52 protein-coding genes and 1 tRNA gene (2 of these 53 cut by a window edge) are annotated in these 56,595 nt (G+C 49.5%); 21 read left to right on the forward strand and 32 right to left on the reverse strand.

Annotated elements, in window-relative coordinates:
* Positions 1 to 1,354 carry the 3' portion of a BamA/TamA family outer membrane protein gene (locus BGX16_RS13350; RefSeq protein WP_100426493.1) on the forward strand. Its footprint begins 401 nt before the window's first position, so only the last 1,354 of its 1,755 coding nucleotides appear in the window; its start codon lies beyond the left edge, outside the window; it ends in the stop codon at positions 1,352 to 1,354.
* A gap of 9 nt (positions 1,355 to 1,363) precedes the next feature.
* Complete coding sequence (locus BGX16_RS13355) at positions 1,364 to 1,645, forward strand: hypothetical protein (protein ID WP_100426494.1); 282 nt, start codon at positions 1,364 to 1,366, stop codon at positions 1,643 to 1,645.
* Here the strand turns inward: BGX16_RS13355 and BGX16_RS13360 are convergent.
* Entirely contained in the window at positions 1,642 to 2,007 is a 366-nt protein-coding gene (locus BGX16_RS13360; RefSeq protein ID WP_100426495.1) for a hypothetical protein, read from the reverse strand. The genes BGX16_RS13355 and BGX16_RS13360 overlap by 4 nt on opposite strands.
* Before the next feature lie 65 nt (positions 2,008 to 2,072).
* Between BGX16_RS13360 and BGX16_RS13365 the strand changes: the two genes are divergently transcribed.
* On the forward strand, positions 2,073 to 2,495 hold the full coding sequence (locus BGX16_RS13365) for a hypothetical protein (protein WP_100426496.1): 423 nt from the start codon (positions 2,073 to 2,075) through the stop codon (positions 2,493 to 2,495).
* Here the strand turns inward: BGX16_RS13365 and BGX16_RS13370 are convergent, their stop codons facing one another.
* From BGX16_RS13370 to BGX16_RS13400, 7 genes are read right to left on the reverse strand one after another with little or no spacing between them, the layout of a single operon-like run.
* Entirely contained in the window at positions 2,496 to 3,725 is a 1,230-nt protein-coding gene (locus tag BGX16_RS13370; protein WP_100426497.1) for a formylglycine-generating enzyme family protein, read from the reverse strand.
* 10 nt (positions 3,726 to 3,735) lie between these two features.
* Complete coding sequence (gene cdaA, locus BGX16_RS13375; protein WP_100426498.1) at positions 3,736 to 4,545, reverse strand: diadenylate cyclase CdaA; 810 nt, start codon at positions 4,543 to 4,545, stop codon at positions 3,736 to 3,738.
* Positions 4,542 to 5,417 (reverse strand): dihydropteroate synthase, encoded by an 876-nt coding sequence (gene folP, locus BGX16_RS13380; protein ID WP_100426499.1) that lies wholly within the window; start codon positions 5,415 to 5,417, stop codon positions 4,542 to 4,544. Before folP ends, cdaA begins: the two co-directional genes overlap by 4 nt.
* Before the next feature lie 3 nt (positions 5,418 to 5,420).
* Positions 5,421 to 7,520: an ATP-dependent zinc metalloprotease FtsH gene (gene ftsH, locus BGX16_RS13385; protein WP_277352374.1), complete on the reverse strand. Its 2,100-nt coding sequence runs from the start codon at positions 7,518 to 7,520 to the stop codon at positions 5,421 to 5,423.
* Positions 7,513 to 8,736 carry a tRNA lysidine(34) synthetase TilS gene (gene tilS / locus BGX16_RS13390; protein ID WP_198514932.1) on the reverse strand — a complete coding sequence of 408 codons (1,224 nt, stop codon included), beginning with the start codon at positions 8,734 to 8,736 and terminating at the stop codon, positions 7,513 to 7,515. Before tilS ends, ftsH begins: the two co-directional genes overlap by 8 nt.
* Positions 8,724 to 9,074 carry a phosphoribosyl-AMP cyclohydrolase gene (gene hisI / locus BGX16_RS13395; protein WP_100426501.1) on the reverse strand — a complete coding sequence of 117 codons (351 nt, stop codon included), beginning with the start codon at positions 9,072 to 9,074 and terminating at the stop codon, positions 8,724 to 8,726. The genes tilS and hisI overlap by 13 nt, the downstream gene beginning before the upstream one ends.
* A gap of 9 nt (positions 9,075 to 9,083) precedes the next feature.
* Positions 9,084 to 10,349, reverse strand: a complete 1,266-nt coding sequence (locus BGX16_RS13400; protein WP_100426502.1) for a glutamate-5-semialdehyde dehydrogenase — start codon at positions 10,347 to 10,349, stop codon at positions 9,084 to 9,086.
* Between the two features lie 141 nt (positions 10,350 to 10,490).
* Here BGX16_RS13400 and BGX16_RS13405 point away from each other — a divergent pair, with 141 nt between their 5' ends.
* Positions 10,491 to 10,904 carry a hypothetical protein gene (locus BGX16_RS13405; RefSeq protein WP_100426503.1) on the forward strand — a complete coding sequence of 138 codons (414 nt, stop codon included), beginning with the start codon at positions 10,491 to 10,493 and terminating at the stop codon, positions 10,902 to 10,904.
* Here BGX16_RS13405 and BGX16_RS13410 read toward each other — a convergent pair.
* The 4 genes from BGX16_RS13410 to BGX16_RS13425 are packed head-to-tail and all read right to left on the reverse strand — an operon-like array spanning position 10,894 to position 15,285.
* Positions 10,894 to 12,315: a hypothetical protein gene (locus tag BGX16_RS13410; RefSeq protein WP_100426504.1), complete on the reverse strand. Its 1,422-nt coding sequence runs from the start codon at positions 12,313 to 12,315 to the stop codon at positions 10,894 to 10,896. The two genes, BGX16_RS13405 and BGX16_RS13410, sit on opposite strands and share 11 nt — an antisense overlap.
* On the reverse strand, positions 12,312 to 13,238 hold the full coding sequence (locus tag BGX16_RS13415) for a glycosyltransferase family 2 protein (RefSeq protein ID WP_100426505.1): 927 nt from the start codon (positions 13,236 to 13,238) through the stop codon (positions 12,312 to 12,314). The genes BGX16_RS13410 and BGX16_RS13415 overlap by 4 nt, the downstream gene beginning before the upstream one ends.
* Positions 13,235 to 14,335, reverse strand: a complete 1,101-nt coding sequence (locus BGX16_RS13420) for a glycosyltransferase family 4 protein (RefSeq protein WP_100426506.1) — start codon at positions 14,333 to 14,335, stop codon at positions 13,235 to 13,237. The genes BGX16_RS13415 and BGX16_RS13420 overlap by 4 nt, the downstream gene beginning before the upstream one ends.
* Positions 14,335 to 15,285 carry a glycosyltransferase gene (locus BGX16_RS13425; protein ID WP_100426507.1) on the reverse strand — a complete coding sequence of 317 codons (951 nt, stop codon included), beginning with the start codon at positions 15,283 to 15,285 and terminating at the stop codon, positions 14,335 to 14,337. Before BGX16_RS13425 ends, BGX16_RS13420 begins: the two co-directional genes overlap by 1 nt.
* 33 nt (positions 15,286 to 15,318) lie before the next feature.
* On the opposite strand from BGX16_RS13425, the gene BGX16_RS13430 reads away from it, so the two are divergent.
* Positions 15,319 to 16,464, forward strand: a complete 1,146-nt coding sequence (locus BGX16_RS13430; protein ID WP_100426508.1) for a glycosyltransferase — start codon at positions 15,319 to 15,321, stop codon at positions 16,462 to 16,464.
* A gap of 3 nt (positions 16,465 to 16,467) precedes the next feature.
* On the opposite strand, the gene BGX16_RS13435 is transcribed toward BGX16_RS13430, so the two are convergent.
* Positions 16,468 to 17,196, reverse strand: a complete 729-nt coding sequence (locus tag BGX16_RS13435; RefSeq protein ID WP_100426509.1) for a hypothetical protein — start codon at positions 17,194 to 17,196, stop codon at positions 16,468 to 16,470.
* Positions 17,196 to 18,197: a PorV/PorQ family protein gene (locus BGX16_RS13440; RefSeq protein WP_146139454.1), complete on the reverse strand. Its 1,002-nt coding sequence runs from the start codon at positions 18,195 to 18,197 to the stop codon at positions 17,196 to 17,198. The genes BGX16_RS13435 and BGX16_RS13440 overlap by 1 nt, the downstream gene beginning before the upstream one ends.
* Before the next feature lie 55 nt (positions 18,198 to 18,252).
* Between BGX16_RS13440 and BGX16_RS13445 the strand changes: the two genes are divergently transcribed.
* Positions 18,253 to 18,325: transfer RNA gene (locus BGX16_RS13445), tRNA-Lys, on the forward strand.
* A 108-nt stretch (positions 18,326 to 18,433) separates the two neighbouring features.
* Here BGX16_RS13445 and mqnE read toward each other — a convergent pair.
* Positions 18,434 to 19,480 (reverse strand): aminofutalosine synthase MqnE, encoded by a 1,047-nt coding sequence (gene mqnE, locus BGX16_RS13450; RefSeq protein WP_100426511.1) that lies wholly within the window; start codon positions 19,478 to 19,480, stop codon positions 18,434 to 18,436.
* Between the two features lie 219 nt (positions 19,481 to 19,699).
* Here mqnE and BGX16_RS13455 point away from each other — a divergent pair, with 219 nt between their 5' ends.
* Positions 19,700 to 21,601 (forward strand): EAL domain-containing protein, encoded by a 1,902-nt coding sequence (locus BGX16_RS13455; protein WP_157798061.1) that lies wholly within the window; start codon positions 19,700 to 19,702, stop codon positions 21,599 to 21,601.
* 69 nt (positions 21,602 to 21,670) lie between these two features.
* Here BGX16_RS13455 and metK read toward each other — a convergent pair whose 3' ends face one another.
* Positions 21,671 to 22,861 (reverse strand): methionine adenosyltransferase, encoded by a 1,191-nt coding sequence (gene metK / locus BGX16_RS13460; protein WP_100426513.1) that lies wholly within the window; start codon positions 22,859 to 22,861, stop codon positions 21,671 to 21,673.
* A gap of 135 nt (positions 22,862 to 22,996) precedes the next feature.
* Here metK and BGX16_RS13465 point away from each other — a divergent pair, with 135 nt between their 5' ends.
* Complete coding sequence (locus tag BGX16_RS13465) at positions 22,997 to 23,758, forward strand: Nif3-like dinuclear metal center hexameric protein (protein ID WP_100426514.1); 762 nt, start codon at positions 22,997 to 22,999, stop codon at positions 23,756 to 23,758.
* A 7-nt stretch (positions 23,759 to 23,765) separates the two neighbouring features.
* Here the strand turns inward: BGX16_RS13465 and BGX16_RS13470 are convergent, their stop codons facing one another.
* Both BGX16_RS13470 and BGX16_RS13475 read right to left on the reverse strand, forming a co-directional pair.
* Entirely contained in the window at positions 23,766 to 24,341 is a 576-nt protein-coding gene (locus BGX16_RS13470; protein WP_100426515.1) for a hypothetical protein, read from the reverse strand.
* Between the two features lie 59 nt (positions 24,342 to 24,400).
* Positions 24,401 to 27,094, reverse strand: coding sequence for a TIGR02171 family lipoprotein (locus tag BGX16_RS13475; RefSeq protein ID WP_100426516.1), 2,694 nt, complete (start codon positions 27,092 to 27,094; stop codon positions 24,401 to 24,403).
* A gap of 134 nt (positions 27,095 to 27,228) precedes the next feature.
* Between BGX16_RS13475 and BGX16_RS13480 the strand changes: the two genes are divergently transcribed.
* Complete coding sequence (locus BGX16_RS13480; RefSeq protein WP_100426517.1) at positions 27,229 to 28,038, forward strand: exodeoxyribonuclease III; 810 nt, start codon at positions 27,229 to 27,231, stop codon at positions 28,036 to 28,038.
* A 94-nt stretch (positions 28,039 to 28,132) separates the two neighbouring features.
* Here BGX16_RS13480 and BGX16_RS13485 read toward each other — a convergent pair whose 3' ends face one another.
* Together BGX16_RS13485 and BGX16_RS13490 are read right to left on the reverse strand one after the other, a co-directional pair.
* Positions 28,133 to 28,717, reverse strand: coding sequence for a hypothetical protein (locus tag BGX16_RS13485; protein WP_100426518.1), 585 nt, complete (start codon positions 28,715 to 28,717; stop codon positions 28,133 to 28,135).
* A complete protein-coding gene (locus BGX16_RS13490; protein ID WP_100426519.1) occupies positions 28,714 to 30,861 on the reverse strand; it encodes a RelA/SpoT family protein in 2,148 nt (715 codons plus the stop codon). Before BGX16_RS13490 ends, BGX16_RS13485 begins: the two co-directional genes overlap by 4 nt.
* A 119-nt stretch (positions 30,862 to 30,980) precedes the next feature.
* On the opposite strand from BGX16_RS13490, the gene BGX16_RS13495 reads away from it, so the two are divergent.
* Complete coding sequence (locus BGX16_RS13495) at positions 30,981 to 31,622, forward strand: fibrobacter succinogenes major paralogous domain-containing protein (RefSeq protein ID WP_100426520.1); 642 nt, start codon at positions 30,981 to 30,983, stop codon at positions 31,620 to 31,622.
* A gap of 53 nt (positions 31,623 to 31,675) precedes the next feature.
* On the opposite strand, the gene BGX16_RS13500 is transcribed toward BGX16_RS13495, so the two are convergent.
* From BGX16_RS13500 to BGX16_RS13510, 3 genes are read right to left on the reverse strand one after another with little or no spacing between them, the layout of a single operon-like run.
* Positions 31,676 to 32,686 carry an aspartate-semialdehyde dehydrogenase gene (locus BGX16_RS13500; protein WP_100426521.1) on the reverse strand — a complete coding sequence of 337 codons (1,011 nt, stop codon included), beginning with the start codon at positions 32,684 to 32,686 and terminating at the stop codon, positions 31,676 to 31,678.
* Positions 32,687 to 32,728: 42 nt separating this feature from the next.
* Entirely contained in the window at positions 32,729 to 33,466 is a 738-nt protein-coding gene (locus BGX16_RS13505) for a hypothetical protein (protein ID WP_100426522.1), read from the reverse strand.
* A gap of 17 nt (positions 33,467 to 33,483) precedes the next feature.
* A complete protein-coding gene (locus tag BGX16_RS13510; protein WP_100426523.1) occupies positions 33,484 to 33,972 on the reverse strand; it encodes a single-stranded DNA-binding protein in 489 nt (162 codons plus the stop codon).
* A 77-nt stretch (positions 33,973 to 34,049) separates the two neighbouring features.
* Between BGX16_RS13510 and BGX16_RS13515 the strand changes: the two genes are divergently transcribed.
* Genes BGX16_RS13515 through BGX16_RS13525 form a run of 3 tightly spaced genes read left to right on the forward strand, consistent with a single transcriptional unit; the run spans position 34,050 to position 36,840 of the window.
* Positions 34,050 to 35,150 carry an exo-beta-N-acetylmuramidase NamZ family protein gene (locus BGX16_RS13515; protein WP_100426524.1) on the forward strand — a complete coding sequence of 367 codons (1,101 nt, stop codon included), beginning with the start codon at positions 34,050 to 34,052 and terminating at the stop codon, positions 35,148 to 35,150.
* Positions 35,150 to 36,028 carry a sugar phosphate nucleotidyltransferase gene (locus BGX16_RS13520; RefSeq protein WP_100426525.1) on the forward strand — a complete coding sequence of 293 codons (879 nt, stop codon included), beginning with the start codon at positions 35,150 to 35,152 and terminating at the stop codon, positions 36,026 to 36,028. Before BGX16_RS13515 ends, BGX16_RS13520 begins: the two co-directional genes overlap by 1 nt.
* Positions 36,029 to 36,066: 38 nt before the next feature.
* Positions 36,067 to 36,840: an RNA methyltransferase gene (locus BGX16_RS13525; protein WP_100426526.1), complete on the forward strand. Its 774-nt coding sequence runs from the start codon at positions 36,067 to 36,069 to the stop codon at positions 36,838 to 36,840.
* On the opposite strand, the gene BGX16_RS13530 is transcribed toward BGX16_RS13525, so the two are convergent.
* Positions 36,824 to 37,480 carry an alpha/beta hydrolase-fold protein gene (locus BGX16_RS13530; protein WP_100426527.1) on the reverse strand — a complete coding sequence of 219 codons (657 nt, stop codon included), beginning with the start codon at positions 37,478 to 37,480 and terminating at the stop codon, positions 36,824 to 36,826. The genes BGX16_RS13525 and BGX16_RS13530 overlap by 17 nt on opposite strands.
* Positions 37,481 to 37,486: 6 nt before the next feature.
* On the reverse strand, positions 37,487 to 38,650 hold the full coding sequence (locus BGX16_RS13535) for a THUMP domain-containing class I SAM-dependent RNA methyltransferase (RefSeq protein WP_100426528.1): 1,164 nt from the start codon (positions 38,648 to 38,650) through the stop codon (positions 37,487 to 37,489).
* Between the two features lie 30 nt (positions 38,651 to 38,680).
* Between BGX16_RS13535 and BGX16_RS13540 the strand changes: the two genes are divergently transcribed.
* Complete coding sequence (locus BGX16_RS13540) at positions 38,681 to 39,940, forward strand: MgtC/SapB family protein (RefSeq protein WP_198514933.1); 1,260 nt, start codon at positions 38,681 to 38,683, stop codon at positions 39,938 to 39,940.
* 261 nt (positions 39,941 to 40,201) lie between these two features.
* Here BGX16_RS13540 and aspS read toward each other — a convergent pair whose 3' ends face one another.
* Positions 40,202 to 41,995 carry an aspartate--tRNA ligase gene (aspS, locus tag BGX16_RS13545; protein ID WP_100426530.1) on the reverse strand — a complete coding sequence of 598 codons (1,794 nt, stop codon included), beginning with the start codon at positions 41,993 to 41,995 and terminating at the stop codon, positions 40,202 to 40,204.
* Between the two features lie 105 nt (positions 41,996 to 42,100).
* On the opposite strand from aspS, the gene BGX16_RS13550 reads away from it, so the two are divergent.
* The 4 genes from BGX16_RS13550 to BGX16_RS13565 are packed head-to-tail and all read left to right on the forward strand — an operon-like array spanning position 42,101 to position 45,613.
* A complete protein-coding gene (locus BGX16_RS13550) occupies positions 42,101 to 42,628 on the forward strand; it encodes a cytochrome c3 family protein (RefSeq protein WP_157798064.1) in 528 nt (175 codons plus the stop codon).
* On the forward strand, positions 42,625 to 43,506 hold the full coding sequence (locus BGX16_RS13555; protein ID WP_100426532.1) for a 4Fe-4S dicluster domain-containing protein: 882 nt from the start codon (positions 42,625 to 42,627) through the stop codon (positions 43,504 to 43,506). Before BGX16_RS13550 ends, BGX16_RS13555 begins: the two co-directional genes overlap by 4 nt.
* The gene (locus BGX16_RS13560) at positions 43,503 to 45,155 is read left to right on the forward strand and encodes a c-type cytochrome (RefSeq protein ID WP_100426533.1); all 1,653 of its coding nucleotides are present in this window, start codon (positions 43,503 to 43,505) and stop codon (positions 45,153 to 45,155) included. Before BGX16_RS13555 ends, BGX16_RS13560 begins: the two co-directional genes overlap by 4 nt.
* Positions 45,152 to 45,613, forward strand: coding sequence for a hypothetical protein (locus tag BGX16_RS13565; protein WP_100426534.1), 462 nt, complete (start codon positions 45,152 to 45,154; stop codon positions 45,611 to 45,613). Before BGX16_RS13560 ends, BGX16_RS13565 begins: the two co-directional genes overlap by 4 nt.
* 14 nt (positions 45,614 to 45,627) lie before the next feature.
* Here BGX16_RS13565 and BGX16_RS13570 read toward each other — a convergent pair whose 3' ends face one another.
* Genes BGX16_RS13570 through BGX16_RS13595 form a run of 6 tightly spaced genes read right to left on the reverse strand, consistent with a single transcriptional unit; the run spans position 45,628 to position 53,818 of the window.
* A complete protein-coding gene (locus BGX16_RS13570; protein ID WP_241899563.1) occupies positions 45,628 to 46,206 on the reverse strand; it encodes an L-threonylcarbamoyladenylate synthase in 579 nt (192 codons plus the stop codon).
* A 39-nt stretch (positions 46,207 to 46,245) separates the two neighbouring features.
* Positions 46,246 to 46,650, reverse strand: a complete 405-nt coding sequence (locus BGX16_RS13575) for a YraN family protein (protein ID WP_100426536.1) — start codon at positions 46,648 to 46,650, stop codon at positions 46,246 to 46,248.
* Positions 46,647 to 48,131 carry a serine/threonine-protein kinase gene (locus BGX16_RS13580; protein ID WP_100426537.1) on the reverse strand — a complete coding sequence of 495 codons (1,485 nt, stop codon included), beginning with the start codon at positions 48,129 to 48,131 and terminating at the stop codon, positions 46,647 to 46,649. The genes BGX16_RS13575 and BGX16_RS13580 overlap by 4 nt, the downstream gene beginning before the upstream one ends.
* Complete coding sequence (locus tag BGX16_RS13585) at positions 48,128 to 50,209, reverse strand: ATP-binding cassette domain-containing protein (protein WP_100426538.1); 2,082 nt, start codon at positions 50,207 to 50,209, stop codon at positions 48,128 to 48,130. The genes BGX16_RS13580 and BGX16_RS13585 overlap by 4 nt, the downstream gene beginning before the upstream one ends.
* A gap of 10 nt (positions 50,210 to 50,219) precedes the next feature.
* Positions 50,220 to 51,419: a pyridoxal phosphate-dependent aminotransferase gene (locus BGX16_RS13590; protein ID WP_100426539.1), complete on the reverse strand. Its 1,200-nt coding sequence runs from the start codon at positions 51,417 to 51,419 to the stop codon at positions 50,220 to 50,222.
* Complete coding sequence (locus tag BGX16_RS13595; protein ID WP_100426540.1) at positions 51,416 to 53,818, reverse strand: MMPL family transporter; 2,403 nt, start codon at positions 53,816 to 53,818, stop codon at positions 51,416 to 51,418. The genes BGX16_RS13590 and BGX16_RS13595 overlap by 4 nt, the downstream gene beginning before the upstream one ends.
* A 51-nt stretch (positions 53,819 to 53,869) precedes the next feature.
* On the opposite strand from BGX16_RS13595, the gene BGX16_RS13600 reads away from it, so the two are divergent.
* The 3 genes from BGX16_RS13600 to BGX16_RS13610 form a co-directional block, all read left to right on the forward strand.
* Positions 53,870 to 55,396 (forward strand): BamA/TamA family outer membrane protein, encoded by a 1,527-nt coding sequence (locus tag BGX16_RS13600; RefSeq protein ID WP_157798065.1) that lies wholly within the window; start codon positions 53,870 to 53,872, stop codon positions 55,394 to 55,396.
* Positions 55,397 to 55,518: 122 nt separating this feature from the next.
* Complete coding sequence (mdh, locus tag BGX16_RS13605) at positions 55,519 to 56,460, forward strand: malate dehydrogenase (protein WP_100426542.1); 942 nt, start codon at positions 55,519 to 55,521, stop codon at positions 56,458 to 56,460.
* Positions 56,461 to 56,554: 94 nt separating this feature from the next.
* On the forward strand, positions 56,555 to 56,595 hold the 5' portion of the coding sequence (locus tag BGX16_RS13610; protein WP_100426543.1) for a hypothetical protein. The gene runs 442 nt beyond the window's last position; 41 of the gene's 483 nt are visible here — the first part of the coding sequence; its start codon is at positions 56,555 to 56,557; the stop codon falls past the right edge of the window.

The raw sequence follows: 56,595 nt of genomic DNA on the forward strand, positions 1-56,595 counted from the left end.
TCCTGCCGCCTCTTTAGACCGTCCTGATGATGGCGGTTTTAGTTACGGCATCGGCATCTGGGAAAACAACTTCCTTGGATTCGGTCAAACGATCGGTGTTTATTATTCGCACGACCCGTTCCGTGACAAGTTCATGGGCCTGTATAACAACAGCAACTTCCTCTTCCGCAACAACCGTTTTGAATTTTCCATTTCGGAAAATACGGATGGCTACACCCACTACGCGACGATGTACCTCCCGTATCTTTCCCGCAAAAAGAATGAATGGGCTTATACCATTGCGGGCTTTGTAGATAAGCAGGATACGAAGTACTATTGGACAGGGGAGCTTCCGTCGAAAAGAGTTTCTCTGTCTGTTGCGGACTCGGTCAAGGATCAGCTTCCGATTTATAACCGCGAGCACGGCAATGCGGTCTTGCGTGTGAACGAAATGGAAGAGGATTCTGCTTCGTTTCGACTCGGACATTCTTTTGGCGGAGAAGAATTTAAAATTTACCTCGGCGCAAGCTATGACTACCATCGCCTGGGACGCTCTTACAAGTCTGTGTCGCGATACCGCTTTATCGATGAAGACGACGATCGGGTTTACGCCTTGAATTCCGCGGCTGTAGAAGATTGGGTTCCGGAACAGCTCGATTCCCGCTTGGGATTGAACATCACCCTTTCGCGCATTCGCTACGACCGTTTAACGAACTTTAAGCATGCGAAGTGGACAGAAGACATAGAAAAGGGTTATAGCCTTAAAGTGGGCATTTCCAAGAACTGGAAAGCGCTCGGAGCGATGGACAACGATGCTCGTTTAGATTATAAGATTTATCTCGCTTTGGGATCGCGTATGCATCATTTGATGCTGAACGCCAAGTCGTATTTTTACTTTAACTCGGACACACGCAGGGACATTTACGAATTCGCTTCGCTCGAATACATCTGGCGTTCGAATGAATGGTTTTCGACGCAGCTCGCCGGGTACATGGATACTTACAAGCGTGCCGCTTACGGTCGACAGCTTTCGCTCGGCGGTTTAGCGGGGCAGGAATTCTACGGTTTTCCGACTTACCTCTACACGGGCCAGGCCCGTTTCTACGGTCAGCTGGAAGAGCGCTTCTTTCCGCACTTTGAACTCGGTACGGTTGCGCCTGTCTTTGCCGTATTCTTTAAAGCGGGGGAAACTTCCGCTAGCATACACGAATTTGAACCGAGAGACTTGACTTATATCGCAGGCTTTGGCGTCAGATTCGTCATGACGAAATCCGTTTCGGGTCTCGTGAATCATATCAATCTCAGCTGGCCTTTGAATGGACCGTTGGTCAGTAAAACTCCTAGGTTCAGCCTTGTCGCACTACTTTCCCTTTAGAGAGGATCTATGCATCAGAAACGTTACCTTGTGGAAATTGCAATCGGCTTCATTGCCATGATTCTCGGGACGTGGATCAGCATTCTCGTGTGGCTGGAAGGCTATTATCTCGGAGCGTTGATGCTCGTGGTGACGGGGATGATTACAGTTGTGCTCGGCATCAAGGAGTATACAGGAAAAAAAGGACCCCTGCTTCAGGAATCCTTTTTAAAGATCTTGCGTCGAACGATGCTGTTTCTGAACTTGATGCTTTCGGTCGTCGTTGCAGGAACTTTGGTTTCGATGCTTTAATTATTGGGTACAGCCGGCTGAAGCTTCTTGTAAATGCTTTCGTAAGTGCTCGCGTTGATTCTCTTGTACTTAGAAATAATTGTACCGAACTGGTAGAAGGCGGAGTCGCCTTTGACGCGCATATAGAAAGGCATGTCGAGGGAATTCTTGCCCGTGAGAACGGAATCGCCTTCGATGCTTGCAAAGAGATCGCCGTTGATGTTGCGGATCGTATAATTGTTTTCGCCAGCCTTCGTTTGGAAAACTTCAAAAATCATATCGTCTTCGCCCTGCCAATGTCCGGTAAAAACCGGCTTTTCTTTGGAGCAGGAAGAGAGAGTTGCAAGAGCCGCAAGGGCGCCAATCCAAAAAAGTTTTTTCATAAGGTTCTCCATGACTTTCTTTAAAATAATAAAAAGTCGTGCAAAAAAAATTATCTTTTGCGTGTATGCGAAAGACTCTTCTCTTTCTGCTCTCTCTTTGCACTTTTGCTTGTGCGGAATGGGGGCCGAAAGATGTTCACCGTCTGCTCATCCAACGGACGAATCAGAAACCTGGGGTTTATACTGGAAAACTCGAATCGGTGATGGACACCGCTGGATTAATTGTCGTGGCGGAATTTCATAAGGTGATGGGAGATCATTACCGACCGACGATCACCAGTGCGAACGATTTCAGCTGGCACGCCCGATTTTCCAAGCATTATCTGAATCTCGCTCTGGATTTTCGCATTTCCGATGTTCCCAAGCACAAACGTTCGGGATTGGTTTCCGCTATCAAAAAAGCGCTGGAGAAGCGCTTTTTCGTCTTGTGGGAAGATGTGGGTCGTTCAAATGAACACTTGCATGTCGAGTTTCTCGGTGAACCCTAATTACGGCTTTGCGTCGGCGCAGCAACGGAATCCGACGAAGTTGTACTGGTTCTGCGGATAGAAGCTGTACTTGGTATCTGTGCACTTACTCTGATTCTGCGTATCCCAAGCGCCACCGGCGACGATGTAACGGTTTGCTGCCCCTTCGGCCGGAGAATCTGTCCATTCCCAGAGGTTTCCGTTCATGTCGTACATGCCGTACCAGCTGCGGCATTGTTCCTTGCGACCGGCTCGGCGAGCCTTGGAAGAATTCGTATTGCACTTGGCAGGCTTGTAAGAAGATCCGTAAGAGTAGCGTAAATTGTCCTTGCCCTTGCAGGCGGCAGACCATTCGTCGAATTGACAAAGGCGCTTTCCGGCATTTGCGCAAAGGGTCTTTGCCTGTTCATGGGAAACCATATCTTTAACAACAGCGTCAGGCTGGTTCGGATATTCATAAGCGTCCACGCAAACGGTCTTGCCGTTGACGGGAACTGGATAGGCGTTCTTGCCACAGACGTTATCGCTTGCCATATCGTAATGGACTTTTTGCCATGCGGTTCTGTTGCCTGCAGAGTCTTCTGCAAGATAATAGACGTCACCCGTTTTGTTGTATTCCACAGCTTTCGTGAGTTCCTGGATGTGGTTTGTGTCGCCGATCGAGTAATAGGTTTTGCACTTGTATTCGTCGCACTTGACTTTCAGCTGAATCGGGTCGTAGTAACGGCCTTCCGGCGGGACGATCGTCGCTTCTGGCGGAATCGAGTCGCGGTTCGCGTAGGCGATGCAGTCGGCTTTGCGGATGCTGTCAGCACGGGCTATGCTATCGGCAACGGCTGCACGTGCCTGCTTGAGGCTGTCTTCCAATGCCTTCTTTTCGCGTTCGAGGCTGTCGCGGATTTCTTTGCGACGCTTGGCGATGCTGTCCTGGTGCGCCTTTTCTTCTGGTGAAAGTTCCTTGGGCTGTTGGATCGCAAGGCTATCGTTGTAACGCGCGATGCTGTCTGCACGGGCTGCTTCAAGGCTGTCGTTGTAACGCTTTAAGCTGTCCAAACGGAGATTGTCATAAGTCGAGATGCTGTCGAGCATGGCTTCTCGTTCGGCGAGCATGTCGGATTGCATTTTGGAAAGCTCGCACTGCACCACAAAGAGCGTTAACAAAAGCAGAACCATCAAAATCAAGATGGTCAAATGGTATCGGCGTTTTCTTTGACGGATGCGATCGGATACTTTCTTTTCGTTTTCGGTCATGATGTCTCACTTACTTTTTACTGGAATCGCCTTCAAAAAGGTCGTGCCAATGGCGCTTGATTTCTTCTTCGACTTCCTTGACGCTGAGCTTTCGGCGAAGGGAAGCTCGATATGCAATCGAGATGTAACCGGTTTCTTCGGAAACGACAATCACCATGGCGTCGCATTCGGCGGCAAGGGCTTTTGCTGCGCGGTGACGCATGCCGTAGCCGGAATCCTGCTCCGAGGTAATTGCCGGGAGCGGAAGAATACAACCTGCCGCCACAATGCTATGGCTGTTCAAAATCACGGCGCCATCGTGCAAAGCAGAATTCGGAAAGAACAGCGCACGCAAAAGGCGCGAACTGATGCGGGCGTTCAAAAGTTCACCGGTATCCGCATAATTGCGAAGACCCACACGGTTTTCCAAAACGATCAGCGCACCGAATTGGTTCTTCGCCAAGTCCTGCACAGCCGCGCCGATTTCTTCTGCGATCAGTTCAAGACCGCTCTGGTGAAAGAAAAGATTCTTCAGGTTCATCTTTCCCACCGATTGACCGATACGCGTCAAGGCTCCGCGGATTTCCGGCTGGAAAAGAATCACGATCGCGATAATGCCGAGGGTAGCAAGATTGCTCAACAGCCAAACGACCGTATGCAGATCCCACCACTGCGCAAGGATCCAGCCGATCAGCAGCAGGCCACCGCCGACAAACATCTGCACGGCGCGTGTTCCGCGGAAGAGCAAAAACACGTAATAGGCGACAATCGACACAAGGAAAATGTCGAGAATGTCGGCAAAACGGACATCGATGACTCCAAACAGCTTAAACAGATTCATTTGCGGAATGCCTTTAAGAGTTGAAGGGATTCCACAGCTTCCTTGACATCGTGAACGCGGATTACCGTGGCACCGCTCAGGGCCGTGAAAATTCCAGAGATGACTGTCGGAATCAGACGGTCGCTTTTTTCAAGCCCCGAGATTTTTCCGATATAGGATTTGCGGGACATCCCGTAGAGAACGGGGAAGCCCGTTTGTACAAACGTTTCCACGCTTGCGATCAAATCGAGATTGTTCTGCAGGTCTTTTCCAAAACCGATGCCCGGATCGAGGCAGATTGTTTTTTCATCGACGCCCAGGTCGATTAATTTCTGAGCGGCAAAAAGAAGTTCACGTTCCACGTCAGCGACAACATCCTGATACGGAGCATAGTCCTGCTGCATCGTTCCAAAGTTGCCACGCATGTGGTTGAGCACGCTTGCGGCTTCGGTATCCGCAATGGTCTTTGCCATGTTTGGATCGTGCGAAAGGGCGCTGATGTCGTTGATGATGTGCGCACCTGCCTTCATGCTTTCCAAGGCGACTTCGGATTTAATCGTGTCGATCGAAATCCAGAATTTTCGGGAGGAAAGGAGCGGAACGAGTTTTTTCACCAGCGGCACGACGCGGTCGATTTCTTCTTCAGCTGAAACCGCAGCGGCTCCGGGGCGAGAACTTTCGCCTCCGATGTCCAAGATTTCGGCGCCTTCGTCGAGGAGCTTTAAGGCGTGTTCGTAAGCGGCGTCGAGCGTGTTGTGCTTTCCGCCGTCAAAAAAACTGTCCGGTGTTACGTTGACAATGCCCATGACCGCCGCGACAGGCGATCCTGCAATGATAGAGTCTTTTACCGTCCACGGATTCGCGTGGGATTTTGCCAAGTAATCGCGGAACATACTTTACGCCTTTTCTCCTTCGGCCTTATTAGCGACGGGAGTTTCTGGAACCACTTGTGTCGGAACAGGAGTCGGACGGCCCGGATCAGGAGGCGGCTCTTCTGCCTTCTTTTCTTCTTCGCGCTTCTTTGCCATCATTTCTTGGAACAGGTAAGTACGGCTCTTTTTGGTGCTTTCGAGCTTTTCGCCGGCGATGACTCGGTCAATTTCTTCGCGGTCGAGCACTTCGTTTTCAAAAAGCGCTGTGCCGAGAAGGTCGAGCTTTTCGCGGTTTTCGATCAAGAGCGCCTTTGCCTTTTCGGAAAGACTTTTGACCAAGCTGTTGATGGCTCCATCAATCGCTTCTGCCATCTTTTCGGACATTTCCTTCGGTTTGCTGATTTCACGACCGAGGAAGATTTCGCCGTCGTTACGCGTGTAGCAGAGTGGTCCAATCGTTTCGTCGAAGCCCCATTCGGTAACCATGCGACGGGCGAGTTCCGTGGCACGGGCAATATCGTTCGAGGCTCCCGTGCTCAGATGGTTGAAGCAAATGAGTTCGGCAAGACGGCCCGACATCAAAATCATGATGTTTTCTTCCGCCGCTTCCTTGGACATGGAAACGCGGTCCATTTCCGGGAGCGACATGGTCACACCGAGGGCGCGGCCACGCGGAATAATCGTAATCTTGTGGAGCGGATCTGCGTGCTTGCAAAGAAGGGTCATCAAAGCGTGACCGGCTTCGTGGAAGGCGGTGTGACGCTTTTCTTCGTCGGACATGAGAAGTGTACGTCGTTCTGCACCCATGGCGAGCTTGTCGCGTGCTTCTTCAAAGTCTTCCTTCGTCACCTTCTTGTTGTCGAAACGAGCGGCGAGGAGGGCAGCTTCGTTGATCAGGTTTTCAAGGTCTGCACCGGCAAGTCCTGGAGTTCCACGGGCGATGTCCTTTACGTTCACGTCGTCTGCGAGAGGAACCTTGCGCTTCTTCAAATGCACGCGGAGAATTTCTTCACGGCCCTTCAAGTCCGGAAGACCCACGGTGATCTGACGGTCAAAACGTCCCGGACGGAGCAAAGCCTTGTCGAGAACGTCCGGACGGTTTGTCGCCGCAATCAAAATGACGCCTTCGTTTGCATTGAAGCCGTCCATTTCGACGAGCAGCTGGTTCAAAGTCTGTTCGCGTTCATCATGACCGCCACCGAGACCTGCACCACGCTGACGACCGACTGCATCGATTTCATCGATGAACAAAATGCAAGGTGCGTTCTTCTTGCCCATTTCGAACAAGTCGCGGACACGAGCCGCACCGACACCGACGAACATTTCCACAAAGTCCGAACCGGACATGCTGAAGAACGGAACGCCTGCTTCACCTGCAACCGCACGGGCGAGAAGGGTTTTACCTGTACCCGGAGGACCGACGAGCAAAGCGCCCTTCGGAATGCGTCCACCGAGATTCGAGAACTTCTTTGGATCCTTCAAGAACTGGACGATTTCTTCGAGATCAGCTTTTGCTTCATCGCAACCGGCGACATCCTTGAAGGTGGTCTTCGTCTTTCCGCTTTCGTTCAGCTGGCGAGCCTTGCTCTTGCCAAACGAGAACATTCCCATTCCGCCCTTGCTTCCGCCGGTCTGACGCGCCATCATATACCAGAAGAAGGCGATTAAAAGGATGGCCGGGAGGAAGGCGAAAATGCGGTCAATCCAGCTGGTGGTTTCGTGCTGCACACGAACTTTGATGCCCTTGTTCTGTTCCCACGCGTCGATCTGATCGCTGGTAAGGTCCAGAACATGGCTTGTGAAGGCGACCGTATGGTTCGAATTTGTCGATCTGCGGGCGAGCTTCGAAAGCAGACCTTGCTGCTGTGCTTCTTCCGCCATTTCTTCGGCATTCATCGCACGGGTGCCTTCGACCATAATGCCGTCGAGGGTGCGCTGGAGTTTTAAACTCTTGATCTCCGTCGTGGAGTCGTTCATCATGGCGAAGAAATCCGTTCTTGTCAAATCCAAGGACGTATCGTCGTTATAAAGGCGCATAAAGAAAAGCACCATTAGGAGCATCGTCGCAATCAGGAAAAAGTTCCTGTTGTGGAATGCCGATGGAGCTTTAGGCTTATTACTCATAGGTTTCCTTTATTCGAGGTGGAATTCCGTAAATTTGCAGGATTTGCTTTCCGTCGGAAAAAACGGGGAAGCAATCTCTGACAAAAGCCGGAACTCCATTGTCTTCGAACCATTTTTTGAGCGATTTGGATCTTCCGCTCGGAGGTGTATAAACATCTCCATCTAAACGAAAGCGCCATTCGCCCAAAGGGGCTCGTTTTTTTTCAAAAAGATACAAATTGTGGACTTTGGAATCCTGCAAGGATCTGCAAAACCAAAGGATATGGCGCGATTTTTCAAAAATCAGGGATTTATTCCGATTTGCAAAATTTGATTTGAAATCGACTGTATTGGGATACTCGAATCCGAGGTTCTGTAGCCAGATTCTTAAAAGTTCTGCGGCGCCCTTTTCGCTTTTTTGACTCAAGGCGTCCCAAGCGGAATCGTGCAGAGCTAAAATGTGCTCGTAAGGCGCAATTTCTTCGGGGAAAGGCCAAAGGGAAGGGGGAACGATTTGCGGTTCGAACTCTTGCTCGATTTGGCAAAGGATTTTCTCGTAGATGCGAGAGCCGACTTGGGCGATCCGGCACAGCTGTTTTACCGCTTGTACATTTTCTGCTTCGATCCGAGGCAGGATTGCGTGGCGGATAAAGTTGCGTTCAAAGGCTTTGTCCGCATTGGTTTCGTCTTCACACCAGCTTAAATGATTCTTGACTGCGTACGCTTCGATTTCGGATCGAGGAATGTTTAAGAATGGGCGGTAAACGCCGTCGTTACGAATAAATTGAATTCCGCGAAGCCCTTTGAGGCTCGTGCCGCGGCGAAGGCGCATGAGAAGCGTTTCTGCTTGATCGTTTGCATGGTGCGCGGTCAGAATAGCGTCTGCACGGCAGTTTGAACGTGCGGCGATTTCGAAGAATGCCTTGTAACGGGCTTTCCGCGCATTTTCTTCAACAGAGCCGGATGCTTTTAAGGATTCACCGTCTAAATGGTGAATAAAAAGCGGAACGTTCAGCAGTCGGGCGAGTTCCTTGACGAAGGCTTCGTCCCGGTCTGCGGTTTCTTTGCGAAGCCCGTGGTGAACGTGGGCAAATGCAATCCAGTCGAGCCCCAAATCCTTTTGATTTTGTACAAAGTAATGGGCAAGGCAGACGGAATCGACTCCTCCGGAAACGGCAAGAAGCAGTCGTTTCCAGCCACGCCTTTGAAGTTGTCTGAGAATGCTTACTTGTCGCACTTTTTGAAGAAGCAGGAGCGGGCGCCGGTATGGCAAGCGACCTGTGGCCCTTGCATGCGGACTTCAAAAAGGAGTGCATCACTGTCGCAGTCCGCGTACCAGTTCACAACGGTCATCACGTTGCCGCTCGTATCTCCTTTGTGCCAGTATTCCTTTCGGCTACGGCTCCAAAAAACCATTTCGCCGCATTCATTTGTACGTCGAAGCGCTTCTTCGTCCATCCAAGCCATCATCAGCACGTCGTGCTTGTCGGCATCCTGAACGATTGCCGGGGCAAGTTTCTTATCGCCGAATTCCACTTCAAACTTGACGTCTTTCATTAAATCTTCAAACTTCATGCAAATTCCTTAGGAACGGATCTGACCTTCGCCAATCAAAACCCATTTGTAAGTGCAAAGGCTTTCGACGCCCATCGGGCCGCGGGCGTGAATCTTGTCTGTTGAAATGCCGACTTCTGCTCCGAGACCGTAAACGCCACCGTCTGCAAGACGGGTGCTTGCGTTCACCATTACGCTCGAAGAATCGACGTGCGCAAGGAAGTATTCCTGCACCGCCTTGTCTTCGGCAATCACGGATTCCGTGTGACGGCTCGAATTCTTTTCGATGTGGTCGCAGGCTTCTTCCACATTCTTCACAAAGCGAATGCTGAGCTTGAAGGCGAGATATTCGTGATGGTAACCGTCTTCTTCTTCAAAGTCCTTGACGTCGGAAAGACGAGTCTGAGTTTCCTTGTCACCAAAGAATTCCACATTCTTTGCGCGAAGCGGATCGAGAATTTTCTTGACATCGGCGTCGGAAAGGGCGCTGTCCAAAAGAAGGGTTTCCATGGTGTTGCAAGTACCGCAACGCTGAGTCTTCGCGTTTTCGACGATCTTTGCAGCCATGTCGATGTTTGCGGATTTGTCCACGTAAATGTGGCAAATGCCGTTAAAGTGCTTGATCACCGGAATAGAACTCTGATTGGTCACAGCGCGAATCAGGTTTTCACCTCCGCGAGGAATGACGAGGTCCAGGTAGTCGCGCATTTTGAGAAGCATACCGACGATGGAGTGGTCCGCATATTCTACGAGCTGAACCGCATCTGGATCGACGCCGAACTTTTGCAGAGCGTCACGGAAAATATTTGCCAAAATCTTCGAAGAGTAAAGCGATTCCTTACCGCCACGGAGAATGACCGCATTGCCAGCCTTAAAGCAGAGCGCGGCACCGTCAATCGTCACATTTGGACGGCTTTCGTAAATGAAGAAAACGCATCCCAGCGGAACACTTACACGGGAAATGTCCACGCCGTTATCAAGCTTGCGCTGTTCCAAAACCTTACCGAGCGGATCGGCAAAAGTGGCGATCTGCTCCACGCCTGCCGCGATTCCTTCGAGACGTTCATGGTTGAGTGTCAGACGGTCATACTTGGCCGGGGAAATCTTGTCTTTGAAAGCTGCGAGATCCTTTGCGTTTTCTTTGAGAATGAGTTTCTCGTTTTCACGCAAAGACTTGGCCACTTCGAGAAGGACCTGGTTACGGACATCCGCACGGACAGTGCGGATACGGGCAGATGCGGATCTTGCCTTTTTAGCAAGTCCGAGAGCGTATTCATGAATTTCTTCTGAAGTCATATCGTCAAATTAGCAATTTTTAAGCACCGCGTTTTTATTCAAAAAAGAATGTCCTTTTTTTCGGACGACAATTGGAAAGTGTATGTGTTTTTTTTATAATTCGCCGAAAAATTGAAAATTGCAATCCATCGTGGAGGAAATATGAAAAAAATGATGTTGCTCGCAGCTTCTCTTGGTGCTTTTGCTTTGACAAGCTGTTCCAATTATTCGCGTAGACCCTATACGGAAATCCCTCTCGCCGAAGGGGAAGAAGAGGTCGCTCCGAACGAATTCTGCGCTTTCGAAGATTTCCCGAAAGATGTCCCGTTCAAATATGTCCACGTCGTTAAAGCTTCGAAGATGCTTTATGCCGATCCGAAATCCTTGCGCCCAGCGATTGAAAAAATGGTGCGTAAGAGAGGAGGAAACGCCGTCGCCAATTACCATGAAAATATTCGCTTCGGCGCCTTCTCGCTTACCATAGTGCGCCCGGTTGCTAGCGGGGATGCCATCACCATTTTGAATACGCGAGGCAAGACTTGCGAAGAAATGGGTGGCCAATCTTTTACCAAGTAACGCCGAGGTTGCCGCTCATGCGGTATCCCTCGTAATCGCCGAGGTAAAAGCTTTGGCTGTAATTCGCCCAGAGCCATTCAAGCGGGGTGAATTTGATGCCGAAGCCGAGTTCGCGGTAGTGGAGGGTCGTTTTGTCGGCGAGATAGGTTCTGTCTGTCGGATCGTACGGCGTATGGATGTCGTAAAGGTTTCCACCGAATGCGGTATCCTTTGCGACGTTTGACGCAAAGAGCTTCATTTCCAGATCCTTGTACGCGGCGCGGACTTCCGTGTAGAATTCGCGAGAGTTCGGTCCAAGATTCGATCCAAAGCTTTGTCCGTAATGCGTGTACGTGTATCCGGCTCCCTTGTGATGCGTATAGACCCAAGGCTCTATCCAGGTAAATTCAGAGTAGTACGAAAGCAGGATCGGTCCGATTTGACGGTTGTCCGTTCCAAGGCCGAGACTTGCCGCCCATTTGTTGCCCCACCAGGAATCGTTGAACATGCTGGTGGGCGTTTTCATGTCGTCCCACAAAAGTTCGCCGTAGATTTCCCAGTTCGGAATCGTTTTGACGCTTATATCAAACGAAATGCTCGTATTTTCCAAGTCCCCGGTGTAATGTTCGCAGAAGAGGTACGGAATAAACGGAGCCGCATAGATCCATTCAAAGCCTCGGTTCGTACTGTCGGCATCTTCGTTCGGATTGGAATCTTTGGCTTCCACGGTGGAACCGTAAACGATTGTTTCGCTTAAGCCGAAATCAATGTTCCAGGGGAGTTCCAAGTTCAAACGGTGCGCATGGAAATATTTTCCCTTGTGTTTGTCGTGGTAAAGCTTGCCTGCGTACTGCGTGTATGTCACCGGTCCAATTTCGAATTCATAGCCAAAGTAAGGCGTTGGAGCAGGAATCGCAATACGGTCGGTGGAATCCATCCACGGACGGTAATTGTGGTCTGCGCCACGGAGCGTTAATTTGTTACGACGCGCCGGTCCCCAGGAAAGATAATCGACGCCACCCATCATGCGGATGTTTTCGTTAAAGCGGTATTCGCTTGCTGCAGTAAAGGTGTCCCAGGTTCTGGAACTGGGGCTTTGTACGTTGTAAGGAATGCCGTTGTATGGATTGTAAGCCTTGTCTTCGTAAGTGCGAGTGGTGCGGTCGCTCATCACGCTCGCACTGGCGTGGAAGGTAAAATTCTGGGTGATCGCTCCGTTGATGTACAAATTCACAAACAGGCTGTTTTCCACATGCTTGTCGTCTTGATCGGTATTTGTAAAACGCGAAACGGAAACGGAATCGCCGAGAGTACCGCGAATTCTGAAGTAGGCGGAGGAATCTCCAAAACCGATATGTCCCGGTTCCACAGCAAAAGCTGAAAGCGCACAAATGGCAAAACTCAAAAAAGCAAATAAGAATGAACGTTTCATTTTAAAATTCCTTTCCCATTCAAAGAAAAGAGAAGAAGTTTCCAATGGATTCTGGCGTTATCCCGAGCCGATTTCTTGAAAAGTGCAAAAGGAACGAGCATTCCCAGGCGCAAAAGGCTGCGGACAAATCGGAAGATACGCGAGAGAACCGCTCCACCATATCCAAAATGCTTGCGGTAAAAGTATAGCTGGGAAGAGTCGTGTTGCAGACTCCGCGAAAGCACGTTCTTTGCTGAACCACCGCCCAAGTGAACAATCGGAGCTTCCGCATTCAAAAGAAAGCGGTAACCGAGCTTGCGCGCTCGATATGCAAAATCCTGATCCTCGTAATACATGAAAATTTTTTCATCAAACATGCCCACGTCGAAAAACGTTTGAACGGGCATCATCCAGCAGACGGCATTGATCCAATCATTCGAAAGAAAATGCGTTTCTGCTACAGCCTTCAATTCGCCGTGAAGCCTTTTGTCTGCGCCACGGACCGTGCGGAAGGCGTTCAAAAAAAACTCTGCGTGCGAAAGAAAACGGTAATCCGTCCGTTGTAGACTTCCGTCCCGATTTTTGACGAGAGGGGCAAAAATCGTTTTGCCAGAATCTTTTTCGGCGTCTTCCCGAAGCTTTTCCATCGCTTCGACGGTCACAATTGTATCGTTGTTCAAAAAACAGACGAAGTCAAAGTTTTCATTTTTAAGACTTCGGCAAAGTGCTTCGTTGTTTGCAAACCCAAAGCCTTTGTTCTTGGAAAGCGCGTAGACTTTTGCCTGAGGAAAATCGACTGCGAGTTTTTGAGGCGACCCATCGGAACTCGCATTGTCTGCAATCGCAATTCTCCAGTGCTCGGACGGGAGCTTGGAAAGAACCGATAGGCAGTCCTTTGTCATCGCGTATCCGTTGTAAGTCACAAGGACAATCAGCGTTTTCATTTGGCCTCCGCGTGGAGCTTTTCGAAAATCGCTTTCAATTTTTTGGCGGCGTGTTCCCAGGAATATCGCTTGATGACAGACAGACGCTTTTTATTTTCCTTTTCGGAATAGGAAACTTTTTCGGGATGCGCGTAAAGGTCTTCAATCGCCTGGGCAATGCTTTCGGGATTGTTCGGGTCAAAATAGATGCCGAGCGTCCCTAAAAATTCTTGCATCGGCGAATCCTTGGAAACGAGAACGCGGGCTCCGTTTTGCAAAGCTTCGAGGGCAGGAAGTCCAAAGCCTTCGTAAAGCGTGGGGAAGACAAAGCCTTTGCAGGTCCTGTACAGTTTCTGCAATTCTTCAGAGCAGACAAAACCGAGAATCTCAATGGAATCTTGAACGGGAGAATTCTCTAGCAAATCGTGGAACGCCTTGTTGTGCCAGCCTGCGGGACCTGCGATTTTAAGCTTGGGCGAAACTCCCTTGGCGTGTAGAATTTCAAGCGCTTGGATTAAGCGGGGGAGATTCTTACGCGGTTCCATGCTGCCCGTGAAGAACAAGAAGTCTTCTTTAGGAAGGGGTTCCTGGATCGTGTTTTGGCTGGAAATGCCGTTCGGAATAATGCGGAGCTTTTGCTTCGGGATCGACGGGTAGAATTTTTTGAGTTCCCGTGCAGTGAAGTTCGAAATGCAGAGAAGAATGTCGGATTTGGAAAGCGAACGTGTGCCGTAGTACTGTGTAATCGTTCGTACACTGCGTTCCATCGTTTTCGGGAATCGGCGATAGACAAAATCGTGAACGGTCAGAATTTTGCAAATGCCTTTCGGTCTGCGCAAAAAAAGCGTCTGTTCCGGTCCCCAGCAAACATCGATCTTATGTTCTTTGGCAAGGCTCGGCAGTTCGAACTGTTGCCACAGGATTCCCGGCAATTTCGTCTTGGAAATATGGTACGAAAAGTTCGTCGCAAAAAGACGGTAAGCGACCGGCGACGGAGAAAACAGAATGTATTCGTTCGTGTAATCGATCTTCTGCAATTCGTCGAGCAGGCTTTCCAAATAGACTTTGAGCCCTGCGGAATTCGAACGTAACAATTTAACGTCAATACCGATGCGCATCAGGATTTCCCCAACAGGTGCTTACAAATCGGATATCCGAGCGAGGCTCCCAAAATCTTTTTCACTCGCTTCCAAGGTGTACAACCCGGATACAGCGCTTCTTGATTTTTCCAGAGCCAGGGAATAGCGGAAAAGTTCGGAGAATGTTCGAGGCTTGTCTTCAAAAATTCCCGGTAGCGTTCCACAAAAAGGATTTCTTGCGTCGAAAGATCCAAACGGTCTGCTACAGCCAGCAAACCTTCTGCAACAGCCTGATTGATCTTTAACGATTCCGACATGGAAATTTTAGGAGCGATTCCGACGGAATTTTGATCGTGGATTCGGTAATTTAAAACCGCTTCCGGAATCGCTTGGACGCTTCCGTTTTTAGCGGCGCAAAGGGTAATCCATTCGTCGTAAACCGGAATCCATTCCGGGATCGGCAAAATCCGGGAAAGAAGGGATGCCTTAAAAAGCGAAAGGCAACCGTTTGCGTTGTTCGTTCCCGAAAGTCGTGCGCAGACAGGAATCTCTAAAGGAATGCCCGCCAAGTCTCTCCAGGATTGCGCGATTTGCTTCCCTTCGGCATTGATCACGTGGGCGTCGCCAAAAACAAAGATCGGTGCGTCTTTCAAAAGAAAGGCTTTTTCCAAAACTTCAAATTTATGCGGAAGCCAAATATCGTCCTGGTCAGCGATGGCGACGAGGTCGTTTTTTTCAGCGACTTTTTGGATTTCTTTCAGCGCATCCGAAAAAGCTTGCCGATGCCCGCCGTTTTTTGGGCGTACAAGAATTTGCATGGGAAGTTTCGAAGCGTATTCCTGGAGGATCGAAAGGGTGTTGTCATTCGAGGCGTCGTCGACAGCAACGATACGGTCGGCTTGGCGATTCTGCGTCAGCAGAGAATCGAGCATCGGAGCAAGGAACCGTTCTCCGTTATAAGTGGCGAGTGCGACGAAAATTTTAGACATAATTTTTAATAAAATAGTATAAATTAGGGCTATATGGTACCAAAGAAGAAAGTCGTTATTGTCTGTGACAAGAACTCGAGAACCAGTTTCGGGCGTTTAACGCTCGATTTGGAACATACGCTATTCGCGGATTTTGATGTTTCGATTCTTTGGTTGAAGACTCCCAAGTATTTTCCGGACGACGACAAGGCGCTCCCGGAAGAACGCGGAACCAAGAGCTCTTCGATTTGGGCAAAGTCTTTGCACATGGGTTTTTACAAATTTCGCGAACCGTTTGTGGAATATTTGCAAAAGCTTGACCCGACGATTGTCTTTTTCATTCGCCCGGAACTCGGCTTTTTGGTGCCAGTCGCCAAAAAGGTTTGCCCGAAGTCGAAAACGGTCGTGCTGATCCATGACACCTTTGCGGAAACGCTTTATCCGTTCAGCGTCAAGTTCAAACTGATTTCCATGTTCTATGCGAAACCGACTGCCAAGGCGGACGGCTTTGTGTACAACTCCCGTTATTCCAAAAGGGAAGCGGAAAAATATTACGGTATCGCCGGCCGCCCGAATGCGGTGACGGGACTTCCGCTGAATTCGCTTTACTACAATCAGAATTCCGACCGGATGCTCTACCGCTCCATGCGCAAATCTTTCCGTGAAGATTTGGGCATCAAATCTTTTAAGGCGATGGTCTTGAACGTGAGCCTGCCCGAAAAGCGCAAGAATATCGCGACCTTCTTTGACATGGCAAAGGCTCGTCCGGATGTCGCTTTTGTGCGTATTGGAAAGGTGAACCGTTACGTTCAAATGCTTTTGGAAGAACGTCACTTGAAAAACGTATTCCATTTCACAAGTCTTTCGGTGACGAACCTGCGAGAATTCTATCGCCATGCGGACCTGTTTGTGCAACCGTCCTTTCAGGAAGGTTTCGGCCTGCCTCCGCTTGAAGCGATTGCCTGTGGAACTCCTGTTGTTTGCGCGAGGACGACCGCCTTGGCCGAAATCTTTTCGGACGTATGCCCGACCGTTTCTCCGGCGACGGATGTGCAGGGTTACTTGGACGTGTTGCAGTCGGTGATGGACGGCAAGTATGAATATAATGCTGAAAAGGTCTCTGAGCTGCTTGCGCGTTACAGCATCAAGACGATTGCAGATAAATTAAGCGCCTTCTTCTATTCGATTCTCGACCGCTGAGTTTTAACGCGTCGAAACCTTTTCAAACATTTCTTTTGAAAAACGAGAAAGCTCGGTTACCGCTAAGGATTTTGCATTGAGCTGTTTTCGATTTTTAAACAGGGCGTTCAGCGCTGCGGGATGGCGCAGGGCGAACTTCAAATACTGGATGATGTCCAGGTCTTTGTAATAGACGCGTCCGAGTTCGCGGATGCGGTCCGGCTTGGAATATTGCTTGGCGGCGACGGATTCGATTTCGATGCGCGGTGTGGCAAAGAGGTTCGCTCCCAAATGCAAAGCGCGAAGTCCCAGATCAAAAAAACGGATGTCGGTTTTGAACTCGGGGTCAAAGCCGTGTAACGCGTGGAGAAGGCGTGTAGAATAAATGCCGCATTCCGGAGAAACGCTTGCAATCGGACGGATTTCTCGGTCTCTGTTACTGCGGAATTCTTCTTCGAGTCCGCGCTTTTGATCGATTAAAAATCCTGACGAAAATACCTGGTGCGATTCAGCATGAAGGACGCGCGGAGCAAAGGCGTCTGCGTAAGGAAACTCCACGCAGATGTCGGCGACCGCATTCAGAAAATCGCGCGTCATGCGAATGCCTGGGGAAACGAGGATCGTCCATTCCGCATCCAGTTCCGGTAGAACTTCCGAAAAATTTTCGGCAAAAAACCATCCAAGAGCACGGTCCTCGATTGAAGGACAGAGCCTTTCCTTGGAAAGCACGATGATATCAAACTGTTTTTGCATTAGAAACGAAGTCCAAGCCCTACGCGATGTTCCATACCGAGATTCTGTGGCAGGTAAGAGAAGGCGTAGTCAACGGAGAAGCTCGATCCCGCATAGCCGAGACCGAGGCTGAAAAGACGGGCGTTGTTCGTTTCATTAGGACGGTCTGCAGAAGAGAAAAGTTCTTTAAAGTCGCGAGAGAGATCGAGCCACGTCCGGGAGAAGCCCGCTCTTACAAAAAGGTTCGATCCGATGACGTATTCCGCACCGAGTGCGACTGCCGGTTCTGCATAACGGGGGAATGTCAGCTCCGAATAAAGCGAAAGGCGCGGGAGAGCTCCTGGAATGTAAAAGCCCGAAAGCGCAAAAACTTCTTCAAGACCGTAATCGGTATCGCCTTTGTCCACATAAGCGCGGATCATCTTACCGAAGTTGCGGGCAGCAAAACCAAGACCGTATTTGCGGGACGAGGACTGCCAAAGAACGCCCCAGTCAAAAGCGAGAGCCATGGCTGTTTGGTCTGTTCCATCGTTTGCCAAAAGGTCGGTTGCAAACTTGATTGTGGAACCGAATTGGAAATGGGGGAACGGAAGGGAAAGGGATAGAGCGGTGACAGAACTCTGCGGACTGTAGGTTTTGCCGGTCTCGTTACCCAGGTCGTCGTAACCGTCGACATCTCCATAGCGAATCCAACCGTAGCTCAGCTCCGCGACCATCGCGCCGACTCGCCTTGCGTAAGCGATGTATCCTTGGTTTTCGGCGAGTTCACTCGTTTGCCAAGAAAAGGAAACCGCATTTTTTTGATTGGAGTCTAAAACGATTGCTGCAGGATTCTGTAAAACGGATCCTGGGTTCGAGGACGGCTTTGCGGCATTCGCATTTTCCATGGCTGCACTGCGTGCGCTGTAGAAGGACCCGAGGAACGCAAAAGCTTCTTCACCGGTATCGTTTTTTTTGAAGTACGCCTGTGAAGCGGTTATGGTGAAAAGAACCGTTAGAACGAAAATGAAATTTTTTTTCAAAAAAAACATGCTTATAATTTACAAAAAAGAGAATCTTTACTAAATTATGTCCGTCGGGCTAATAGCTCAGTTGGTAGAGCAACGCCCTTTTAAGGCGTGGGTCGAAGGTTCGAGCCCTTCTTAGCTCACGAAAACCGACCGTGTTACATGTAATGCGGTCGGTTTTTCGTTTTTAAAGCAAAAAAACGCCTCGATATCGAAACGTTTTCAAATTTTTGGGGTAAGCTAGGGCGAATTTACGGGGAAACGGAGATGACGTCGTATAGGGCGTCGCGTTCCACGGGAATGAGTCCTTCGTTCTGGATGAGTCCGCGCATTTTTTCGGGGCTCATGCCGACCCAGGTGTCGGCTCCTGCGGCATGGGTAATCTTCTCTTCCATAATCGTACCGTCGAGGTCCGAAGCACCGGCATGGATCGCTTTCATCGCTGTCGGAATGCCTGTCTGGATCCAGTAGGCTTTGATATGGGGGAAGTTGTCCATAAACAAACGGGACACGGCAATTGTGCGCAGAACGTCTTCTTCGGAGGCCTTATGCCCGACTTTGTGACCGAGCGGATTGTTTTCCGGATGGAAAACGAGCGGAATGAAGGCAAAGAATCCCGGCGCCTCATCCTGCAATTTTCGTAAAAGCGACATGTGCTCGATGCGGTCTTCGATCTTTTCGATATGGCCAAAAAGCATGGTTGCATTGGTCGGAATGCCCATCAGGTGCGCTTCCTTGTGCACTTCGAGCCATTCTGCGCCGGTTTCCTTTTTACCGCAGATCTTGTGGCGGATTTCTTCGCCGAGAAGTTCCGCGCCTCCGCCCGGCAAAGCGTCGAGACCAGCGTTTTTTAAGTCTTGAAGAACGTCACGCACGTGACGCCCGGCGAGCTTTGCAAAGTGGCAGATTTCGACTGCGGTAAAGGCTTTGAGGTTTACCCCGGTGAACATCTTGCGGAGCGTGGCGAGCATGTTCAGGTAATATTCAAAAGGATGGTCGGGATGCAGACCGCCGACGATATGGAGTTCCTTCGCACCGCTTTGGACTGCGGCCCTTGCCTTGGCGATGATTTCTTCTAAAGTCCAGTCGTAGGCGTTGGAATCCGTTTTTTTGATTTTGGAAAAGGAACAGAAGGAACATTTGAGAACGCAGACGTTTGTGTAATTGATCTGCCGATTATTGACCCAAAAAACATTCTTGCCGTGACGCGCTTCTTTTTTTGCATTTGCCATGGCGCAGAGTTCATCCAATGGAGTTTTGAGGAATAGGTCCAAAGCTTCCTGTTCGGAAATTCTCATGTCGGCATTCCTTTCTTGTAGTTCACTTTTGCCCAAAAATATAAAATTTGGGCCTTTTTTCATATTAAAGAGGCTAAAATAGTTGATGAATGTAAATATTTTATTAGTATTGCTGTAGATGGGGAGATTAAACCCTGGATCGCTGTTTTATTTGGTGGTTATTTATTTATGAGATTTTTGTTGACAGACTCGTGCTTTTATATCTGTTCATTGATGATCATGCTGAGCTGTAGCATCTATTACTATAGCCATAAAACTCCGCAGAAAGATCGTAGCAAGGTTTTTGAACTCATCATGTTCAATATACTTTTCACGTCGATTGCCTCTTTGATCGCTACGTCGATGGAGCCGCTGGTGACGACTGACATGAATTTTTACAATTATGTGCAACAGTTTGCAGAGACCATCTATTTCGCCCTCCATGTGCTACTCGCTCCGCTTTTTGCCCTATATGTCGTTTTTGTGAATAATTGGGGGGATAATCATTCTACAAAAAGCATCTTTTTATTCCTTTCTCCGGCACTCCTTCTTGAACTCTTTGTGCTGACGAATCCGCTGACGGGTTTGATCTTCTATTATCAGGACAATGTTCTTTTTACCCGTGGTCCGATGGAACTTTTGATTTATGCGGAATCGGCGGGGTATTTGCTTTTTATGATTCAGCAGCTTTGGCTCTACCGTTCGATTCTTTTGAAGACAGCGGCTGTTGTCCTTTGGATTTTTATCGGGTGCGGTCTTTTCGGCATGGTGGTGCAGCTCCTGTTTCCGTGGTTAAAACTTGAACTTTTCTGCGAAGCGATTTCCCTGATGGGCGTAATGCTCTTGATCGAAATGGACGATTTCCATACCGATTCGATGACAGGGGTTTACAACCGCCACATGTTCATCGCGGACAACGATCGCTATATCCGTTCCAATCGCAAGTACATGGTAATGGTGATTACGCTTTTGAACTACAATAGCTTTCTGCGTATGCTCAAGAACGAAGACTTGGAAGAGATGGTAAGAAACATCATCCATTGGGTCATCAAGAATTCGCGAGGCACCGTTTATCGCATCGCGCGCAATAAGATCGGTATCATCACGAATCAGGGTCGCATGGAATGTAACCAATTTGCCATGTTCTTCAAGGAATGCACGCACAGCAGCGATGTGCATCTGAACATGCTCAACAATGTCTCGCTTTCGCTGTCCGCTTCTATCGACATCGTATGCGTTCCAGATGAAATTTCCAAGCCTGAACTTTTGATAGAACTCAGCGAAGAACTGCATGATGCAATCAAGCCGGGCTTGATCGTTCACTGCGAAGAAGATGTTGAAAAAGTCAAGCGTCGCGTGGAACTGGAACAGATTCTGAAGAAGGCGATCCAGGAAAAAAGCTTTGAAGTGAATTACCAGCCGATTTGGAACGTGGAAACTTCTTCATTTGACTGTGCAGAAGCACTGGTGCGCTTGCACGATCCGGTCTTTGGAAGTATTCCTCCGATGGAATTCATTCCGATTGCGGAACAGAACGGCATGATCAATGACATCGGACGCATCGTCTTTGAAAAGGTTTGCCTGTTCTTACACGACAATGAGCCGAATCGCTATGGTTTAAAAGAAATCGAAGTGAACTTGAGCATTTTCCAGCTGTATGTGGAAAATACGGATGTGATGTTCCGCAACATCATGGAAAAGTACGGGGTGACTTCGAAACAGATCAATTTGGAAATCACGGAATCGTCGGCTTTGAACGAAAATGGCATCGTCAAGGAACACTATGAAAAGTTGCGCCGCCTCGGATTTACATTCTCCCTGGACGACTTCGGTACGGGCTACTCGAATTTGATCCAGGTGATTAGCAACGATTTCAAGAACATCAAGCAGGACAAGGGTCTCCTTTGGGATACCAAGAATCCGAACTCGCACAAGTTCCTGGTGGAATCCATCAACATGATTCGCAAATTCCGCTTGGACGTGATCCAGGAAGGCGTCGAAACCAAGGAACAGCTCGAACTTGTTCTGAATGCAGGCGCAAACAAGATTCAGGGTTACTACTTCTCAAAGCCGTTGGACGCGCCGTCCTTCTTGGACTTTATCCGTTCTAGAAACGCTTCGACAAATCCGGTACATGCTTAAAATTGGATGAACTAAAAAGAAAACCCGTCAGAAGCCTGACGGGTTTTCTCGTAAAAAGTTTGATTTGAATTAGACCTTGAGAGTCTTCTTGAGAGCAGCAACCTTGTCGGTCTTTTCCCAGGTGAAGCGTGCGCCGGTGCGACCGAAGTGACCGAGAGCGGCAGTTGCCTGGTAGCCCGGCTTCTTCAGGTCGAGCATCTTCACGATGCCGGCCGGGGAGAGGTCGAACGTCTTGGAAACGACTTCTTCGATCTTGCGATCGTCCACCTTCCCGGTGCCGAAGGTGTTCACGAGAATGGAAACCGGCTTCGAGTAACCGATGGCATAAGCGAGTTGCACTTCGCAACGGTGTGCGAGCCCTGCTGCCACGATGTTCTTTGCCACGTAGCGGGCTGCGTAAGCGGCACTGCGGTCGACCTTGCTCGGGTCCTTGCCGCTGAATGCGCCGCCTCCATGGCGGCCCATGCCACCATAGGTGTCTACGATGATTTTACGACCGGTAAGGCCGCAGTCGCCGTGCGGACCGCCGACGACAAACTTGCCGGTCGGATTCACAAGGTAACGGGTCTTTTTGTCGAGGAGCTTCGCCGGGATCACCTTCTTGATGAGCTTTTCGACGATTTCCTTTTCGATCTGGGAATGCTTCAGTTCCTTGCCCTTCACGAATTCGTCGTGCTGGGTGCTAATGACGATCGTGTCAACGCGGACCGGATTGTCGTTTTCGTCATATTCGACGGTGACCTGCGACTTGGCGTCCGGACGAAGCCACTTGATCTTGCCCGATTCGCGAAGGTTCTGGATTTCTTCCATAAGCTTGTGGGCAAGAGAAATCGGGAGCGGCATCAATTCCTTGGTTTCGTTCACGGCGTAGCCGAACATCATGCCCTGGTCGCCGGCGCCCTGCTTGTCGTCTTCCTTGCCATCGGCTGCCTTGGCATCCACCCCCTGGGCGATGTCCGGAGACTGCTTGTCCATGGCGACGAGAACGGAGCAACCCTTGTAATCAAAGGCGAGTTCCGGATTCACATAGCCGATGCTCTTGATTGTTTTGCGGGCGATCTGCTGGTAGTCAATGACAGCCTTGGTGGTGATTTCGCCGGAAATGACGACGAGACCTGTATTGACGAGGGTTTCGCAAGCGACGCGGCTATTCGGGTCCTGAGCGAGGCAGGCGTCGAGGATTGCGTCCGAAATCTGGTCGCAAACTTTGTCTGGGTGTCCTTTGGACACGGATTCGGAAGTAAAAAGATAGTGGGCCATAAAGGTTCCTGTACAGGTGTGTTTTTGTTTATCTATGCGTAAATTTATAAAAACGCATAATGTGTGGCAATGGATTTAGCGGTTTTTTTGGAGTATTTCGCTAGGGCTTTGTGACTTTTGACCTAAATTTAGGATATGAAACTCAAAGATTTCTCAAATTGGCTGGATAAGTTACTCGACCCGAAATCCTTTAAGGATTATTGCGTGGACGGGCTCTGCATTGAAGCGAATGATCAGGTGACGAAGGTCGTGACAGGCGTGAGCTTTCGCGATCGCTTGATCGATGCTGCGATAGAAGAAAAAGCGGACTGCATTCTGGTGCATCATCCGAATGGATTTTGGAAAAACGAAGATCGTATTCCGGTGGGGCATTACGGCGAGCGTCTTCGCCGCATGTTCCAGAATGGCATTTCTCTTTACGGTTACCATTTGCCGTTGGACGGCCACATGGACATTGGCAACAATGCCCTGATCGCGAAAGCGATGGGCTTGAGCGTAGTGGACGGCTTTATGTTCGAAGGCGAAAAGCCCGTGGCCGTCATTGCGGAATTTGACACTTGTGTTTCGAAGGAAGAATTTCTTGCTTGTGCCGAAAAGGCTTTTGAGCATGGAGTCCAGAATGCTCTGTTGTACGGTTCAAATCAAATTCACCGTGTTGCTATCTGCAGCGGCTCGGGCGCAAGCGGCATTGAAGAAGCTCTGGACTTGGGATGTGACGCTTTTATTACCGGTGAAATCAAGGAAGCGGTTCCCATCACCTGTGAAGAGCTCAAATTCAACCTGATCCACTGTGGACATCATCGCACGGAAATCTTTGGCGTGCGAGCCTTGGCGGATAAAATTCAAAACGAACTACACATTCCGGCGAAGTTCGTTGATTTGGATAATCCGATTTAAGAGCTTATTACTTCAAAGAATTAAATTCTGCACACTGGAGTTCTTCGAGGCGGTTACCCATAGCCTGGTTACGGGTACGGGCGTTGCCGAATTTTTCCGGGATGCGGAAGCAGTATTCATATTCGTTGCCGGCATCGGTCGGAATTGTGAGCTTGAACGCGCGGACTCGGTTCTCGCGTTTTTTGCTTGTGCCGCGGTAACCTTCGTGGTACTCGTAGCGGTTGCGAATTTTCTTTAAGCGGGATTCCTGGTCAAAGCGCAATTCTTTGGTGATAGGTCCGGAAAGTTCGACGGGGAAGTTTCCCGGAATGCGAAGTTCTAGACGGTCTTCTGCCATGACGATTTTCGCGTCTTTCGGAGCAATCAGGTAGCGTTCTTTGGCAATGTTGCGGTAGGACCTAAAGCGGACGGTGCGGACACCGCAGAGTTCTTTCATGTCCGGTTGTTCGACGAAATCGATTTCGCGGCATACGGGTGGCATGTTGTCTGGCATTTCCAGGTTACTGCCGTCGGATGTTCCTCCGCAGGCATTCAGCAGGCATAAGAACAAACAGCAAAATCCCAACGCAATTTTAAAATTCATAGTTTTAATATAATTCCAAGAGTTATAAAATGCTTGCAAAAATCTAAAAATGTTGAATTTTATTGGATTTTTAAGAGCAGAGAATCCAAACGGACGGTGAGCTTTTTTGCACCTGAAAGACCTAGATGGTCATCATTTGCAAAATCTTCGGATTCGTAATCGTTTTTGCCATTCTTGTATTCGTCCAAGATGTAGAAATTGTCTTTGACTTTTGCGATGGAATCGAGTGTGTTCAAAAGCATTTTGGCGTCCGAAAGCGAAGGTCCGTAACGTCCCCAGATGTTTTCCTTGGAAATGTAGAGCGGGTTTTGCGGGAAGACGATGCCGACAACGTTGACCCCATAGGTCCTAGCGACGTCGATAATTGAGCACAACTTCTGAATATTGTACTCGGCGCTTGTTTTGTTGTATTTCGAAAAATTCACTTCGGGATTTTCGCTGTAGCCGGTGGAATGAGACTTGTAAAGTCCGCGGTTATAGGCGTAAGTCCCGTATTCATTTGGATCTGGGGAAATGTTGTCCACGACATATTTTCGCATAAAGGCAGGCACGCCGTCGCTCCAGAAATCATGATGGGCATCGTAGAGGTAACCTGGGACGCTATGATAGAGTTCTAAGAAATCTTCATCTGTAAAGATCCAGCGGTCGATATCCAGGGCAATCGCAATCGTTTTGATCTTTGGCTCGTGCGGCAGGTAATAATGGCTGATAAAGAATTCCGTGCCAGCCATGTCTTGTGCGGAATAAGAATGGTTGACCGCATAGCCCGCCGAAATCAGGGTGGGGTCGATGCCGGAGAAGGAACGGGAAGATCCGGTGATGATCACTTCCGCATAGGAGCGCGTTGTCCAAAACAGATCCATTTTGACTTTAAGAATGCGGCTTGCGAGATTGGACGTTTCGAGCATGTACACGCCAAGACTGTCGATAGAAAGGGTCGTATCAACAGGGAACATGTTTCTTCCTTGTTCGATCCAAAGGGCTGGATGCCAAAGCTCGTTTCCTTCAACGAGGGTCAGAACACTGGAATCACGGATATCGACGAGAACGATTTTGGAATGGCGGCCTTCGGAATCGGTCAATGTGGCAAGGATCAGGTTCGGATTGGTGGTCCATTCGGTGTGGTCAAAGGCGTATCCGTCCGGGGAGGGGATTGCTTGGATCAGTTTGCCGAGACTGTCGGCGATGAGAATGCGTTCGTGGGCAGAATAATTTTCATCTGCGAACTTGCGACCGGTTTCGCTGCCAAAATCTAAGAAGAGAGTGCGCTTGGAAGAATCTTTGGAAAGCGATGCGTTGCAAGCCTGCTCGCCGTTGTACCAGATTGTGTCTGAGTCGTCCGAGTGAACGCGCAAAAGCTTGGATCCGGTGACGGCAAAATTCTTGTCGTAGGAAATCCCTCCGTGATAAGAGCCGTCAAAAAGCTGAGTCAAGCTGCCGAATTCTTTTTTGTTGAATTGAAGCTCATATGTTTTTTCTTGGAAGAAGGTTCCGTCGCTTTCATTGTTTCCGCCCGAAGTTCCAAAGATTAGGCTTGTGTCCGTGTAATTGGTGACATGCCAGCGGGGCTCTGCGGCAGAGACTTTCTTGTAGCGGAAGAAGGTCGTGTCTGCAGCGTTGAAGGCTTGAATGTAAAGAGTATCAAAGCCAGAAATACCTTCCGGTTGCGTCGAATAGGCGATCCATTGGCCGTTCGGTGAAATAGTGAGATGGTAAGGTTCTCCGCGTTTTTTCGGTTCGAAAACCGCATTGTTTCCACAGGCATATTCAATGACGATGATTTTTCCCAGGTCGTCGTCGCGGAAGGCGAGTCTCGCATGGGTCGTGCCAATCTTGGATTTTAGAGCCTGTGCGGAAGCGACCGGGATGATGGTTGAATTTGTCGTGCCTTCGCTGTTGAAATACTGGGCATTTGGAATGGCTCCGACGGCGAGGCGGAATCCGACGTAATTGGTTTTTGTGGAAGATGTGACCGTGTAAACATCACCGCGGGAATACACCTTCATGTTTTCTGGTTTGTTCTGGTAGCTTCCGCCTTTGAGAATCCGTTCTCCGAGGGCTCCTCCGTTGGGGGATCCGATGTAGTTCGCAATGGTCGTATCCTTGAAATTGCCGAGCCAATCATTGACCCATTCCATGGCGTTGCCCGCCATGTCGCAGAGAGTTGTGGAAGATTCCGTGGTGCAAACCGGGTGCAGGGAGTCGTTAGAATTTTTTGAATTCCAGGATCCGTCGGGGGTAAAGCCTCCGAATTCCGCTGCGTAGACCCATTCCGCTTCTGTCGGAAGTCGATAGCCATTGGACGATGGGAAAAAGCTGAGCGCTTCGATACTTGTGCAGTTTCCGTCTACGAACGTCGCTTTGGAGTAAGAATAAGCGGTGTCGAGCTTTTCTTTTTTGCTGCGGGCGTTGGCGGCGAGGATCGCGTCGTAGTAGGTGATGTTTGTCATCGGCAGGGAATCTGCTTTTTCGATGTCCTTGCCGGTCCATTCCGCATATTCTTTGCGGGTGACTTCGTGCTTTCCAATGGAAAAGGCGTAGTCGAAGGAAACCTGCATGGCTGGGGTTTCCGACGAGGAACCTGCCTCATTGGTTCCGAGTGTCGTCGAGTTGGATTTGGCGGGGATTGCAATCATGCCGACATGGAGTGTGTCTGCATTGGGATCTTCTTCATGGCTAGAGCTTCCGCTTGAAGAATCCGAACAGGCGCATATGAGAAGAAACAAAAGACTGATAAGAATTAAATGAGGCATGAATTTACCGAATTTACTTCAAAATAGCAAAAAAGGCTCTTTGTTTCTATTTTCTTTACAGGTTGGACTGCAAAATTGTGCCCCTGTTTATTATAATTGGCACGGCTCGATCTGTTAGGAGATTGAAATTAAACATGCGTATCTATAGCTGGAATGTGAACGGTATCCGCTCTGCAGAAAAGAAGGGGTTCAATGACTGGTTCAAGAAGACCCAGCCAGAACTGCTCTGTTTGCAGGAAACTCGTGCCGAACTGAATCAGGTCCCCGAAGAAATTCAGGCCCCGGAAGGCTATTTCTGCTATTGGAACGCTTGCCAGAAAAAGAAGGGCTACAGCGGAACGGCGATCTTGAGTCAGATAGAACCGGACGCTGTGGAATATGGCTTTGGAATCGATGAATTTGACGAAGAAGGCCGCGTGGTCCAGCTCATTTTCCCAGATTGGGTTTTGAACTCCATCTATTTCCCGAACGGTGGACAGGGCGAAGATCGTGTGGACTACAAGCTCCGCTTTTACGACGCTTACCTCGACAACTGCATGGACTGGATCAAGCGCGGACGCCACGTGGTGACTCTCGGCGACTTCAACACCTGCCATCAGGAAATCGACATTGCCCGCCCCAAGGAAAATTCCGGCATCAGCGGATTTTTGCCGGTGGAACGCGCCTGGATCGACAAATTTATCGCCGCTGGTTTTGAAGATTCCTTCCGCCTCATGCATCCGAATCTGGCAGATTCTTACACCTGGTGGTCCAACCGAGCCAATTCCCGCGAACGGAACGTCGGCTGGCGCATTGATTACGCCTTTGTGGATTCCGCCCTCAAGAGCTATGTGACGGACGCTTCGATTTATCCGGAAGTACAAGGCTCGGACCATTGCCCGATCAGCGTCGATCTTGAACTTCCGTTCCCGCCGATCGATACGAGTAAGGACGAATCTTTTTAACGTTAATATGAGAAAAGCTCCGCGATTGATGCGGAGCTTTTCTTGTATGTATTCAAACCCGCCGGCTAGGCCGGCGGGTTCCTTTTGAAAGAAATCAGTAGAAGTGCTGGACTTCTTGCAGTGTCCCGAACAGTTCGTTTCCGATTTCAAAGCGCGCCTTGATATGCGTATGCAGATCGCGGAATTCTTTTTCGGTGGCGAGGTTCAAAGCATTCAAGTTTTTGTGCATGTTCGAAATAAAACCGGAAACATAGGCACCGCTCTTTTTCGTTTCCATTTCGGAGTCTATATTCTGCAGTTCCTTGTCCGTTTCGATGCGGGAAATCAGGTAACGGGTGGTGGACTGCAGTTCGCTCAAGAAGTAAACGAGCAAGAGTTCTTCCTGGAGAATGCCGCGCGGATTTTCCGTGGAATACCGCCCAATCTTTTCGATTTTTCCGAAGAAAACGGATGCCTGCGCGTATTCGAGACAAGCGGCGAGAGACGTTTCGCACACGCTCATCTTTTCGCCGATGGCGGCAAACCATTCCCGTCGATCTGTCACATTTGCCTGTGTGATAATCGGGGAAAGGGCGCTGAAAGCATAGAAGACTTCTTCGTAACGGCGGTTGCGCATACGGCAGTTGAAGGCGCGGTTTCGAACCGTCTGGTCTTCGACTGGGTGGGTTAAAGTAATCATAGACGGGTCACCTCGTGGACGCCGGAAATCTTGCGGATTTCTTCGATCAAGTGATCGAGCATGTCACGGCGAGCAATGCGGAATACCAGTCGAACGCGACCGTTCTTTTTGCCGGAAACGACACTCATGCGTTCGATAAAGACCTTGGCACGGGCTGTCGCGTCCATGATGTCGGTCGTGATTCCCTTGCGGTCATCGGTGATGATCTTCAGATGGACCAAGAATTCCTTCTTTGAATCGCGATTCCATTCCATCGAAATGCGACGGGATTCCGGAATCATCGGCAGATGCGGACAGTCCTTGCGGTGAATTTCAATACCGTGCTTCGGCATCAAGGCGCCGACAATCGGTTCGCCCGGAATCGGGGAACAGCAGTTTGCAAAATGGATAAGCAGACTCGATTCATTGCCCACTTCCACGGGGAGCTGCGATTCGTCCGCCTGGTCCGTCACAAAGAGCTTCACCGGGGAAGTCGGGTCGGCTTCCTTGAATTTTTCCGGATGGATTTTTTGGATAAACTTTTCAAGTTCCGAAAGGGCCATTTCGCCCTGACCGAGCTTTTCGTAAAATTCCTCAATCGTTTTGACGTTGAAGAATTCGCAGATTTCTTCCGTTTTCGGCTGTTCTTCGGCCTTGGTAATCTTGAAAATGCGCAGTTCGCGCATCCAGAGTTCCTTGCCGAGGATCTGAGCTTCTTTGACGATGCTCGTGCGCATCCAGCGGCGCAGTTCCTGCTTCGCCTTTTCGGTGCGGACGATTTCGAGCCATTCCGGAAGCGGGTTCTGATTGTGGCTGGTGAGCACCTGGATCGTGGCGCCGTTCTTGACGGTGCGGGTTGCGCTGATCACATCGTTGTTGATGCGGGCGCCGACACAGTGCAAGCCGAGCTGGGTATGTACGGCAAAGGCGAAATCGAGAACGGTACTGCCTTCCGGAAGTTCAATGGAATCTCCCTTCGGCGTAAACACGGTGATGCCTTCGTCTTTCAAGTCCACATGGAGGAAGTTCAGGTATTCCGTCGAATCCGGAATTTCCGCCTGGAGCTTTGCCAAACGGTCGAGCCATTCGAGTTCTTCACCGCTGCGCTGCGTTTCGAGCTTATAAGCCCAGTGTGCGGCAAAGCCCTTTTCGGCGGTCAGGTCCATGTCCTTGGTGCGGATCTGAACTTCGACCATCTTGTTTTCGGGGCCGATGACCGTCGTGTGAATACTCTGGTAAAGGTTCGGCTTCGGAGTTGCGATGTAGTCTTTGAAAAGACCCTGGATCGGAGTCCAAAGGTTGTGCACATAGCCAAGAGCGAGATAGCATTCCGGGATCGTATCGACAATGATGCGGATTGCGAAGATGTCGAAAATTTCATCGAGCGAACAGCCTCGGCTGAGCATCTTTCCATAGATGCTATAAATGTTCTTTGTTCGACCGGAAATTTTACAGTCGAAATCTTCGAGGACCATTTTAATCTGGAGCGGTCTTACGACGGACTTGATGTAGCGTTCACGCTCTTCCTTGGTAGAAAGCAAATGATCAACGATACGCTTGTATTCGACTGGATTCAGGTATTTGAACGCCAGGTCTTCAAGTTCGGATTTGAACTGGTAAAGACCGAAACGGTGGGTGAGCGGCGTGTAGATATCGAGCGTTTCCTGCGCGATGATCTTTCGCTTTTCGGGCTTCATGTATTGAAGCGTGCGCATGTTGTGCAGACGGTCCGCGATTTTCGTCATGATGACGCGAGGATCCTTTGCCATCGCGTTGATGAATTTTCGATAGGTTTCGGCTTTCTGTTCTACCTTGTTTCCCTGCTTTTGTGCAGCGGAAATTTTGGTTACAGCATCGACCATGAAAGCGGTATCTTCACCAAAACGAGACTTGATTTCTGCAAGCGTATGCGGAGTGTCTTCAACGACATCATGCAGAAGTCCAGCGAGGACAGAAGACGTGTCGAGCTTCATGTCCGCGATGATTTTCGCGACTTCGTAAGGGTGTTCCGTGTACGGCATGCCGCTTTTGCGGAATTGGCCCTTGTGGGCTTCTGCGATAAAGGAGACAGCACTGCGGAGCTTCTGCTCGTCAAGAGCAGGATTTTTTTTCATGAGCACGTGAATGATGTGCTCTTGTGCAAGTTGTAATTGTTCCGTAGCCATACTCTAAATCTATCAAAAAAAGCCTAAAACGAACGGATGATTGCGTTTTATATGGAAAAGATATTATTTTTTTTGAGCCGGACAGGTTTATTTTTCTGAACTCGTTTTGGAGCGGTTTTATGCTAAAATTTGGGATGGTGCTTTGTGCGCTTCTTCTTGTCGCTTGTGGGAGTGACGGATCGAATACGGCGAATGCAGATGTGGATGATGATGTCTTGCTGGATTCCCGTGACGGTCGCACCTATAAGACGGTTCAAATCGGTTCACAGGTTTGGATGGCGGAGAACCTGAATTATAAGACCGATGGCAGTTACTGTTACGAAGATGACGCCTCGAATTGCAAAATCTACGGACGGCTTTATACTTGGGAAACCGCCATGAAGGTTTGCCCGAAAGGCTTCCACTTGCCGAGCCGTGCCGAATTCGATACGCTTTTCCAAGCTGTCGGCGGAAAAAAGAACGCAGCGACGTTGTTGAAATCGACTTCCGGTTGGGAAGGTTATGACGGCGAGGATGGTAATGGAACGGATGCCTATGGATTTTCCGCACTTCCTGCCGGGGAGCGCAGTCGCGCAGAAAAGTATTACTCTCTTGGATATGATGCGATGTTCTGGAATTCATCCGACGATAATGAATATCTGAACGCACAATTTCCCAGAGTATTTGCTGGCGATATGATCCTCATGAACAAATATTCGAATGCAAGTCAGGGCGACGTTTACAAAGAGTATGCCTGTAGCGTCCGATGTGTGAAGGATTAGAACTAAAAAGGCTCGCATTGCTGCGAGCCTTTTGAATTTTGAAAAGATGACGATTACAGAAGTTCGCCAATTTGGACTGCGTTGAGAGCGGCGCCCTTACGGATCTGGTCACCGGTGAGCCACAGCGTGTTGCTGTTTTCATCGGCGAGGTCTTTACGGATACGGCCCACATAGACGTTGTCGTGGCCTGCGCTTTCGAGCGGCATCGGATAAACGTAGTTCTGCGGATCGTCCTTGAGGGTCACGCCCGGAGCGTTCTTCAAAGCTTCGCGGATCTGTTCCACGGAAACCGGTTGTTCGGTTTCGAACCAGACGGATTCGGAGTGGGAACGAAGAGAACTCACGCGAACACAAGTTGCACTGGTGCGAACATCGGAGTGCATAATCTTGCGGGTTTCGTTGAACATCTTCATCTCTTCCTTCGTGTAATCATTTTCCGTCATCTTGTCGATCTGCGGAATGACGTTGTAGGCGAGCTGATGCGGGAATTTGGCAATATGAGTCGTCGTACCCGTTTCGATGATGTCCTTGTACTGCTGCTTCAACTCTTCCATGGCAACGGCACCGGCGCCGCTTGCGCTCTGGTAAGAAGAAATGTGGATCTTCTTGATCTTCGAAATCTTGTTGATCGGATTCAAAACGACAACCATCATGATGGTCGTGCAGTTCGGGTTTGCGATGATGCCCTTACCGCCGAATTCCGGTTTGTAAAGCTTGATGTCTTCCGGATTCACTTCAGGAACGACGAGAGGAACGTTCGGATCCATGCGGTAGAAGCTAGTGTTGTCGATGCAGACAGCACCGGCCTTCACTGCGGACGGAAGGAATTCCTGGGAAATGGCGGCTCCTGCGGAGGAGAACACGATGTCCACACCCTTGAAGGAATCGTGAGTGAGTTCTTCAATAGTCAATTCTTCACCGCGGAACTTGACCTTACGGCCAGCGCTACGCTTGGATGCGAGAAGCTTCAAAGAATCCAGCTTGAAGTTGCGTTCTTCAAGGATGGAGAGGAGTTCTTGTCCTACTGCGCCCGTGGCACCGACTATTGCAACATTACGACTCATAATTTGCCTTTGATTTGTTTTTGTGAGTTGAGAAGGGTAAAACTATTTGACGATGACGTTTCCGAGTGCCGTTTTGTATAAGGTGATTGCCTTGGCTGCGGAAACAGCTTGTCGCTTACTTTGTTCGAACTGGGTCTTGCGGTCTTCTGCGTTTTCAAGCGTCGTGTAGGCGTGAAGCGCATAACCGGCGAGCCTTAAACTTTCCGTAGCGCGAATAAGCTGCTGGTGTAGTTCACTTAAGCTGCGCGGATGGAAAAGGGTCGTCGCCTTGCCATTGACTTTGGCTGTCGAATTGCGAATTGCAAGCGCCTTGCTTTCTGCCTTTTCGCGGTTCGGTTCGGAAATGTCGTTCGGAAGCGCATCGATGTCGCCGATCTGGGCTGCGAGGTCGAGCGCTTCGTCTGCAATCTTTTCCGCATGCGAAACGTAACGTTCTACGGAATTGAGAGCTTCTTTTTTTGCAGAGGAAGAAAGTTCGATGGTCGCAGGCTTCGCATCGAAGGAAACCTTTGCACTATCTGCTGCGCGCTCCTTTGCCATAGCTTCGTTCGCAGCAATATTTGCGGCGATGATGGCCGAAGGCGAAAGTTCGCGGGAGAGAAAAGTCCCGTAACCTTCGACTTTGAGGAACGAGAAGAATATCGCCATCAAGAAGATGATGACGGTGACAATTCCGGAAATCGCGGCTTTAATCGCGCCGGTCGCATTTAACGTCTGGATCAAAGCGAGAAGCGCAATGCTCCAGAGAATTGCGAGGCTGATGAGATCAAAAGCAGGCATGGAACCCTAGTTTGAAATTAGAACGGCAGATCGTCTTCAACGTCCGGACCGACGTCCACCGGTGCCGAGGCGATTCCCTGGTTTATGGAAGGAGAGCGACCGTAGCTCGGGGTTGCGGACTGCGGACGGTTGAAGTTACCGCCCCCCTGGAACGAAGAACCGCCCTGACCGCCCCTCGGGGTAAGAAGCTGGAAGGTGTCCATGTTCACGTCGGTAGCGTAGCGCTTTTGACCATTCTGGTCATCCCAGGAACGGTAGGTGAGAGTGCCTTCCACATAAAGGGTCATTCCCTTGTGGACGCCGAGTTGTTCGATAATGTCGGCAATCTTGCCCCAGCCGACGATATTATGCCAATCGGTCTGCTCTCTGGTTTCACCGCTTGCGTCGCGATAACGGCGGGAGGTAGCGAGGGAGAAGGAAACGCGCTTTCGACCACTTGGGGTAACTTTGGTTTCCGGATCCTTGCCGATGTTTCCGATGAGCATGACTTTGTTCAGATAAGGCATTTGGTATTTCCTAGTGAGTTTTTTTTTGTTTTGATATAACAACTATATTTTAGGTACACCTTAAAATATAAAAAATAATGACAGTTAAACTCGCTCTTTCTCATTTTGAAGAATTTTATCCGCAAGAGTTGCGCGGAAAGCGTCTCGGAGCTCTTTTGCACCCGGCGTCTATCGACTCGAATTTGCACCATACGCTGGAAACGCTCCGCCGTTATGACGGAAAACTGTTCCAGTTGTCGGCTCTTTTCGGCCCGCAGCACGGGATCAAGGGGCATACCCAGGACAATATGATCGAATGGGAAGGCTCCGTGGATCCCGAACTGGGAATTCCGGTTTACAGTCTTTACGGAAAGACGCGCGAACCATCCCCGGAAATGCTTTCCCATATCGATGTACTCTTTGTGGACATGCAGGATGTAGGCGCCCGCTATTACACGTTCATCTGGACGCTTTACCTTTGCATGAAGGCTTGCGAAAAAGCGAACATTCCGGTCGTCGTTCTCGACCGCCCGAATCCGCTCGGCAATACGGTTGAAGGCCCGACTTTGGACCTTGGTTACACAAGCTTTGTCGGCCTTTGGAAACTTCCGATTCGCCACGGAAAAACGATCGGAGAACTTGCGAAGCAGTTCCGCGAAGAATGCTTCCCGAAGTGCGAACTGCACGTGATGGATATGGACGGTTACGATCCGAAGATGTGGTTCGATGAAACCGGACTTCCTTGGGTGATGCCGTCACCGAATATGCCGACTCTCGATACGGCGATTGTTTACCCGGGCATGTGCCTTTTTGAAGCGACGAACGTGAGCGAAGGCCGCGGTACAACGCGTCCTTTTGAAATTTTTGGCGCTCCATTTATCGATGCACCAAAGCTTTGCAAGTACCTGAATGACTTAAAACTTCCGGGCGTTTACTTCCGCGAAAATTATTTCCAGCCCACGTTCCACAAGGGTGCAGGCCAGATCTGCGGCGGTGCACAGATCCATGTGACGGATCGCAACGTCTATCGCTCTTTCGACATGGCAATTCGCATTTTGCGTTATTTGCACCATGAATATCCGAAGGATTTCGCATGGAAGCTGCCTCCGTACGAATACGAATATGAAAAGCTACCGATTGACATCTTGCTCGGTTCGGGAACTTTCCGTAGTGAATTTATTGAAAACGGAGAGCTTTAATGCGTATTCTCGTTCTTGCGGCAGGCCTTGGAACGCGCTTGCGCCCATTGACCCTTCAGATGCCAAAGCCTCTGGTGCGCGTTGTGGACAAGACGATTTTGGAGCATCAGGTAGAACTCGCGAATACGGTTCCAGAAGCGCACTTGCATGTGAATGCGCATTATCTGTCGGAGAAGCTATCCGCTGCGGCTCTGTCGTTTGGCTTTGAAAAGGTCTGGGACGAACAGCCGGAGGCCTTGGGAACGGGCGGTCCGCTCTATCGTATGAATCGGGAAGATCCGGTTGATGAACTGCTCGTGATGAATTCGGATTGCTATTGCAAATTCGACCTAAGATCTTTTTTGCGCCTTTCACGTTCTTCGGGAGCTCCGTGTTCTTTGCTCGCGGTGGACAATCCGATGGTGAACTCGATTTATGTGCGTGACGGTTTAATGTCGGGCATCCAGAATCGCTTTGGCCATCAGACGCGGGAACGCGTGACTTTTTCGGGAATTTCCTGGTATTCAAAACGGGCTTTGCAGGACATACGCGAATCTGAAATGGATATTCGTGAATACTGGAAACGTTTGCTCTTGAACGGCGACGCTCCGTTTATCGACGTGAGCCAAAAGTATTCGCTTTGGATTGACATGGGAACTCCGGACGGTTTGATGCGCGCGAGCGATTACCGTCGCAAGGAACTCGGCGTGGGAAATTACGGCGTTCCTCCAGAAATCGCTAAACAAGCGAAGGCGACCGTGATGATGCCTGAGCTTGAAATTCCCTCAAATGCGACTTTTGACCATGCGATTATTTTCTCTGGTGCAAAAATTGAAGATGGCGAATGCGTGAAAAACGAAATCCGTGGAAAGGATTTTAGCTGGCCCATAGGAAGATAAATAGAAGGTAAAGGCCGGAAGATAGGAAGACTTGAAAGATGCTGAATTTTAGAATTGTTCTTTGCGAACCGGAACATCCGCATAACGTAGGCTTTGTCGCCCGCGCCATGCACTGCAATGCGATTCAGGACCTTTACATTGTATACCCGAAACGGGATACCGTGAATCCGGAATCTTACCGGACTGCGCATAATTCTGCCGAAATTTTGGACAATGCGAAAGTCGTGCATACGCTAAGCGAAGCGCTTTCGACTGCCCAATACGCAATCGCTTTTTCGCGACGCCGCTTTGACACGGTGATTCCGCATACGTCGCTTCCGAATATAACGGAAAAGCTTCCAAAGGATGGAACGGTGGCGCTTGTCTTTGGACGTGAATCCTGTGGACTTTCGCTCGATGAAATCGATCACTGTGCCATCATTTGTGAAATTCCGGTTCCGGGGCAGATGAGCTTGAATCTTGCACAGGCTGTGACGACGGCTTGTTATGAACTTTGTCGCAGCGGGCTTCTCGACAATGCGGGACTTCGCACGGACCGTGTTCCGCTGAAGCGCGGTCGCGTTGAAAAGGCGAACATGGGTCAAATCGAAAACTTCTTGAAGTACCTGAGTTCCAATTTAACGGGCCGTTACCAGAACAATACCTGGACGGAATCGGCGGTGCGCGAATTTTTGCAGCGTCTTGAACCGACCCGTTTTGAAATGAGCGCTTTGCTTGGACTTGTGAAAAGTTTGGTGATGCGAGGTCAGGAAGACGCCCGCCGAATTGTACAGAAAAAAGAAGCCGAGTGGAAGGCTAAAGGACTGATGTAATCCCTTTGGCAAGCCTCTTGTCGGCTTCAAAAAAGTGATTCCCTGAAAATTCGGTGAATGTCGCCGTGACGCCGCTTTCTTGAAAAATGCTTTGGATTTCAAGCGTGTTCGTTTTAACCGTCGCATAGACAGGATTTTGGCTCAAGGATTCTTTATCGCCAAGGGAAAAAGAAATCCGGTCTATTTTTGCGGAAGGTTCATAAGCCTTGCAGAATTCCAAAAATCCCGGGTACCAAAGGGATCCGGAAGCGCAGACGATACGTTTGAACGCGTTCGATGTAAAAGCAGCGTAAACAGCAAAGAGTCCGCAGAGGGAGTATCCCGCGAGTATGGAAAAGCTGGGGGCGGGAATCCGCCTTTGAATTTCCGGTAAAATCTTTTCGGTTAGCTCAGAAAGATAAGCTTTTGCCCCGTCGCCAAAGTCCGGTTCTTTTTTGCGCAGGGCGGAGCATTTCCACGGCGTGAGTTCCGTGCAGCAGTTGATTCCATGAATCGCGGCAAAGGAAAAGTCCTTGTCCGTTTGACTTTGGACTTGACGATAAATAGTTTCGCCTTCGTCTTCAAAACAGTTGACGATTACGAGTGGAGCATTTTCCGATTTTGCGGCAAAAATTTCAAGTTCTTTGTTTGCAATTTGCATGGGAACCTATAAAAAGAAAACACTCACATCAATTCCGCCGTTGATCGATTCAATACGGCGTTTGGGCGTAAGGTTTAATGCGTTTTCCGCCTCCTTGCCGGGGACGATCAATGCGATATGGGAATTCTTGAAGTCTGCACGGACCTTCTTTCCGATTTCCCGGTAAAGTCGCGGAATATCGGCGGTAATCCGTTTGCCGTAGGGTGGGTTTAGTGCAAGCAGGGAATTTTCCGAAGCTTTCGGCAGATCAAAAAAGTTCGCCTGGTATATCTGCAAAGTATCGCTCTTTAAGGTTTGCAGATAAGGGGCTGCCGCAGAAGTCTTTAAATTGTATTGGACCGTCGCCAAGGCTTTACTCGAAAGATCGCTTGCAAAAATTTGAAGTTCAGGCAAAAGATCAAGGCCCGGTGTATGGTTCACCATAAAGTTCCATGCAGCCGGTCGAAAGCTCGGGGCATTCTGCAACGCAAAGCTTCGGGTTTTCCAAAGGTTCGCATGCGCTTTGACAAGAGCCGCTTCACTGGAAAAAGTGCCGCTTCCCGACATCGGATCGAACAGCCTTTGCGACCGCAGAAGACCTCCTTCAAGGAGCATTGAAGCGGCGAAGGTGTCGCGGACGGGCGCTTCTTCCACATGGCGATTGAAACCCCTTTTGTACAGAGGTTCGCCGGCGAGATCCACACTGAGCGTGCAACGGTCATTTTCAAAGTGCACAAAGAGCGTTTGAACGGGATCCTTTTTGTCCGTTTCCACGCCACAGGCATTTAAGGATGCGTAAACGATCTTTTGCAAGCGTTCGGCAATTGCATCGGAATGATAGAGCCTGGATTTTTTACAGGTCACCTTGATTTCTGGCAGTGGAGTTTTTGGAAAAAAAAGCTCCCAGGGAACTTCCAAAGCCTTTTTTTCTAAACGGCCAAAGTTTTCGGCGGTAAAACTGTCGATGCGCATCACGATTCGTGTACAGGTTCGTGAAAAAGCAATGAGTTTCCAAGCGTCTTCGAGTTTTGCCGTAAAATCCACCGCACCAAAAGAGGTTTGCAGGGGTACTTTCACGCCGAGAAGGGTGAATTCCGCCGCACAGGTCGCTTCAAATCCCGGATGGCAAATCGCCCGAAATTCATGCGGAACGGCTGTAATGTGTCGTTTGACGCGCTTGGAAAGATCCATATTCAAAAGATAGAATATAGATTAATGGGTATGGAACTGAGTACGTTTTACAGACTCGCGTGTGCACTTGCAATCGGTTTGATCATCGGTTTGCAACGTGAAAACACATACCCGACGGAAGAGGAAATTCGCTCTGCCGGTATTCGTACGTTTTCGATTACGAGCGTTTTAGGGGCGCTGGCCGCTTTGATGTCAATCCAGATGGGATCCGCGGCGCCTTTTGTCGGCATGTTGATTGTACTCGGTCTTGTGCTGGCGGCGATGCATATTTCATCTTCTTCGCGTTTTCAGGGCGGTATCACGACGAGCGTTTCGATGATTGCGGTCTTTATGCTTGGTGGACTTTGCCAGTATGGGAAAATTTTAGAAAGCGTAGCGGTCGCTGTAGGTGTTCTTGGCCTTTTGGCATTGAAGGATCCGTTGCATTCCTTTGCGCATCAGGTTTCCAAGGAAGACATCCTTGCGACTCTCAAATTCGCGTTGATTTCGGCGGTTATTTTGCCAATCCTTCCGGAGAAGGCTTATGGGCCTCCGGGATTGGAAGTGCTTTCGCCATATAAAATCTGGATTTTTGTCTGCTTGATTTCGGGCATTTCCTTTATCGGTTATTTTCTAATCAAATGGATCGGTCCGGGAAAAGGGATTGGCCTGACGGGTTTTTTGGGCGGTCTTGCGTCGAGTCTTGCTTTGACGTTGAATCTTTCACAAAGGAGCAAGCAGAATCCGGAATTTTCAAGTTCGCTGACGACGGGAATTGTAATCGCCTGGTCGGTGATGTATTTGCGCATTTATCTGATTTGCATTTTGCTTTTGCCGTCGATTGCGGGGAAGCTTGCGGTTGCGCTGCTTGTACCGCCGATTCCGGGACTTTTGTATGCGTATTATCTGTACAGGCGTAATCGCCGTTTGCATCCGGTGCAGATGACGAATTTTACGAACCCGTTTGAACTTTTGCCGTCGATTAAATTCGGGTTTATTTTTGCGGCCGTGCTCTTCCTTGCGAATGCGGCGCAAAAATATTTCGGAAGTGATGCGCTTTTTATTTCGAGCTTTATTACGGGGCTTGCCAGCATGGATGCGATTACGCTTTCCGTGCTGGATATGACGAAACAGGGCTCGGTTGTCCTTGGGCCTGCGGCGAAGGCGATTGCTGTGGCTGGTCTTGCGAATACGCTTTGCAAAGGCGTTCTCGCGTGTATTTTTGGCGATAGGGAAATGCGCCGTCTGATCATTCCTGCTGTCGGCATCATCAGTGTGGTGTCCTTACCGATTATTTTTTGGGCGTTGTAAATCTCATTATTTTGTTGTAAAACATTACAACATTTTTTGTGGTTCGGGTGATACGGTTCTTGGGGTATCCTTCTAAATTATAAATGGAACGATTCAAGTTCCCTAGACCACACACCCTAACGATAGCGGCCACTTCTGAATGGAGGTGGCCGTTTGTGAGTGGGGGTGCGCCTCTCGAGTTTAATTTCTATTTGTTTGGGGTAAAACAAAAGAAGACCTCCCGAAATCAGGAGGTCTTTCTTTGAGTTCCTACAAGAAGAATTAGGCGTTCTTCTTCGGATCGAGCATGTTGATCGAAATGTGCAGGTCGTTCAACTGTGCAACATCGACTTCGCTCGGGCTCTTGTCCATCGGGCTCGAAGCACTGGTGTTCTTTGGGAACGCGATGTAGTCGCGGATAGATTCTTCACCTTCCATGGTAGCGACAACGCGGTCGAGACCGAAGGCGAGACCACCGTGCGGAGGTGCGCCATACTTGAAGGCGTCAACGAAGAAACCGAACTTTTCCTTCACCTGTTCTTCGGAAAGACCGAGGAGACGGAAAACCTTTTCCTGAACTTCCGGGTTATGAATACGGATGGAACCACCACCGATTTCAACACCGTTCAAGACGAGGTCATAAGCTTCTGCGTTGCAATCCTTGAGATTGCCGTCGAGCATCATTTGGAGATGTTCCGGAAGCGGATTCGTGAACGGGTGGTGCATCGCCATGTAGCGACCTTCCGTTTCGCTGTATTCGAACATCGGGAATTCGGTAATCCACACGAATTCACGCTTCTTCGGGTCGCGGAGACCCTTGATGCGAGCGACTTCGAGACGGAGCTGACCCATCGCGGTTGCAGCGGTTTTTTCCGGACCTGCGATGAAGAACATCATGTCGCCGCACTTCGCGCCGACAGCGTCGCGGAGTTCGTTCAGCTGTTCAGTCGTGAAGAACTTGCCGACCTGGGTTTCGACTTCGTCATTTTCCTTGACGCGCATCCAAACGAGACCCTTGGAACCGTACTTGCCGACGTAAGCGGTGAGTTCGTCAATCTGCTTACGGGTAAAGTCCACACAGCCCTTGGCTGCGATACCGCGGATCTTGCCACCAGCGGCGACGCAGTTCTTGAACACGCCAAAATTGGACTTGGCACCGATTTCAGACACATCGTGAATTTCGAGGTCAAAGCGAAGGTCCGGCTTGTCGCTCCCGTACTTGAGCATGGCTTCGGCCCACTTCATGCGGCGAATCTTCTTAGGCGGTTCGAAGTTCCAAACCTTGCCGAGCACGTCGGTCACGAACTTGTCGAACATTTCCATGACTTCGTCCTGGTTGACGAAAGACATTTCCACATCGATCTGGGTGAATTCCGGCTGACGGTCTGCGCGAAGGTCTTCATCGCGGAAGCACTTGGCGACTTGGAAGTAGCGGTCCATACCGGCAATCATCAAGAGCTGCTTGTACTGCTGCGGCGACTGCGGAAGAGCATAGAACTTGCCCGGGTTCACGCGGGACGGCACAAGGTAGTCACGAGCGCCTTCCGGAGTGGACTTGCAAAGGCACGGCGTTTCGATGTTTTCAAAACCGTTTGCGTAGAAGAAGTCGTACACGGCCTTGAGGAAACGGCTCTTGAGGAGGAGTTTCTTCTGAATCCACGGACGGCGAAGGTCGAGGTAACGGTACTGCAGGCGAAGGTCGTCGTTTTCCTTGCATTCTTCGTTCGGGTCATTGATCGCGAGCGGAGAAGTGAGAGCGGCGTTTAAAATTTCAAGCGTGTCTGCCTTGACTTCAATATCGCCAGTAGAGAGCTTTTCGTTCGTGTTGCCTTCTTCACGGGCATAGACCTTACCAGTCACATAAATGACATATTCATTACGGAGCTGTTCAGCGGTCTTCAAAACTTCGGCATTGTAATCCGGGTTGAAAACGATCTGCGTCTTGCCAAACTTGTCGCGGAGGTCGACGAAAATGACTCCACCATGGTCGCGGCGGCGATCCACCCAACCGGCGAGGGTTACAGTCTGGCCAACATCTTCCTTGCGAAGTTGGCCGCAGTTATGTGTGCGTTTCATAAAGAGAACTTCCTTGATTGGGAATATTAAGCATGACAAATATAAAAAACTCGCTCTTCAATACAGGCAAAAATTTATTTTTTGAGAGAGGAAAACGGGTAAAGTTTGCAAAAAAGAAAGACTCCATTCACGATCTTGTGGATTATCCTTGCTCTGTGCGGGGGTGGTCTTGTCGTATGGGATTTGACGGCTTTCCCCGATTATATTTACGAAAATCCTTCCAATCTTCCGTTTGACCATGAAAAACACGGGGAATCCCTCGGGTTGGACTGCTCCAAGTGCCATCCGGGTGCGGAATCCGGAATCCGAGCCGGGATGCCGTCCAAGATGGACTGTATGGACTGCCACAATCTGCCGTTAAGCGATTCCCCGGAAAATGAAGCCTTTGAAAAGGCGCTTTCGGACGCCAAAGAAATGCCGTTCACGTTCACAAGCCTTTTACCGGCTAACGTCGTCTTTCCGCACGGATTGCATGTGAAGTCCGGCGTGAGCTGTGAAACGTGCCACGGTTCTGCAAAAGAAATCGATGCGGGACGCCGTCCCAAGGTGCGCATGCAGGACTGCTTGGCCTGCCACCAGGGAAAGCGTGGATTTCCACCGGCATCGACCGATTGTGCGAGGTGCCACCGATGAAAATTTCACGCGCCTCTTTTTTAAAACTTTTGACGGGGTCGTTTGCCGCGCTTTCGCTGTTTGGATGCCGCAAGGAAGAATCCCTGCCGAAAAATACGCATCGGGAAGTCCCTTCTAAAGCGGATTTGAGCCTTTGGAAAAAAGAAATCGACGAGGCGAGGTTTGCAAATCCTAAACCGGAATCCTTGGTGATGGTCCATCGACCGGGAAAGCATCCGAAGTTTCCGGATGCGGACGTGAGATTCGGCATGGCGATTGATTTGGATCTGTGCGACAGCTGCGGAAAATGCGCACTTGCCTGCATGGTCGAAAATAACGTTCCACGTGTGAATGCGTTAGAAGCTAGCAAGGGACGTTATATGCATTGGCTAGAACTGCGAGGCGGCATGCCTGTGATGTGCGCCCACTGTGGAGACGCACCTTGTGAAAAGGTTTGCCCGACGGGTGCCGCTGTGGCAAGTCCGGACGGTTTTTCGTCGATGGTTTATCCGCGTTGCATTGGAACGCGATTTTGCGGCGCTAACTGCCCCCTGCACGCGCGCAAATTCAATTATACCGATGCTGCAGAACAAGGCCTCGCCGCTAAATTTAACCCGGAAGTCCCGCTTCGTCCGCAGGGAGTTATGGAAAAGTGTTCCCTGTGCATTCAAAGGCTCCAAAACGCCCGAATTCAAGCCAAGACATTTGGGCTTGAATGGCAGGGAAGTGGAGTGATGCCCGCGTGCGCGGCGGCATGCCCAAAACACGCAATTATATTTGGTAACTGGTTGAATCTGAATTCGGATCTTGTGCGGAAAACGCGTGGACGCGCTATTTACGCTCCGAAGTCGATTGCCAAATTCTTACCGGCTGTTGTATATCTGAGGGGCAAAGCATGAATCGAAACTTTTTGATTTTTGGACTGGTGCTGCTGTTGCCCAGCCTCTTTGCCGTGGATTCTGCACTTTCGCTTGGACCTGCGAGTTGGGCTCTTTCTCAAAAATCTTTTTGGGGAACGCCGATTGCGGATTTTGTTTTTTGGATTGGTCTTGCGCATGCGGGTACTTTTTTTTCGGCGATCTTGCTTGTGTTTGGCGTGCGTTGGCAACACCGCGTTGCATTCCTAGCGGAACTTTCGACGATTGCATCACTCGGCGTTGCGGCTTTTTTTCCGCTGATCCACTTGGGAATTCCGGAAGCTTTTTACAATATGATTCCGGTAGGGAATGCGTCTTCCGTGTATGTGAATGTGGAGTCTCCGCTGATTTGGGATTTTGTGGCGATTTTTGTTTATGGCGCAGTTTCTGTGCTCTACCTTCTGCTGCATCTTTTTTCTGTAAAAAACGCATGCCTTGAAAAATACCGCAGACCGTTTGCGTGGATTCTTTTTCCATTGGTGCTGTGGGTGCACACAATTGTTTCGCTGGATTTTGCGGTAACTTTTGTGCCAGGGTGGCAGGGCGCCTATTTTCCGCTGTACTTTATTTTTGGTGCACTGTTTTCGGGCGTCGCCTTGGTGCAGGTGCTTGTGGTACTTGCGCATCATCGGGTGCGGGCGGTGGAAGATCTGCTGATAGCCTTTTCGTGGGCGCTTCTCGCGTTTTGGATGTGGGAAGCGAATGTAAAGGAAATTTGGCATCCGGAACTTTTGGCGTTTGGATTTTTGGTGCCGCAACTTTTGTGGATTTCCAAAGTACGTGAAATTTCGGCGGTGCGTGCATTAGTGGCGATTTCGGTGATTGTGAGCCTTTGGTGGGAGCGCATCATTCTTGTGCAATCCGAAAATTTGGATTGGACCTGGGTGGATCTTGGACTGATTTCGTTTGGAATCGGTGCTTTCTGTGTGGCGTTTTCCCTATTGCGGATAGGACTGAAAAAGCTTTTTCCGCAGGCGTTTGATGAAGACGTGATGGAAGCTTTGCGTGCAAGAGTATGCTCTGTTGAAAGGAAAAAGTTTTGGATCTCTGTGGGTGTGGGCGCATTTGCGGCGGTTGCTTTTGCGATTTATTTTGTAAACCATGCGCCGGCGTTCCCTTGCGAGCGAATGATTCCTGTGCTTTTCCCGATAGGAGCTTTATGTGCGGGAGTCTCTCTTTCGCTTTTTGCGATGGCGGAACTTTGGAAGCCTCGCGTGGCAGTGCTATTTACTGTTCTTTTGGGAATTTTTGCACTTGCGTTTGGCGGTTTACTTTACCGCGGAACGGATGTTTCGTATACGGAATCCTTTGCAACAGTGGAAAGTGTGAATCCTGCGCTTGGAACATCGAAGCAGGCCGCTCGAGAACTGTGGAACGCCCGGTGCGCAGCTTGTCACGGAAAAGATGGAAATCTGAATCGCAAATTTGTGCATGAATTTTATCCATTGCCGCAAACACTTTCGCTTGAACGGATCGATTCCTTGGGGCTGGATTCTCTTTCCCAGGTTGTGCTGAACGGTCGAAATTATATGCGTCCATTCCGCGGACGTGTGACCGATGCGGAAGCCTTTGCCTTGGTGTGTTACATGCGGAGCCTTGCGCTTCAAAAGAAGGAGGGAAGCGCCCCATGACCTCTCTTGCGTATATGCTCGCCGCCCTATTCGCCATGATTCCTTCGCCATTCCTTTTTAGGGATCCGATGCGTCTTCCTTTGCGCGGGGCGGCGATTGCGATTGTTTTGCTTGTCGATGAACTTTTTGTATGGCTTGTATCTTCGCCGGAGTATCCGCATTATGAACTGTTGCCGTTCCAGATGCTCGCATTGATGCTCTGCGTTTCGACCCTTTTCTTGGGCAGAAGACGGCGCTTGTTCGCTTCACTTGCGACTGTGCTTTGGATGTGGATCGATTTCTTCGGTATGCTTTCGCTGTCTTATCGGGGTGTTCCGTTCCAATGGCTTCCTTTTGTCGTTCTCCTGCTTGCCTTTTTGCCCATCTTTTTCATGCATCCCTATAAAAAAGAGTCCCGCTTTTTTCTTGCGGTCATTTGGGCCGCAGCGTGGATGCTCTCTTTTTTCTTTGAACTGTAAACGCTGTTGCGAAATCAAGGTTCCGGCAAAAGATTGCCACGGATGATTTCAATCGAATCGCCGACAAGGCTGATGATGTTTGTCGGGTGAATGCCGATTTCTCCGCAGTCGATCATCATATCGACGCTGTACTGGAAAATTTTCCAAAGATCATTGGGTTCCGTCAAGACTTCGTCATCCGAAAGCTTGGCTGCCGTGCTCAGAATCGGTTTGTCGTAAATGCGGAAGAGTTCTTTGAAGAACGGATGTTCCGGCATGCGGAAGCCGACTTCCGGACGTTTCACATCGAGCTTGCGGGCGATCGAGGGGTCTGCAGGCAGAATAAAGGTATAAGGTCCCGGAACGCGATGTTTCATAATCTGAAAGGCAAAATTGCTGACGTGAGCGAATTCCGATGCCTTGCGAATGTCCGGAAGGATAATCGCCATCACAAATTTCTTCATCGGCTTTTTCAGCTGGTAAAGACGGTGAATGGCCTTCGACGATTGGGCGTTGCAACCGATCGCATAACCGGATTCCGTCGGGTAAAGAACCAGACCGTCTTTGTCGAGAATATCGGCTGCCTGCTTCACAAAGCGAGGTTGCGGATTCAAAGGATGTACTTCAAGTCGCGTTGAATTCATAGCATAAATTTAACATTCGGGAATGACGTGTGTGGAAACGAATGCGTCCGGATAATGCTTTAAAACGAACTTTCCGAAGCGTAAGTCTACCGAAATAACGTCAAAACGACATCTTTGATCCTGTCCGCCGTGGTAATGCAAAAAATGCGCAGCGGTTTTCCAAACCTGATTCTGTTTACGAAGGTTCACCCGGCTCGCTGGATTTCCCGCGTTAGAATCCCAGACGGATTTGACTTCGACAAAAAGGATGACTCCCTTGGGATTTATGGCAACGATATCCAGCTCGCCGTTTTGATAACGGTAATTCCTAGCGAGAAGGGTGCACCCTTTTCGGCAAAGATAAGCGGCCGCATGCAGCTCCGCGAATCGTCCTTTTTGTTTATTGTAACTCTTCTCGCTTTTCCGCACAATCATTGCGCGAGAAGCCCCAGAACACGCATTTCAGAAATAGCGAGGTCGCTCGATTCGTTCACAATGTAAGCGTCATCGAGGAACACTTGAATTTCGGTCGTTTCCATCGCCTTCATCGTCGGATATTGAACGCCTTTGATATCTTCCAACTGGATCGTTTGACGGAAACCTTCCTTGGTCAGCAACGAAAGGGTTTTCGGCTTGTTGAAGATGCGGAAGCGATCGCCGAAATCGTCATCGATGGACTTTTGGAAGCCCGAGGCGATACCGATGTTCGTGATGATGGTCGGTTGGTTAAAGTCGAGAATACAGATCGGGGCACGGGAATTCGTCGGCATCGGGATGAGCCATGCCGATTTTAAATCCTTGTCTAAAAGATTCGACGGTTCGTAATCGTCATCGCCTTCCATGTCGCGTTCTTCGTAGGCTGCGCGAACTTCGACGCCGGAAACTTCTTGTAATGTTTTGGGCGGTTTGTACGTTAGCAAGAAGGCGAGAATCAAGAGGATCAAAAGCGGGAAAAGTGCAATCGCAAACAGCATCGCGTGCTTGTTTGTAAACCTGCAAACCTTGTCGGCCACCTGGTTTGAAATCAACGGACGGTTTTTGATGAGCTTGCGAATGCTCAGGGTGTCGTGACCGTGATGATCACCCGGGTGGAGCGGCGCAAAGACAATGTCCAGGGCGTCGAGGAATTCCTGCATGTCCTTGAAACGGTCTGCAACGTTTTTCTTGAGACACTTGAGAATGAGTTTCGCAAGTCCTCGCGGCATGTCGGGACGGAAGTTCTCCGGATTAGGAGGTTCTTCTTGCACATGCTTCATCGCAATTTCGATCGGCTTGGAACCAGTGAACGGCAAGCGTCCACAGGTCATTTCGAATAAAATAACGCCTAGACTGTAGATGTCGGATCCAATCGTCACTTCATCACCGTGGCACTGTTCGGGAGACATATATTCCGGTGTTCCCATGGTCATGCCGGTCAAGGTCAATCGTTCCGCGGATTGAATGTGCGAAATACCGAAGTCCATCAGGTACACACGGTTGTCGTGCGTAATCATGATGTTCGAAGGCTTTACGTCTCGGTGGACAATCGACTTGCTATGCGCATAAAGAAGACCACGGGCAACTTGCTTCGTGATGATTTCGATGGCGTCAAAATCGAGACGACGACGGTGCTCCAGCACTTCCGAAAGGGTGCTGCCTTTCACGTAGGTCATTGCAATGAAAAGCTGATTGCCTTGCTTTCCAAAATCGAACACTTGAACCAAGTTCTGGTGGTCCAGTTCCTTCATCGCTTGCGCTTCCATATAGAAGCGTTCGATGGATTCCTTATCCGAAGAAGCATCGAGTACCTTGAGAGCGACTTCTCGTTTCAGGTTCTTTTGCAGGGCCTTGTAAACATAGCCCATGCCCCCTTTTCCGAGGACTCCCAAAATCTCATAGTTCTCATTGAACGGTCTTGGAAATTTTTCTACGGTCATTTTGCTTTCTTCATGGCTTCTAAAGCGAATATTACAACAATATAAATTATGAATGCAATGCCGAGTGGAATGCACCAATCTAAAAGGGCAGGCTCAAGGCCTGTAAACACATTCTGCAGGGAAGATTGGTTATAACTCGTCCAAATCGCATTCGAAAGAATCTGTGCAAAGGAGGTCACTTGGTCCTTGGGGACGAGTGCTCCGGAAAGCGCGATCTGCGGAAGGATGATCAGCGGCAAAAAGGCGTTTGCCTGCCCCGGGTTTCGTGCAAATGTGCTCAACAAAAGTCCTGCCGCCGAAGCTGGAACGACCGTCATCCAAAGAGAAATCAGTAGTTCTGGAGTCGGATAGACGCCGATGTTTTCTGCAAAGAGCGCATAGGTGATAAAGGTTTCGAGCATGGCAAAGGATGCGGTGAAGATAAGCTTTGCGCTTATGACCGAAAGCGGGGAAGTCCCCTTGCGAAATTCATCGAGAAGCAAGGCTTTTTCTTGAACGATTTCACGCACGGAAAGCGAAAGGGCAAACCAGTTCGCACAAAGGACAAGTGCAAAGGCGGCAACCCAGAGTGAAGAAGTGCTTGAAAAAATCTGCGACAGCAAAAAGCCGATAATGAGCGGCTGAAGTAAAAGGGAGAACGCCTTGCCGCGGTCCCGGATCCATTGCTTCCAAAGCAGCGAAAAGAAGTAGAAGAACATGTTTTTTCGCAGAAGTTGAGGAAAAAAGCTTCGGGTCACTTCCGGTTCTTCGATGGCGTTTCCAAGTCCCGATTCAATCCAATTGTTTACGGTGTTATCGGAAAGCGTTTCGAGAATTCCTTCTGGATCTTCGGCGTTAAAAAAGCGGAAGGCGTCTTTCGGGGTGCCGTAGAATCCCATCTTGCCCTGATGAATCAGCAGTACTTCGTCAGAAACTTGCAGCGCTTCGTAACTGTGGGTCGTGAGAATGACCGTATGTCCTTTGGCAGCAAGAATCTTGAGATGGGCACAAAGGCGCTTGGCGTTCAGCGGATCAAGTCCCGAAAGCGGTTCGTCCAAAAGGATTAGGCCGGGAGCGCCCATCAACTGCGAAGCGATGGCGACGCGACGACGTTCTCCGCCAGAAAGAACGCTGATTCGGCTGCTTTCCAGTTCTGTAATGTGCAAAAGATTTAAGAGTTCCCGTGCTCGGGCATCGGTCTCTTCTGCGGAATAGTCCTTCGGAAGCGAGATGCGGGCGGCAAGCCTTAGGGTTTCTAAAACGGTCAGCGAATCGCGGAGTAACGGTTCTTGCGGTAAATAAGCAATTTCACGGCGAACGTTACCTTGTTCGTAATCGATGCCGTCCAAGAGAATGCTCCCGCTTGCTTTGCGAACTTTTCCAGCGAGCAGTTCGAGGAATGTGCTTTTTCCTTGACCGCTCATGCCGATAATCGAAAGGATTTTCCCTGCCGAAAGGGAAAAACGGATATCGTGGAGAATTTCTTTGCGGGAAAGTTTCACGGAAATGTCTTTGACGACGAGCGAAAATCCGATGTCTTTCTGGTGAACAAAAAGATTTCCATCGCGGAATTCAAGGAGGCACCAGGGAAGCTTCAGCGTTTCATGATTTTCAAGGTACTGCGTTTTATGCAACCGTTGATGGATAAAGACGAGCTTCAGACGCTTGCCTTCGAGCTTTGCCTGGGCGAGAACCTTCGGGCAAGCGGGGTGCAGAATCGTTCCTGCTTCATCGTCGTTCGTGCCGCGGCGAAGTAAAACGCTCGTGTCTTCGGAAAGCGGTATCGCAGGGACGTCTTCGACGGAACGGACGTGCGAAAGAGAAAGTTCTCTCTGCTTTAAGGAAAAACGGATTTGTTGCAATCCAAGCAGAAAAACGTCGCCGTGGCAGATCTCTTTTTCGTCAATGTTTTTCCCGTCGAAAAGGGTTCCCGACGTCTGACTCAAATTGGTAAAAATCCAATGCCCATCACGGCATTCGATTTTTGCATGGTGTCTAGAAACGGAAGCGTCTTTCAGCTCAAAGTCCACATCTTTGCCACGCCCAATCAAAAAAGGAGCGTCCGCAGAAATCTTCTGAACGAAAAAAGTAGAAGCCATGAACTTTCAATTACTGAAGCGCGAGAATGCCTTTTTCAAAACGTTCTGCTGCGGCGGCGAGCGTATCCATCGATGCAGCGTAAGAGAAGCGCACATAACCTTCACGGCCAAAGGCGCTGCCCGGTACAATCGCAAGTCCGACGGTTTCAAGCAAGTATGTGCAGAATTCGATTGAATCCGAAATGGTTTTGCCTGCCGGAGTCTTTTTGCCAAACAAGGCGCTGATGTCGGCGAACAAGTAGAAGGCTCCACCTGGAACGCGAAGGCTTACGCTCGGAATCGCGGAAAATTTTCCATAGAGGAAATCACGACGCTTGCGGAATTCATCGCGCATTTTGTACACGGTATCAAGCGGCATCTTCAAAGCTTCTTCGGCTGCATATTGGGCAATGTTCGACGGATGATGCGTCGTCTGGCCCTGAGCCTTGGCGATAAGCTTTGCAATTTCTTTCGGAGCAGCCACGTAGCCAATTCTCCAACCGGTCATGCAGTGAGACTTGGAAAGCCCGTTGATGACAAGCGTGCGTTCATACATGCCATCAAAGGAAGCGAGGCTCTTGAACTGGAAGGAATCGCTGTACGAGAAGTGCTCGTAAATTTCGTCCGAAATAGCATACAGATCGTTTTCCGCAATGACCTTGGCGATGCTTGCTAGTACTTCTTCGGAATAGAGCGTTCCTGTCGGATTTGTCGGATTGTTCAAAATTACGGCTTTGGTCTTCGGGGAAATCACCTTTGAAAGATCTTCGCCTGACATCTGAAAATCGTTATCCACCTTTGTATGGACAATCACCGGGACGCCGCCGAGCAGTTTGACGAGTTCCGGATAAGTGACCCAATAAGGTTCCGGAATGATGACTTCATCGCCCGGATTGATAATGGCGAGCAGGGAATTAAAAACGGCGTGCTTTGCACCGCTTGTCATAATGATTTGTTCCGGAGCGTATTCGAGGCCGTTTTGCGAACGGAACTTTTCGCAGACCGCTTCGCGGACTTCGAGAATTCCCTGAGGAGCCGAGTAACGTGTCTTGCCTTGATCAATCGAAGCCTTGCCTGCATTGCGCACATCGATCGGTGTGTCCCAGTCAGGTTCTCCTGCGCCCAAGGAAACGATATCTTTTCCTTCTGCTTTTAATTTTTTAGCGAGGGTATCGACAGCTACGGTCAAAGAGGGGGCGATGTTCAGAATACGTTCTGAAAGGTTTTTCATCGATGTTTTCTCCTGCGAATCCGTCGGCGATCTAGTGCACCGGCGAGAAGCGGAAATACAAAGTTATGAGACAGCAACAGGCAAACCACTCCAAAGATGGAAATCATACCGATGGCGTGGATTCCCGGATGAGAGGAAAGAGAAAGGCCGAACAGCACAACGATCGTCAAAAGCTCGGCAAAGAAACAGGTGACGCCAGTCGTGCGCAGAATGTGGTAGATGCTTCCGGTCGAACGCTCGTAATAGGCGTTCCACAGCTGAATGGCGCCGTCTAAACTCATCCCGATCAAAATGGGGAATGCAAGACAGCTATATGCGGTAAGCGGGATATCCAAGAATCTCAAAAGACCCAAAAGCCAGAAGAAGGCGATAATCGGAGAAACAAGAGTGAAAAGCGAAAAGTAGAATCTCTTGTAAAAAAGGAAGGTCAAAAGGAAGACGCAGACAATGCCGAAAAGAATCGCCTTGTGGAAATGCGGAAGCGTCATGTTCAAAACGGATGCGCGGACGAGAGCGGTTCCTGTCATCGGATAGTGAAACGGTTCAAGTTCTTTCGCAAGACGTCGACAGGCAAGTCCGTCGTTTGAATTGAAGTTCGGGAAGATGAATGCGTATTCGGTAGAACCGCCAGCGTTTGCACCGAACAGCTTGCGCAGATTCATCGGAAGATCCTTTGAAAGAAGCGGCGCCGCCTTCCAATCCTTGACGATCTTTTCAATGCGTGCGGAATCGGTGGGACTCAAGGCGCGTAACACAGACGGATCCAATTCGTTTTTGATTTCAGTCAAAAGCGAAAGCTTTTCCTGTTGATTAGAAGGCAAAAGGTTTTGGTAGATGGCTACCGCACGAATGCCAGAATTCGGATTGGATTCGCGTTCGCGGTTGATGCGGTTGTAGAAGCTTCTCGCCGTTTTGGAATTCGGCAAAATGACGACAATCGGATCGTAATTCAGGTAATTTGTTTCGCGAAGCAGGGAGTCTGCCTTCGCTGTATTCGGATGGTAGTCGGAATGCGAAAAATCGTAATCAAATTTGGGGTAAATACCACGGCTTGGCAAAATCATGCAAAGAAGAAGCACTGGGATAAACGCTTTCTTGAATCCGACGAAGGGGCGTTCCTTGAAATTTTCAACATGTCCCTTGATCTTTCCAAATACGAGAAACGAACGGTATTTTTTGGTGAGTTCAATCAAAGCGGGGAAAACAAGGCTTGCTAGAGTCCAGTTCAAGATTGAACCGATTGCACCGAGAACACCGAGTTCCTGCATGCCTGTCAAAGGCACAAAAAGCAAGCCAAGGAATGCCGCCGCAAACGAGAATGTCGAAATCGCAATCGTCGGACCAACGCCCAACAAGGCGCTTTCGAGGCTCAATTCGTAACCGAGACCATTGCGCTGCTCATCCGCAAAACGCGTCATCAAGTGCACGATTTGGCGGCAAGATATTCCCGGTAAAATCACCGCGAGAACGATCGAATACAGGTTGATTCTCCCAAAAAAGAGCCATGCCGCCGCAAGAGTCCATAAAAAGACAAGCGCAATCGGAATGATTGAAAGAATAAAGACTGCGGGCTGTTTTGCAAAACGGAACAAGAAGAATAGCGCAAGAATAACAGCAAGAGCGATGCCGGTAAAACGGGCTTCCGGTAAAATCCGCCAACCCTCGCTTGCGGTCTGGAAGACTTTTCCCGTCATATAAAGTTCGGCTTTTTCGCTTTCGGGTAAGCTTTCGAAAGCCCCCGAAACGATTCGGGTCAGCTTACGCGAGGCAGAAAGATCAGAAACACGTGCCTTGGGGAAAACGCTGACGATACGCACCGTCCCTTTTTCGTTGGAATACATATTCCGGAGCTTTGAAAAATATTTGTCTTCAAGCTCTGCCAGGGAAAGCGAATCAGTGATTTCCCGGGTCAGGGAATCGCGGACTACCTTTTGCAGGGAATCGTTTGAAAGGAGATCGATGTAGAACGGACTGTTTTCAAACTTGTAACGGGATTGCAGATCCGAAATGCGGTCTCGGATTTTGCGCAGATCTTCCGTGTTTACATAGAGAAGCTTGTGCTTTTCAAAGAAGTCCATTTCGGACTTGTATTCGACGAAATTGATGTACCGGTTGCCTTCCAGTTCTTTGGCGAGCCCTTGGACGAGCCGCGAGTTCAAGGCGCTATCCTTGGACGTGATGACTGCAACTAGGGAACCGAATCCGCCGAAATTTTCCTCGACGATGGCGTTTGTCTTTTTGACTTCCGAAGAATCCGGCAGCATATCGATCATGCGAAGTTCCCATTTGAGATTTCGCACAGGATAAATCGAAAGAAGCGTCACCGCAAGAGCGATGCCAAGAACGATTTTTGGATGTTTGAGCGCGTTGCGCAAAAATCTTTGAAGTAGGGAAAACATCACTTCATAATCTAAAAAATGTAAAAGAAGACGATGAATGGAAATCCTTGTTTGGAACGAATTATTAAATTATTCTGCGTCATGAGAGTGGGCTTTATCGGAATTCTATTGTGGCTTGCTCTTCCGTTGTGGGCGGAAGAGGCTTCAAAGCCTGTGGAATCCCAGGGAGATTACTCGATGGCGCATTACGATCCAAATGACTCGACCGTAGTGGAAGTGGAGGAAGAAGAGCAGAAGGAAATGTCTGCAAAGGATTATCTGCTTTGGCCGTTTTCCCATATTATTCAGCCGGCTTTGGATCTTTTGGTGTATCCGTTTTCGGCTCCGGTCAAATATGCGGCGGAAAACCGAATTTTGGAAAAAAGTGCGGATCTAGCCGCTTTTGGACCTAAACGCAATATTTACATCTATCCGACGATGAACTTAAAGCCCGGAACGCGAACGCAGATCGGCATAGCCTACCGTCACCGGAACATGCTTTTTCAAAAGGATTATTTCGTAGCGAATGCGACACTTTTTGTCAATAGCGATATGAAGTTTTCGACCCGGTACACCAAACGAAATCTATTGGGATCGGATTTTGTAATCGGCGGGCGTTTGGACTTAACCTTGGACCGTGATGCGACTGTCGCTTTGCCGCGTTCTTTGACCCTTTTCGATACAGACGAAACCTTTATTTATACGGATTCATCCTATTCTGCCCAGTTGCGCCTAGGCCATCCGCTTCCATTTGTCCCCAATATGGATTTTCAGATTGAAGGGGAAATAGATCGTTGCCTATTCGATCTGCCGGACGTGCAAGATACGGTTTTGACAGATCATCCGAAGTTCAACCCGAATACGCATGGTCTCTACCAGAATTATTACCAGTTCCCGCTAAAGTTTACGCTCACCTATGATAATATAGACGCTCCTTTTGTACCGACCCGCGGTTCCCGTATTTCCGCAACTTGGAGATACGTAAATGTGACCGAATACGCTGGTGCGAACGTCACTTCAAAGTCCAATTCTCTTGACCACGACTACCAGGCGTTTGATTTTGTCGCCCAGCACTATTTTTATTTAGGAAAGGACGATTCCAAGTACGGGCTTACTGCGAAAGAAGCTCGTGAATTCCGTAAATTCTATACGGACTTTTCTTGGGACGAAACCCTTCGCCTTTGGCGCCCAGAAAACATCAAGAACACTCTCTTGAACCGTCGCGTTCTCGCAATTCAGTTCCGCATGAGGCAGATGTGGGAAATGGAAGAAGGAGGCGCTCCGTTTTCTGCTTTTTCGACTGCAGGGGGAACGTATCCCCTTCGTGGCTATACGCGCCGGTATGCGGACTTTGCGATGAAAGGGATTTCTCTTGAGTACCGCTGGCCGATCGATCGACTGGTGGACGGAGTCCTTTTTGACGAATATGTAAGCTACGGCAGGAATTGGTACTCTCTTGACGGCGACAAGCTTTTGAACTCCTGGGGCTTCGGTATTCGAGTCCGCAAGCCGGATATGTATTTGTTCCGTATCCAGATTGGATTCCATGGCTTTAATGGCTTTGCTCTCATCTGCACGGTCGCGCCTGAATTCCAGTAAAATCGGTTAAAAGCCGTCCATTTCACTTTCCAATACACCGATTTCACATTTTTAGATGTTTTTTCAGTAAAAAAATTGCTATCATTAAGACAACATTTTTGTCCTAAAAAGGAAGGTCTAATATGGCTAGAAAGAAGATTGCGCTTGTTGGCGCTGGTCAGATTGGTGGTACAATGGCTCTCGTTGCTGCCCAGAAGAATCTCGGCGACGTCGTCCTTATCGACATTCCGATGACTCAGGGCATGCCGAAGGGTAAGGCTCTCGACATTATGGAAGGCCGTTCTGTGATCAACTCTTCCGTTGATCTTCAGGGTTCTACCGACTACGCAGCTCTCAAGGGCGCAGACGTCGTTATCGTTACCGCTGGTTTCCCGCGTATGCCGGGCATGAGCCGCGATGACCTTCTCGAAAAGAACTGCGGCGTCATCAAGACGGTTGCTGAAGCCATCAAGGAACACGCTCCGGATGCATTCGTGATCGTGATTACGAACCCGCTCGATGCCATGGTTTACAATATGCAGAAGCAGTCAGGTCTCCCGGCTAACAAGGTGATCGGTATGGCTGGCGTTCTCGACTCTGCTCGTCTCGCTTGCTTCGTCGCTGACGAACTCGGAGTTTCCGTCGAAGACGTGAAGGCTCTCGTTCTCGGTGGCCACGGCGACACCATGGTCAGCATCTACGAAAGCGTCTCTGTCGGCGGCATTCCGCTTCCGCAGCTCATGACGAAGGAAAAGTTTGCTGAACTCGCTAAGCGTACCGCTGGCGCAGGTGGCGAAATCGTGAACCTCCTCGGTCGCGGTTCTGCTTTCTACAGCCCGGCAACTTCTGCTATCCACATGGCCGAAGCTTACCTCCTCGACAAGAAAAACGTGTTCTCTTGCGCTGCTAAGCTCAACGGAGAATACGGCGTTAAGGGTCTCTACTGTGGCGTGCCTGTTGTTGTCGGCGCAAACGGTGTGGAAAAGATCATCGAAGTCAAGCTCACTGCTGACGAAAAGGCTGCTTTCGACAAGTCCGTCGAAGCTTGCCAGAAGAATGCAGACTGGGTAGACGCTCACACCTAATCTTGGTTGATCTTGAAAAATGCCCTTGGTTCATCACCAAGGGCATTTTTTTTACAGAAATTTATTAAATTCACTAGACCAACCAAGGAATTGTATGGCAGATATGATCGACGACGAAGAATTGAATGTTTCCGA

The sequence above is a fragment of the Hallerella succinigenes genome, from assembly GCF_002797675.1.
Taxonomy (GTDB): Bacteria; Fibrobacterota; Fibrobacteria; order Fibrobacterales; family Fibrobacteraceae; genus Hallerella; species Hallerella succinigenes.

Excerpts from the sequence above, each read along its gene's own strand:
- BGX16_RS13470 (WP_100426515.1), bottom strand. The coding sequence starts at position 24,341 with ATGAATTTTAAAATTGCGTTGGGATTTTGCTGTTTGTTCTTATGCCTG.
- BGX16_RS13565 (WP_100426534.1), top strand. The coding sequence starts at position 45,152 with ATGACCTCTCTTGCGTATATGCTCGCCGCCCTATTCGCCATGATTCCT.
- hisI (WP_100426501.1), bottom strand. The coding sequence starts at position 9,074 with ATGAAGTTTGAAGATTTAATGAAAGACGTCAAGTTTGAAGTGGAATTC.
- BGX16_RS13590 (WP_100426539.1), bottom strand. The coding sequence starts at position 51,419 with ATGAAAAACCTTTCAGAACGTATTCTGAACATCGCCCCCTCTTTGACC.
- BGX16_RS13410 (WP_100426504.1), bottom strand. The coding sequence starts at position 12,315 with ATGAAACGTTCATTCTTATTTGCTTTTTTGAGTTTTGCCATTTGTGCG.
- BGX16_RS13535 (WP_100426528.1), bottom strand. The coding sequence starts at position 38,650 with ATGGATCTTTCCAAGCGCGTCAAACGACACATTACAGCCGTTCCGCAT.
- BGX16_RS13400 (WP_100426502.1), bottom strand. The coding sequence starts at position 10,349 with ATGACTTCAGAAGAAATTCATGAATACGCTCTCGGACTTGCTAAAAAG.
- BGX16_RS13520 (WP_100426525.1), top strand. The coding sequence starts at position 35,150 with ATGCGTATTCTCGTTCTTGCGGCAGGCCTTGGAACGCGCTTGCGCCCA.
- BGX16_RS13560 (WP_100426533.1), top strand. The coding sequence starts at position 43,503 with ATGAATCGAAACTTTTTGATTTTTGGACTGGTGCTGCTGTTGCCCAGC.
- BGX16_RS13405 (WP_100426503.1), top strand. The coding sequence starts at position 10,491 with ATGAAAAAAATGATGTTGCTCGCAGCTTCTCTTGGTGCTTTTGCTTTG.
- BGX16_RS13420 (WP_100426506.1), bottom strand. The coding sequence starts at position 14,335 with ATGCGCATCGGTATTGACGTTAAATTGTTACGTTCGAATTCCGCAGGG.
- BGX16_RS13425 (WP_100426507.1), bottom strand. The coding sequence starts at position 15,285 with ATGTCTAAAATTTTCGTCGCACTCGCCACTTATAACGGAGAACGGTTC.
- BGX16_RS13595 (WP_100426540.1), bottom strand. The coding sequence starts at position 53,818 with ATGTTTTCCCTACTTCAAAGATTTTTGCGCAACGCGCTCAAACATCCA.
- cdaA (WP_100426498.1), bottom strand. The coding sequence starts at position 4,545 with ATGAATCTGTTTAAGCTGTTTGGAGTCATCGATGTCCGTTTTGCCGAC.
- BGX16_RS13480 (WP_100426517.1), top strand. The coding sequence starts at position 27,229 with ATGCGTATCTATAGCTGGAATGTGAACGGTATCCGCTCTGCAGAAAAG.
- BGX16_RS13360 (WP_100426495.1), bottom strand. The coding sequence starts at position 2,007 with ATGAAAAAACTTTTTTGGATTGGCGCCCTTGCGGCTCTTGCAACTCTC.
- BGX16_RS13415 (WP_100426505.1), bottom strand. The coding sequence starts at position 13,238 with ATGAAAACGCTGATTGTCCTTGTGACTTACAACGGATACGCGATGACA.
- BGX16_RS13490 (WP_100426519.1), bottom strand. The coding sequence starts at position 30,861 with ATGGCTACGGAACAATTACAACTTGCACAAGAGCACATCATTCACGTG.
- BGX16_RS13525 (WP_100426526.1), top strand. The coding sequence starts at position 36,067 with ATGCTGAATTTTAGAATTGTTCTTTGCGAACCGGAACATCCGCATAAC.
- mqnE (WP_100426511.1), bottom strand. The coding sequence starts at position 19,480 with ATGAGAATTTCCGAACAGGAAGCTTTGGACCTATTCCTCAAAACTCCA.
- BGX16_RS13465 (WP_100426514.1), top strand. The coding sequence starts at position 22,997 with ATGAAACTCAAAGATTTCTCAAATTGGCTGGATAAGTTACTCGACCCG.
- BGX16_RS13515 (WP_100426524.1), top strand. The coding sequence starts at position 34,050 with ATGACAGTTAAACTCGCTCTTTCTCATTTTGAAGAATTTTATCCGCAA.
- BGX16_RS13505 (WP_100426522.1), bottom strand. The coding sequence starts at position 33,466 with ATGCCTGCTTTTGATCTCATCAGCCTCGCAATTCTCTGGAGCATTGCG.
- BGX16_RS13585 (WP_100426538.1), bottom strand. The coding sequence starts at position 50,209 with ATGGCTTCTACTTTTTTCGTTCAGAAGATTTCTGCGGACGCTCCTTTT.
- BGX16_RS13555 (WP_100426532.1), top strand. The coding sequence starts at position 42,625 with ATGAAAATTTCACGCGCCTCTTTTTTAAAACTTTTGACGGGGTCGTTT.
- aspS (WP_100426530.1), bottom strand. The coding sequence starts at position 41,995 with ATGAAACGCACACATAACTGCGGCCAACTTCGCAAGGAAGATGTTGGC.
- BGX16_RS13580 (WP_100426537.1), bottom strand. The coding sequence starts at position 48,131 with ATGACCGTAGAAAAATTTCCAAGACCGTTCAATGAGAACTATGAGATT.
- BGX16_RS13430 (WP_100426508.1), top strand. The coding sequence starts at position 15,319 with ATGGTACCAAAGAAGAAAGTCGTTATTGTCTGTGACAAGAACTCGAGA.
- BGX16_RS13365 (WP_100426496.1), top strand. The coding sequence starts at position 2,073 with ATGCGAAAGACTCTTCTCTTTCTGCTCTCTCTTTGCACTTTTGCTTGT.
- BGX16_RS13575 (WP_100426536.1), bottom strand. The coding sequence starts at position 46,650 with ATGATTGTGCGGAAAAGCGAGAAGAGTTACAATAAACAAAAAGGACGA.
- BGX16_RS13530 (WP_100426527.1), bottom strand. The coding sequence starts at position 37,480 with ATGCAAATTGCAAACAAAGAACTTGAAATTTTTGCCGCAAAATCGGAA.
- BGX16_RS13370 (WP_100426497.1), bottom strand. The coding sequence starts at position 3,725 with ATGACCGAAAACGAAAAGAAAGTATCCGATCGCATCCGTCAAAGAAAA.
- BGX16_RS13355 (WP_100426494.1), top strand. The coding sequence starts at position 1,364 with ATGCATCAGAAACGTTACCTTGTGGAAATTGCAATCGGCTTCATTGCC.
- BGX16_RS13485 (WP_100426518.1), bottom strand. The coding sequence starts at position 28,717 with ATGATTACTTTAACCCACCCAGTCGAAGACCAGACGGTTCGAAACCGC.
- BGX16_RS13510 (WP_100426523.1), bottom strand. The coding sequence starts at position 33,972 with ATGCCTTATCTGAACAAAGTCATGCTCATCGGAAACATCGGCAAGGAT.
- mdh (WP_100426542.1), top strand. The coding sequence starts at position 55,519 with ATGGCTAGAAAGAAGATTGCGCTTGTTGGCGCTGGTCAGATTGGTGGT.
- BGX16_RS13435 (WP_100426509.1), bottom strand. The coding sequence starts at position 17,196 with ATGCAAAAACAGTTTGATATCATCGTGCTTTCCAAGGAAAGGCTCTGT.
- folP (WP_100426499.1), bottom strand. The coding sequence starts at position 5,417 with ATGTTCCGCGATTACTTGGCAAAATCCCACGCGAATCCGTGGACGGTA.
- BGX16_RS13540 (WP_198514933.1), top strand. The coding sequence starts at position 38,681 with ATGGAACTGAGTACGTTTTACAGACTCGCGTGTGCACTTGCAATCGGT.
- BGX16_RS13500 (WP_100426521.1), bottom strand. The coding sequence starts at position 32,686 with ATGAGTCGTAATGTTGCAATAGTCGGTGCCACGGGCGCAGTAGGACAA.
- ftsH (WP_277352374.1), bottom strand. The coding sequence starts at position 7,520 with ATGAGTAATAAGCCTAAAGCTCCATCGGCATTCCACAACAGGAACTTT.
- BGX16_RS13495 (WP_100426520.1), top strand. The coding sequence starts at position 30,981 with ATGCTAAAATTTGGGATGGTGCTTTGTGCGCTTCTTCTTGTCGCTTGT.
- BGX16_RS13455 (WP_157798061.1), top strand. The coding sequence starts at position 19,700 with ATGCTGAGCTGTAGCATCTATTACTATAGCCATAAAACTCCGCAGAAA.
- metK (WP_100426513.1), bottom strand. The coding sequence starts at position 22,861 with ATGGCCCACTATCTTTTTACTTCCGAATCCGTGTCCAAAGGACACCCA.
- BGX16_RS13475 (WP_100426516.1), bottom strand. The coding sequence starts at position 27,094 with ATGCCTCATTTAATTCTTATCAGTCTTTTGTTTCTTCTCATATGCGCC.